The 56542-nt window shown below is 71.7% G+C and carries 53 protein-coding genes (1 of these 53 running past the window's edge); 26 read left to right on the top strand and 27 right to left on the bottom strand.

All coding sequences use genetic code 11. The annotated features are described in order from the left end of the window. Positions 1-39: 39 nt before the first annotated feature. Positions 40-1497: a peptidoglycan D,D-transpeptidase FtsI family protein gene (locus ACQY0Z_RS16060; RefSeq protein WP_347225542.1), complete on the top strand. Its 1458-nt coding sequence runs from the start codon at positions 40-42 to the stop codon at positions 1495-1497. Positions 1498-1574: 77 nt separating this feature from the next. Here ACQY0Z_RS16060 and ACQY0Z_RS16055 read toward each other — a convergent pair whose 3' ends face one another. The 14 genes from ACQY0Z_RS16055 to ACQY0Z_RS15990 all read right to left on the bottom strand — a co-directional run bounded on the left by ACQY0Z_RS16055 (position 1575) and on the right by ACQY0Z_RS15990 (position 18110). After that, on the bottom strand, positions 1575-3023 hold the full coding sequence (locus ACQY0Z_RS16055; protein ID WP_189899580.1) for an NCS2 family permease: 1449 nt from the start codon (positions 3021-3023) through the stop codon (positions 1575-1577). A gap of 144 nt (positions 3024-3167) precedes the next feature. After that, positions 3168-4238 carry a dienelactone hydrolase family protein gene (locus ACQY0Z_RS16050; RefSeq protein WP_381730463.1) on the bottom strand — a complete coding sequence of 357 codons (1071 nt, stop codon included), beginning with the start codon at positions 4236-4238 and terminating at the stop codon, positions 3168-3170. Beyond that, the gene (locus ACQY0Z_RS16045; protein ID WP_381730464.1) at positions 4235-5347 is read right to left on the bottom strand and encodes a pectinesterase family protein; all 1113 of its coding nucleotides are present in this window, start codon (positions 5345-5347) and stop codon (positions 4235-4237) included. Before ACQY0Z_RS16045 ends, ACQY0Z_RS16050 begins: the two co-directional genes overlap by 4 nt. An 88-nt stretch (positions 5348-5435) precedes the next feature. Further along, entirely contained in the window at positions 5436-6761 is a 1326-nt protein-coding gene (locus ACQY0Z_RS16040; RefSeq protein ID WP_439812444.1) for a pectate lyase family protein, read from the bottom strand. A gap of 33 nt (positions 6762-6794) precedes the next feature. Then, positions 6795-7583: a rhamnogalacturonan acetylesterase gene (locus ACQY0Z_RS16035; protein WP_439812443.1), complete on the bottom strand. Its 789-nt coding sequence runs from the start codon at positions 7581-7583 to the stop codon at positions 6795-6797. A gap of 123 nt (positions 7584-7706) precedes the next feature. Continuing rightward, positions 7707-9071, bottom strand: coding sequence for an ABC transporter substrate-binding protein (locus ACQY0Z_RS16030; RefSeq protein ID WP_439812442.1), 1365 nt, complete (start codon positions 9069-9071; stop codon positions 7707-7709). Next, positions 9068-10660, bottom strand: coding sequence for a family 43 glycosylhydrolase (locus ACQY0Z_RS16025; protein ID WP_439812441.1), 1593 nt, complete (start codon positions 10658-10660; stop codon positions 9068-9070). The genes ACQY0Z_RS16030 and ACQY0Z_RS16025 overlap by 4 nt, the downstream gene beginning before the upstream one ends. Then, positions 10657-11502, bottom strand: coding sequence for a PmoA family protein (locus ACQY0Z_RS16020; RefSeq protein WP_439812440.1), 846 nt, complete (start codon positions 11500-11502; stop codon positions 10657-10659). Before ACQY0Z_RS16020 ends, ACQY0Z_RS16025 begins: the two co-directional genes overlap by 4 nt. Further along, the gene (locus ACQY0Z_RS16015; protein WP_381726050.1) at positions 11499-12683 is read right to left on the bottom strand and encodes a Gfo/Idh/MocA family protein; all 1185 of its coding nucleotides are present in this window, start codon (positions 12681-12683) and stop codon (positions 11499-11501) included. The genes ACQY0Z_RS16020 and ACQY0Z_RS16015 overlap by 4 nt, the downstream gene beginning before the upstream one ends. Further along, on the bottom strand, positions 12680-13576 hold the full coding sequence (locus ACQY0Z_RS16010) for a carbohydrate ABC transporter permease (RefSeq protein ID WP_381730467.1): 897 nt from the start codon (positions 13574-13576) through the stop codon (positions 12680-12682). Before ACQY0Z_RS16010 ends, ACQY0Z_RS16015 begins: the two co-directional genes overlap by 4 nt. Further along, positions 13573-14505 carry a carbohydrate ABC transporter permease gene (locus ACQY0Z_RS16005; protein ID WP_189899560.1) on the bottom strand — a complete coding sequence of 311 codons (933 nt, stop codon included), beginning with the start codon at positions 14503-14505 and terminating at the stop codon, positions 13573-13575. The genes ACQY0Z_RS16010 and ACQY0Z_RS16005 overlap by 4 nt, the downstream gene beginning before the upstream one ends. Positions 14506-14749: 244 nt before the next feature. Beyond that, the gene (gene araD / locus ACQY0Z_RS16000; RefSeq protein WP_381726046.1) at positions 14750-16480 is read right to left on the bottom strand and encodes an L-arabinonate dehydratase; all 1731 of its coding nucleotides are present in this window, start codon (positions 16478-16480) and stop codon (positions 14750-14752) included. Beyond that, complete coding sequence (locus ACQY0Z_RS15995) at positions 16477-17424, bottom strand: dihydrodipicolinate synthase family protein (protein ID WP_439812439.1); 948 nt, start codon at positions 17422-17424, stop codon at positions 16477-16479. Before ACQY0Z_RS15995 ends, araD begins: the two co-directional genes overlap by 4 nt. Continuing rightward, positions 17421-18110, bottom strand: a complete 690-nt coding sequence (locus ACQY0Z_RS15990; protein ID WP_347225552.1) for a GntR family transcriptional regulator — start codon at positions 18108-18110, stop codon at positions 17421-17423. The genes ACQY0Z_RS15995 and ACQY0Z_RS15990 overlap by 4 nt, the downstream gene beginning before the upstream one ends. Before the next feature lie 114 nt (positions 18111-18224). Here ACQY0Z_RS15990 and ACQY0Z_RS15985 point away from each other — a divergent pair, with 114 nt between their 5' ends. Next, positions 18225-18581 (top strand): cupin domain-containing protein, encoded by a 357-nt coding sequence (locus tag ACQY0Z_RS15985; RefSeq protein WP_439812438.1) that lies wholly within the window; start codon positions 18225-18227, stop codon positions 18579-18581. Between the two features lie 112 nt (positions 18582-18693). Here ACQY0Z_RS15985 and ACQY0Z_RS15980 read toward each other — a convergent pair whose 3' ends face one another. Further along, positions 18694-19287, bottom strand: coding sequence for a TIGR03086 family metal-binding protein (locus ACQY0Z_RS15980; RefSeq protein WP_189899554.1), 594 nt, complete (start codon positions 19285-19287; stop codon positions 18694-18696). Between the two features lie 150 nt (positions 19288-19437). Between ACQY0Z_RS15980 and ACQY0Z_RS15975 the strand changes: the two genes are divergently transcribed. Continuing rightward, complete coding sequence (locus ACQY0Z_RS15975) at positions 19438-20673, top strand: MFS transporter (protein WP_439812437.1); 1236 nt, start codon at positions 19438-19440, stop codon at positions 20671-20673. On the opposite strand, the gene ACQY0Z_RS15970 is transcribed toward ACQY0Z_RS15975, so the two are convergent. Together ACQY0Z_RS15970 and ACQY0Z_RS15965 are read right to left on the bottom strand one after the other, a co-directional pair. Next, positions 20610-21779: a hypothetical protein gene (locus ACQY0Z_RS15970; RefSeq protein ID WP_439812436.1), complete on the bottom strand. Its 1170-nt coding sequence runs from the start codon at positions 21777-21779 to the stop codon at positions 20610-20612. The genes ACQY0Z_RS15975 and ACQY0Z_RS15970 overlap by 64 nt on opposite strands. Further along, entirely contained in the window at positions 21776-22717 is a 942-nt protein-coding gene (locus ACQY0Z_RS15965) for a 5-dehydro-4-deoxyglucarate dehydratase (RefSeq protein ID WP_189899548.1), read from the bottom strand. Before ACQY0Z_RS15965 ends, ACQY0Z_RS15970 begins: the two co-directional genes overlap by 4 nt. 249 nt (positions 22718-22966) lie before the next feature. Here ACQY0Z_RS15965 and ACQY0Z_RS15960 point away from each other — a divergent pair, with 249 nt between their 5' ends. The 8 genes from ACQY0Z_RS15960 to ACQY0Z_RS15925 all read left to right on the top strand — a co-directional run bounded on the left by ACQY0Z_RS15960 (position 22967) and on the right by ACQY0Z_RS15925 (position 31242). After that, positions 22967-23776, top strand: a complete 810-nt coding sequence (locus tag ACQY0Z_RS15960) for an NAD-dependent epimerase/dehydratase family protein (RefSeq protein ID WP_439812435.1) — start codon at positions 22967-22969, stop codon at positions 23774-23776. A 730-nt stretch (positions 23777-24506) separates the two neighbouring features. Then, the gene (locus ACQY0Z_RS15955) at positions 24507-25277 is read left to right on the top strand and encodes a DeoR/GlpR family DNA-binding transcription regulator (protein WP_189899545.1); all 771 of its coding nucleotides are present in this window, start codon (positions 24507-24509) and stop codon (positions 25275-25277) included. Between the two features lie 127 nt (positions 25278-25404). Then, complete coding sequence (locus ACQY0Z_RS15950) at positions 25405-26775, top strand: ABC transporter substrate-binding protein (protein WP_189899543.1); 1371 nt, start codon at positions 25405-25407, stop codon at positions 26773-26775. Next, entirely contained in the window at positions 26772-27713 is a 942-nt protein-coding gene (locus ACQY0Z_RS15945; RefSeq protein ID WP_189899541.1) for a carbohydrate ABC transporter permease, read from the top strand. Before ACQY0Z_RS15950 ends, ACQY0Z_RS15945 begins: the two co-directional genes overlap by 4 nt. Continuing rightward, on the top strand, positions 27710-28561 hold the full coding sequence (locus tag ACQY0Z_RS15940) for a carbohydrate ABC transporter permease (RefSeq protein WP_254585935.1): 852 nt from the start codon (positions 27710-27712) through the stop codon (positions 28559-28561). Before ACQY0Z_RS15945 ends, ACQY0Z_RS15940 begins: the two co-directional genes overlap by 4 nt. Next, entirely contained in the window at positions 28558-29547 is a 990-nt protein-coding gene (locus tag ACQY0Z_RS15935; RefSeq protein WP_189899537.1) for a zinc-dependent alcohol dehydrogenase family protein, read from the top strand. Before ACQY0Z_RS15940 ends, ACQY0Z_RS15935 begins: the two co-directional genes overlap by 4 nt. Positions 29548-29638: 91 nt before the next feature. Further along, the gene (locus ACQY0Z_RS15930; RefSeq protein WP_189899536.1) at positions 29639-29860 is read left to right on the top strand and encodes a hypothetical protein; all 222 of its coding nucleotides are present in this window, start codon (positions 29639-29641) and stop codon (positions 29858-29860) included. Positions 29861-30039: 179 nt separating this feature from the next. Continuing rightward, positions 30040-31242, top strand: coding sequence for a TerD family protein (locus ACQY0Z_RS15925; protein ID WP_189899725.1), 1203 nt, complete (start codon positions 30040-30042; stop codon positions 31240-31242). A 282-nt stretch (positions 31243-31524) separates the two neighbouring features. Here ACQY0Z_RS15925 and ACQY0Z_RS15920 read toward each other — a convergent pair whose 3' ends face one another. After that, entirely contained in the window at positions 31525-33309 is a 1785-nt protein-coding gene (locus ACQY0Z_RS15920) for a helix-turn-helix domain-containing protein (protein ID WP_254586229.1), read from the bottom strand. Positions 33310-33528: 219 nt separating this feature from the next. Between ACQY0Z_RS15920 and ACQY0Z_RS15915 the strand changes: the two genes are divergently transcribed. The 12 genes from ACQY0Z_RS15915 to ACQY0Z_RS15860 all read left to right on the top strand — a co-directional run bounded on the left by ACQY0Z_RS15915 (position 33529) and on the right by ACQY0Z_RS15860 (position 47112). Continuing rightward, on the top strand, positions 33529-34644 hold the full coding sequence (locus tag ACQY0Z_RS15915) for an FAD binding domain-containing protein (RefSeq protein ID WP_189899532.1): 1116 nt from the start codon (positions 33529-33531) through the stop codon (positions 34642-34644). A 69-nt stretch (positions 34645-34713) separates the two neighbouring features. Continuing rightward, the gene (locus ACQY0Z_RS15910) at positions 34714-35910 is read left to right on the top strand and encodes an FAD binding domain-containing protein (RefSeq protein WP_189899530.1); all 1197 of its coding nucleotides are present in this window, start codon (positions 34714-34716) and stop codon (positions 35908-35910) included. A gap of 53 nt (positions 35911-35963) precedes the next feature. Then, entirely contained in the window at positions 35964-36413 is a 450-nt protein-coding gene (locus tag ACQY0Z_RS15905; RefSeq protein ID WP_189899528.1) for a cupin domain-containing protein, read from the top strand. Positions 36414-36564: 151 nt separating this feature from the next. Beyond that, a complete protein-coding gene (locus ACQY0Z_RS15900) occupies positions 36565-37449 on the top strand; it encodes an FAD binding domain-containing protein (RefSeq protein ID WP_161108459.1) in 885 nt (294 codons plus the stop codon). Continuing rightward, positions 37446-38012, top strand: coding sequence for a (2Fe-2S)-binding protein (locus ACQY0Z_RS15895; protein ID WP_189899526.1), 567 nt, complete (start codon positions 37446-37448; stop codon positions 38010-38012). Before ACQY0Z_RS15900 ends, ACQY0Z_RS15895 begins: the two co-directional genes overlap by 4 nt. Further along, the gene (locus ACQY0Z_RS15890) at positions 38012-40450 is read left to right on the top strand and encodes a xanthine dehydrogenase family protein molybdopterin-binding subunit (protein WP_439812434.1); all 2439 of its coding nucleotides are present in this window, start codon (positions 38012-38014) and stop codon (positions 40448-40450) included. The genes ACQY0Z_RS15895 and ACQY0Z_RS15890 overlap by 1 nt, the downstream gene beginning before the upstream one ends. Then, positions 40450-41571, top strand: coding sequence for an XdhC family protein (locus tag ACQY0Z_RS15885; protein WP_189899523.1), 1122 nt, complete (start codon positions 40450-40452; stop codon positions 41569-41571). The genes ACQY0Z_RS15890 and ACQY0Z_RS15885 overlap by 1 nt, the downstream gene beginning before the upstream one ends. A 39-nt stretch (positions 41572-41610) precedes the next feature. Next, on the top strand, positions 41611-42288 hold the full coding sequence (locus tag ACQY0Z_RS15880) for an SRPBCC family protein (RefSeq protein ID WP_189899521.1): 678 nt from the start codon (positions 41611-41613) through the stop codon (positions 42286-42288). Continuing rightward, complete coding sequence (locus ACQY0Z_RS15875) at positions 42278-43174, top strand: AAA family ATPase (protein WP_189899519.1); 897 nt, start codon at positions 42278-42280, stop codon at positions 43172-43174. Before ACQY0Z_RS15880 ends, ACQY0Z_RS15875 begins: the two co-directional genes overlap by 11 nt. Continuing rightward, entirely contained in the window at positions 43171-44388 is a 1218-nt protein-coding gene (locus ACQY0Z_RS15870; RefSeq protein WP_439812433.1) for a vWA domain-containing protein, read from the top strand. Before ACQY0Z_RS15875 ends, ACQY0Z_RS15870 begins: the two co-directional genes overlap by 4 nt. A gap of 58 nt (positions 44389-44446) precedes the next feature. Continuing rightward, positions 44447-45433, top strand: a complete 987-nt coding sequence (gene moaA / locus ACQY0Z_RS15865) for a GTP 3',8-cyclase MoaA (protein ID WP_439813363.1) — start codon at positions 44447-44449, stop codon at positions 45431-45433. Next, a complete protein-coding gene (locus tag ACQY0Z_RS15860; protein ID WP_254586236.1) occupies positions 45337-47112 on the top strand; it encodes an MFS transporter in 1776 nt (591 codons plus the stop codon). The genes moaA and ACQY0Z_RS15860 overlap by 97 nt, the downstream gene beginning before the upstream one ends. Positions 47113-47184: 72 nt before the next feature. Here the strand turns inward: ACQY0Z_RS15860 and ACQY0Z_RS15855 are convergent, their stop codons facing one another. Then, complete coding sequence (locus ACQY0Z_RS15855) at positions 47185-48621, bottom strand: hypothetical protein (RefSeq protein ID WP_439812432.1); 1437 nt, start codon at positions 48619-48621, stop codon at positions 47185-47187. 209 nt (positions 48622-48830) lie between these two features. Between ACQY0Z_RS15855 and ACQY0Z_RS15850 the strand changes: the two genes are divergently transcribed. Next, the gene (locus ACQY0Z_RS15850) at positions 48831-50660 is read left to right on the top strand and encodes an endonuclease/exonuclease/phosphatase family protein (protein ID WP_439812431.1); all 1830 of its coding nucleotides are present in this window, start codon (positions 48831-48833) and stop codon (positions 50658-50660) included. A 70-nt stretch (positions 50661-50730) separates the two neighbouring features. On the opposite strand, the gene ACQY0Z_RS15845 is transcribed toward ACQY0Z_RS15850, so the two are convergent. Next, positions 50731-51090 (bottom strand): DUF3618 domain-containing protein, encoded by a 360-nt coding sequence (locus tag ACQY0Z_RS15845; protein ID WP_189899509.1) that lies wholly within the window; start codon positions 51088-51090, stop codon positions 50731-50733. Then, on the bottom strand, positions 51087-51503 hold the full coding sequence (locus ACQY0Z_RS15840) for a phage holin family protein (protein WP_189899508.1): 417 nt from the start codon (positions 51501-51503) through the stop codon (positions 51087-51089). The genes ACQY0Z_RS15845 and ACQY0Z_RS15840 overlap by 4 nt, the downstream gene beginning before the upstream one ends. 130 nt (positions 51504-51633) lie before the next feature. On the opposite strand from ACQY0Z_RS15840, the gene dapA reads away from it, so the two are divergent. Next, the gene (dapA, locus tag ACQY0Z_RS15835; protein WP_189899506.1) at positions 51634-52548 is read left to right on the top strand and encodes a 4-hydroxy-tetrahydrodipicolinate synthase; all 915 of its coding nucleotides are present in this window, start codon (positions 51634-51636) and stop codon (positions 52546-52548) included. Here dapA and ACQY0Z_RS15830 read toward each other — a convergent pair. The 4 genes from ACQY0Z_RS15830 to ACQY0Z_RS15815 all read right to left on the bottom strand — a co-directional run bounded on the left by ACQY0Z_RS15830 (position 52523) and on the right by ACQY0Z_RS15815 (position 54680). After that, positions 52523-52762, bottom strand: coding sequence for a hypothetical protein (locus tag ACQY0Z_RS15830; RefSeq protein ID WP_189899504.1), 240 nt, complete (start codon positions 52760-52762; stop codon positions 52523-52525). The two genes, dapA and ACQY0Z_RS15830, sit on opposite strands and share 26 nt — an antisense overlap. A gap of 133 nt (positions 52763-52895) precedes the next feature. Then, positions 52896-53285 carry an SMI1/KNR4 family protein gene (locus ACQY0Z_RS15825; protein WP_189899502.1) on the bottom strand — a complete coding sequence of 130 codons (390 nt, stop codon included), beginning with the start codon at positions 53283-53285 and terminating at the stop codon, positions 52896-52898. 6 nt (positions 53286-53291) lie between these two features. Then, a complete protein-coding gene (locus ACQY0Z_RS15820; protein WP_189899500.1) occupies positions 53292-53702 on the bottom strand; it encodes a VOC family protein in 411 nt (136 codons plus the stop codon). Between the two features lie 12 nt (positions 53703-53714). Further along, positions 53715-54680, bottom strand: coding sequence for an SMI1/KNR4 family protein (locus ACQY0Z_RS15815; RefSeq protein WP_254586241.1), 966 nt, complete (start codon positions 54678-54680; stop codon positions 53715-53717). An 88-nt stretch (positions 54681-54768) separates the two neighbouring features. Here ACQY0Z_RS15815 and ACQY0Z_RS15810 point away from each other — a divergent pair, with 88 nt between their 5' ends. Continuing rightward, the gene (locus ACQY0Z_RS15810) at positions 54769-54921 is read left to right on the top strand and encodes a hypothetical protein (protein WP_439812430.1); all 153 of its coding nucleotides are present in this window, start codon (positions 54769-54771) and stop codon (positions 54919-54921) included. 276 nt (positions 54922-55197) lie between these two features. Here ACQY0Z_RS15810 and dapD read toward each other — a convergent pair whose 3' ends face one another. After that, positions 55198-56187, bottom strand: a complete 990-nt coding sequence (dapD, locus tag ACQY0Z_RS15805) for a 2,3,4,5-tetrahydropyridine-2,6-dicarboxylate N-succinyltransferase (protein WP_189899497.1) — start codon at positions 56185-56187, stop codon at positions 55198-55200. A gap of 54 nt (positions 56188-56241) precedes the next feature. After that, on the bottom strand, positions 56242-56542 hold the end of the coding sequence (locus tag ACQY0Z_RS15800) for a TetR/AcrR family transcriptional regulator (protein WP_439812429.1). The gene runs 314 nt beyond the window's last position; only the last 301 of its 615 coding nucleotides appear in the window; its start codon lies off the right edge, out of view; the stop codon is at positions 56242-56244.

Raw genomic sequence — 56542 nt, 5'->3', positions numbered from 1 at the left:
GGAACGCCGCCCCCACTCCCACTCGTCTGTCCTGACGCGATGAACAGAACCATCAGGCGTGCCTCGGTCTTCACCCTGCTCCTGGTCTTCGCCCTCCTCGTGCGGGCGACCTGGGTGCAGTTCTACGAGGGCCGGGCACTGGCGGACGACAGCGACAACCGGCGCAACGCGATCGAGACGTACGCGGAGCCGCTGGGGAACATCGTCGTGGCCGGAGAGCACATCACCGGCTCGGCCCGGACGAAGGGAAGCGACCTCGCGTACAAGCGCACCTACACGGACGGTCCGCTGTACGCGGCGGTGACCGGCTACGCCTCGCAGGCCTATGCGCCGACCCAGCTCGAGGGCATCTACGCGGACGTCCTCAACGGCACGGACCCCCGTCTGAAGACGGTGACGGACATGGTCACCAACGGGCGGGCCGCCCCGGGGAACGTGGTGACGACCGTGGACCCGGCCGTGCAGAGGGCGGCGTACAAGGCGCTCGGCGACAAGAAGGGCGCCGCCGTCGCCATCGACCCGGAGACGGGCCGGATCCTCGCCGCCGTGTCGACCCCGTCGTACGACCCGGCGTCGCTGACCGACGCCAACACCGCCGGCGAGGCGTGGACGCGGCTGAACGACGACCCGGACAAGCCGCTGACCAACCGGGCGCTGCGCCAGCCGCTGCCGCCCGGCTCGACGTTCAAGCTGGTGGTGGCGGCCGCCGCGCTGGAGGACGGGCTGTACGACTCGGTGGACGAGCGGACCGACAGCCCCGACCCCTATCCGCTGCCGGGCACGACGAGGGACCTGGGCAACGAGAACCCGTCCGCGCCCTGCGAGAACGCCTCGATCCGGGTGGCGCTGCAGTACTCCTGCAACAACGTCTTCGGCAAGATGGCCGTCGACCTGGGGCAGGACAAGGTCCGGGAGACGGCGGAGAAGTTTGGCTTCAACGACGAGGAGCAGGACGTCCCGGTGCGCGCGTACCCCAGCGTGTACCCGTCGGACATGGACCGGGCGCAGACCGCGCTGAGCGGCATCGGCCAGTTCGACGTGACGGCGACCCCGCTGCAGATCGCGATGGTGTCGGCGGCGATCGCGAACGACGGCGAGCTGGTGTCGCCGCACATGGTGTCCCAGGTGACCGACAGCGGCGGCGACGTGCTGGAGGACCACGACGAGGACGCCTCGACACGACGGATCGTCAGCTCCTCGACCGCCGAGCAGCTGAGGTCGGCGATGCGGACGGTGGTGGACGAGGGCACGGGCACCAACGCTCAGCTGTCCGGCGCCACGGTGGGCGGCAAGACCGGTACCGCGCAGCACGGCGAGAACAACAGCAAGACGCCCTACGCCTGGTTCACCTCGTACGCCGAGTCCGACGCGAACGGCAAGAAGGTGGCCGTGGCGGTGCTGGTGGAGCAGTCCGACGCGGAGCGTTCGGAGGTCAGCGGCAACGGCCTGGCCGCCCCGATCGCCCGGGAGACCATGAGGGCCGCGCTCCAGGACTGACCTCGCGGGACACACGCGTGCGGGCCGCCCCCGGTGTTCAGAGGGGGCGGCCCGCACGTGCCGCGCGACGGCGGGGATCAGACGCCGAGCAGCTGCTCGATCGGGTCGATCGCGAAGTACACCAGGAACAGCGCGGAGGCGCCCCACAGCAGCCAGTGGACCTCCTTGGCGCGGCCCAGCACCGTCTTGATGAGGACGTAGGCGAGGAAGCCGGCGCCGATGCCGTTGGTGATGGAGTAGGTGAACGGCATCACGGCGATGGTGAGGAACGCCGGGATGGCGATCTCGTAGCGGTCCCACTCGATGTGCTTGACCTGGGTCATCATCAGGAAGCCGACGGCGACCAGGGCGGGGGCGGCGGCCTGGAGCGGGACGATGGTGAGCAGCGGGGTGAAGAACAGGGCGAGCGCGAACAGGCCGCCGGTGACCAGGTTGGCGAAGCCGGTGCGGGCGCCCTCGCCGACGCCGGCCGCCGACTCGATGTAGGAGGTCGCCGAGGAGGCGGAGGCGGCGCCGCCCGCGACGGCCGCGGCGCCGTCGATCAGCAGGACCTTGCCGAGCCCCGGCACCTTGCCGTCCTCGTCCAGCAGGCCGGCCTCGGCGCTGACGCCGACGACGGTGCCCATGGTGTCGAAGAAGTCGGACAGGATCAGGGTGAACACCAGCAGCACGACGGTGACCACGCCGACCTGGCCGAACGCGCCGAACAGGCTGAACTGGCCGAGGAGCCCGAAGTCGGGCGTGTCGACGATCTTGTCGGGCCACTCCGGGGTGGTGAGGCCCCACGTCTCGACGTCGGCGAGCGCGTTGATCACCAGCGCGACGACGGTCATGGTGACGATGCTGACGAGGATCGCGCCGCGCACCTTGCGGGCGAGCAGGCCGATGGTGAGGAGCACGCCGACGCAGAACACCAGCATCGGCCAGCCGGCGAGGGTGCCGGTGCTGCCGAGCTGGACCGGCACGGTGGTGTTCGCGGCGTCCGGGATGCGGGTGACGAACCCGGCGTCGACGAAGCCGATCAGGGCGATGAACAGGCCGATGCCGACGCTGATGGCCTGCTTGAGCTGCTGCGGGATGGCGTGCATGACGGCCTCGCGCAGCCCGGTCACCACCAGGACGCAGATGAGCAGGCCCTCCAGCACGATCAGGCCCATGGCGTCGTCCCAGCTCATCAGCGGGGCGAGCTGGAAGGCGACGACCGCGTTGAGGCCCAGTCCGGCGGCCAGGGCGAGGGGCAGGTTGCCGCCGACGCCCATGACGATCGTCATCACGGCGGCCACCAGGGCGGTGGCGGTGGTGAGCTGCACCGGGTCGAGCTGGTCGCCGAACTTGTCCTTCGCGCTGCCCAGGATGAGCGGGTTGAGCACGAGGATGTAGGCCATCGTGAAGAAGGTGGCGAAGCCGCCGCGTATCTCACGGGCGTACGTCGAGCCCCGTTCGGTGATCCGGAAGAACCGGTCCACGCCCGTCGCCGCGGGCGGCGCACCGTCCTGCCGTTCGGCCGTCTTCTGTGCCTCGGACATGCAACTGCTCCTCGATGAGCGGGAGATGATGATCTGCTGAACGCTGGCTGGATTGTGCCCGTGCCGTACGTCGTTCCGGTGTGCTTCGTGTGACGGATTGGCATACCGGCGGGCCGGACGCCGTCCGGTCCCTCGCACGGGGGGTCAGGCGTGGAGCACGGAGTCCAGCCAGGCGTACGTCTCGTCCTGCATCGGGGAGTCGAAGGTGTGCCCGCGCCCGGGCCGCACTGTCAGCCGCAGCCGGTCCTCGGCGTCCCAGGCCCGCCAGACGGCGCGCAGCCTGTCGTGGGCGACGCGTACGCCGTCGGCGGGGAAGTGGGGGTCGTGCTCGCCGTGGAGGAACAGCATCGGTTTGGGCGCGGCGATGCTCGCGACGTCGGGAAGGTCGAGGTGGCGGGCGAGTCCGGGGTGCAGCATGTGGAACGCGGACTGGCCGCGCAGGGTGTTGTTGCCGGGCACCAGGATCTGCTTCAGCCCGGTCATCCAGCACACGCTCGCGGCGGCGGTGACGTGGTCGCTCAGCGCGGCGGTCTGCCAGGCGCGGTGGCCGCCCATGGACCAGCCGGCGGCGGCGACCCTGCGCGCGTCGACCCGGTCGAGGCCGGCGAGGAAGGCCGCGGCGCGCTGGTCCTCGCGGGCGTGCAGTCCGGCGAGGGAGGAGCCCACCTGGTAGAGGGCGGCCGCGAGCGCCTGCTGCTCTTCGTATACGAGCGGGCCGCGTTCGCCCCAGCCGAGGGCGTCGAGGCACAGCACGACATGGCCGCGGCGGGCGAGTTCGTCGCCGGGGAAGCGTCCGTCGAAGTGGCGTCCGGCCCACTCCTCGGCGGAGGCGAGCCGGGTGTCGTCGTACCAGGGGCGGACGCACTTCTCCTTGCCGATGTCGAAGCGGGAGCCGTGGTCGTGCAGCAGCAGGACGGCGGGGAAGGGGCCGGCGCCGTGCGGGGTGAGCAGGACGCCGCGGGCCCGGGTGCGGCGGGTGAGCGTGACGGCCACCGACTCCCGCGAGTAGCCGTCCCCTTCGGGTCCGGGGGTGTGCTCGGGGTCGAAGGGCAGGCCGGGTTCGGCGGGGACGAGGAGCGCGTCCTCCACCGCGGCCCGGGCCGTCCGGCGCCAGCGCGCGGGGTCGCGGACGGGCGAGGTCCCCCAGGCGAGCGGGAACGTCAGGTCGTCCTTGAGCGCGTGGAGCAGGCCGGGCGGTCCGGGCAGGGAGGTCATGCCTGGGGCCGCCAGTCGCCGAGCCACGCCTGGCGGGTGTGCGTGGCGGCCTGGGCGGGGGTGAGCTGGGGCCGGTTGGCGGGGACGGTGATCACCGCGCCGGGGCCGGTGTTGCGGTACTCGGCGAACCGCTGGTCCTGCCAGGGGTATCCGCTGGACATGGTGGTGTAGGGCGCGACGGCGTCGATGCCGGCGCCGAGGCGGGTGTCGCGGACGGTGAGCATGGGCCGGGCGGTCGGGTCGGAGCTGGGCACCCAGGGGCGGGCCAGCTTGTAGTAGCCGTCGGGCGCCTCGCTGCTGACGCGGCTGCCGGTCACCAGGAAGCCGCGCGGGTTGGTGACGGCGGTGGAGGGCGCGAAGACGAAGCCGAACGGGGCGGACGTCAGGTCGGTGCGGACCAGGGTGCGGAAGTCGCAGTCCTCGAACACCGCGGTGGCCCGGCCGAAGACGAAGTCGACGTCGCCCTCGGCGTAGCAGCGCGTGAAGTACTGGCGGGCCACGGTGTCCAGGGACGCCGAGTCGGCGTAGAGGGTGTCCTGGTGGCCGAGGAACCGGCAGTCGTAGAAGGCGCTGCGGTCGCCCATGACCTTGACGGCGACGGCCTGGGTGCCGCTGACGCCGGGGTGGCCGGCGCGCAGCCAGTCGTTGGCGAAGGTGATCCGGCGGGCGGTGAAGCCGTCGGGGCGCAGGGTGGTGGTGGCCGACCCGGAGGTGCCGTAGGTGCCGGAGCCGTCGGGCTTGGGGGTGCCGGCCGCGTTGTCGTACACGACGACCACGTCACTCGGGTCGTCGGAGGCGCCGAGCCAGGTCATGCCGGTGCGGTCGGCGGGGACGGAGACGGTCTCGCGGTAGACGCCGGGGGCGACGACGAGGGTGCGTCCGGTGCCGGTGGCGGCGTCGACGGCGGCCTGCAGGCTCGTGAAGTCGCCGGCGCCGCGCGGGTGGACGTACAGGGTGGCGGAGGTGAGCCGCGCGGACGGGGAGCCGTAGCGGCCGAAGGGGCGTCGTGGACGCCGGTGCGCGTGGGCGGGTGCGGCGGCGAGGACGAGGGCGGAGCCGGCCGCGGCGCCGGCCAGCAGGACGTTCCTCCGGGACAGGTTCGAGGGCATGCGGGTGCTCCTTCGGGGGACTGGTGGGGGGAGCCGGTGCGGTCCGCTGTGGGGGCGGACCGCACCGGCGGCCTCGGACGGTTGCGGGTCAGCGGAGGCGGCCCGCGCCCGCGCCGAGACGGACAAGGGCGGGCACCGCCCACGCCGGGTGCACGGTCCTGCGCAGGGTGGGGGTCCAGCCGGCGCCGGAGCGCAGGGTCTCCTCGGGGATCTCCGCGTTGTGCACGGCGATCAGGTCGACCGGCCTGCCGTTGACCAGGTTGTGCCGGGCGGTGAGCGGCGAGTCGTTCCAGCGCTTGAGGACCTTCGCCGGGCTGATGCCCTCGGGCAGGGTGAACGCGTTGTGCTCGGCGACGAGCTGGGACTCCTTGCCGACGCCGAAGCTGTAGCCGTACCCGGAGCCGGCGACGAAGTGGTTGTTGTAGACGTCGACCTGGCCGAACCGGACGCGCGGGGTGCGCTCGGTGAGGTCCGTGAACAGGTTGTGGTGGAAGGTCGCCTTCAGCTTGCCGCGGTCGCCCACGGCGGTGGACTCGCTGTCGCTGTTGCCGATGAGGATCGTCTTGTCGTGCTCGGTGAAGACGTTCCAGGAGGCGGTGACGTAGTTGGCGCCCTTGACGATGTCCAGCTCGCCGTCGTGCTGCTGGTAGAGCATGCCGAAGTACGTGGGGGCCGCGCCGTCGGGGTGCGCGCCGTCGGTGAACGTGTTGTGGTCCAGCCACACATGGGTCGCGCCGTGCACGACGACGGTGTCGTACTCGCTGTTCCAGTTGCCGCGGTCGCCGTCGGTGGGGTCCCACTGCGGGAAGCAGTCGACGGGGCTCTCCAGGGTGAGGTTGCGGACCACGACGTTGTCCACCTCCTTGATCTGGAGGCTCGCGCCCTTGATGGCGGCGTCGCGTCCCACGCCGATGATCGTGGTGTTGGAGGGGACGTTCACCTTGATCACCGCGTCCTGGTGGGCGGCGGAGGCGCGGCGCAGACCCTCGGGGCTGTCGTCGGGCTCGTCGCTGAGGTCCCGCTCCAGGCCCCAGGTCCCGGGGGCGTACGTCTCCAGGTAGGCGTCCAGGTCGTAGCCGGGGACGGCGAGCGCGTCGCAGCCGTCGGCGACGGCGTCGATGGTGCCCTTCACCTTGATGATCTTCGGTGCGTCCCCGCCCTCCGCGAGGGCGGCGGTGAACTGGGCCCAGTCGGTCACGGTGCGGACGTGCGCGGCGTCGGCGGCCGCGCCTCCGGTGGTGCCCGTGCCGTAGGACGCCCAGCCGTCGCCGGCGGGCAGGGCTTGGCGGGCGGGGTCGCGGTGCGCGGGGCCGTGGGCCTGCGCGGCGGTGCCGGTCAGGGTCAGCACGAGGGCGGTGCAGCCGGCCAGCACACCGGCTCTCCTGGCATGCCCATGCCATACAGATGCGTTCATGGTGCGGCTCTCCTGTTCGTGGTCCGGGGGGTGTTACGCGGCGGCCTCCGGCCAGGTGATCCACGCCGTCGGGATCTCCTCGTCCAGCCGCCGCACGTCGTGCGGCGCGAGCACCCGGGTGCGCAGCAGCTCCCGGGCGACCAGCCGTGCCACGGCGATCGCGCCCGTCGGGGAGAAATGCCTGTTGTCCTGCTTGGTGTCGGTCCAGTTGAAGTACGCCTGCGTCGCCTCCGGCCCCAGCTCCTGCCAGAGCGCCAGGGACAACGCCTGCACGTCGAGCAGCGCGACCCGCTCCTCCCGGGCGAGCGCGCGCATCGCCTCCGGGTACTCCCCGTGGCTGGGCACGGCCCGCCCGTCCGCGTCGAACCGCCGCCGCTCCACCGGGGTGGCCAGCACCGGCCGCGCTCCCCGCGCCCGGGCGCCGTCCAGGTACAGGCGCAGATACCGCTGATAGGTGGTCCAGGGCTCGGTGTACCGGCTCGGGTCGTCCGCCTTCTCGTCGTTGTGCGCGAACTGCACGATCAGCAGGTCGCCCGGACGGACGCCGGCGAGCAAGGCGTCCAGCCGCCCCTCGTCGACGAAACTCTTGGAACTCCGGCCGTTCACCGCATGGTTGGCGACGGCGAGCCCACGCCCGAGCAGAAACGGCAGGGCCGTCCCCCACCCGGTCTCGGGGGCGGCGGGAGCGTACTTCTGGGCGGCGGTGGAATCACCGGCGACCCACACGGTCCGCGCCCGCCGCGTCCCGGCATGAGCCGTACCGCCCACACTCACAACAGCACCGACCCCACCGACGACAACGTGCCTACGCGAAAGAGACACAACCTGTGCCTTTCAGAGAAGGGGGAGATGAAGCGCGCCCCCAAGGTGCGCGGGGAACTGCGCGACCGGCCAGGGACGACCCGCAGCCGCACAGCCACAGGCCGCCCCCAGCCGAAAACCGCGTCACCCCATCTGCTCGTCCCACTCGGCCTGAGCCTCGTTCAACTGCTCGGCCAGCCCGTCCAGGAAGGCCTTCGCCGTCATGTCCCCCAACAGCACCTTCTGGAAGTTCGGCTCGTTGTCCGCCTTGGAAATCGTGTTCCAGTCGGGCAGGTAGTACGGCAACTGCACAATGGTCGTGGACCCGTCACTCAGCGCCTGCGCCGCCAGCTTCGTGGGCTCCGCCTTCGCGATCCACGCGTCCTTCGCGGCGTCCTGGTGCGCCGGCACCTGTCCCGCCGACTCGTTGAACTTCGAGTTCGACTGCGCCGACGTGGCGAACTCGATGAACTTCCAGGCGGCGTCCTTGTTCTTGGAGCTCTTGAACAGGCCGATGCCGTCGACCGGGTTGGAGACCTGCACCCGCTTGCCGTCGGGGCCGACCGGCTGCGGGATGCCCCGGAACTTCTCCACGCCCAGCGCCTTCACATGGTCCTGGAAGGAGCCCAGGTTGTGGTTCAGCATCCCGATCTCACCGGAGTCCCACTGCGCGACCATCTTGGTGAAGTCGTTGTTCAGGTCGGCGGCGGGGGTGACCTTCTTGAACAGGGCCGCGTACTTCTCCAGCGCCTTGACGTTCCTCGGGTCGTCGACCGTGGTCTTCTTGCCGGTGGAGTCCCAGAACGAGGTGATGCCGGACTGCCCGTACATCGCGTCGAGGGCCTGGGCGATGGAGCCTGCGCCGCCGCGGATGGTGTACCCGAAGCGGTTGCTGCCCTTGTCGGTGAGCTTCTCCGCGGCCTCGAAGAAGCGGTCCCAGGTGGTCGGCTCCTGAAGGCCCGCCTTCGCGAACATGTCGGTGCGGTAGTACAGGACGCCGTTGTTCGCGGAGGTCGGCACGGAGTACAGCTGGTCGTCCCCGCCGCCGGCCGCCCGCAGCGACTCGATCATGTCCTTGTTGAGCTTGCCGTTGAGCGACGAGCCCTCCAGCCGCTCGTCCAGCGGCTCCAGCGCGCCCTGGGCGGCGAAGCCCGCGAGCATCGAGGCGCTGATGCCGCCCACGTCCGGCAGGCCGCCGCCCTGGATGGCGGTGTCGACCTTGGACTGGTACTCGGTGGACGCGATGCCGACGTACTGGACGTCGATGTCCGGGTTGGCCTTCTCGAAGTCGGCGATGATCTCCTTCCAGATGTCGGTGCGGACACCGCCGTTGTTGTCCCAGAAGACGATCTTCCCCGTGCCGCTGCCCTCGGCGCCGTCGCCCGAGCCGCTGCCGTCGTCCCCGCAGGCGGTGGCGGTCAGCGCGAGGACCGCTCCCAGGGCGACGGCCGCCGACGTCCTGCCGCGGCGCCCTCTGCCCGTGTTTCTTCCAAGAATGCTGATCTTCATCGGTCGGCTCTCTTCTCCTGGATACGGATCCTGAACTGCGTGAACGTGGCGGTACCGGCGTGTCCCTGACCGGTGGGCGCCAGGGCGACCAGGCCGAGCAGAGCACCGACCCAGCGCCAGGGAGTCGCGGCGAAGACCTGACCGGAGGGACGGAACCCGCCCTCCCCGGCGCCGTCTCCGGCGTCTTCTGTGTCGTACGGGCCGTACGGGACTTGCGTGTCGTACGAGAAGCGGCAGCGCGCGCCCGCGCCGATGTCGACCCGCAGCCGGGCCCGGCCGCCGGGTGCGGGGCGCGGGGGCGCCGCGTCCCGTTCCCTCTCGGCGGCCGTCTCGGCGAACCGGTGCACCAGCCGCACCGTGCCGTCCGGACCGCGCTCGAGCCCGATCCAGCTGTAGGCGTCCCCGAGGACCGCGAGCCCGGCCCGCGCCCCGGGTTCGCCGTCGTCGAGCCGCAGGTCCACCTCGACGGTGCACGGGGGGCCGGGCAGCCGCTGGGTGAGGACGTTGGGCAGGGCGCGCAGGTCGTGCGCGTCGGGGGTGCGGACGCAGGTGAGGCGCAGCCCGTCGGCGGAGTGGTGGGTGGCCCAGCCGTCCCGGGGGTTGGCGGTCCACTGCCACTGGCGGCCGGGGCGTCCGCCGGGGAAGTCGTCGTCGGTGGCGGGCGCGGCGGGCTGCTGCGGCGGCAGGTTTGGGCGGCGGTGCTCGGCGACGGGGGCGCCGTCGTCCCCGATCACCGGCCAGCCTCCCCCGCCGCCCCACCGCATCGGCTGGAGGTGGACGACCCTGCCGTAGGCGCCGCGCTGCTGGAAGTGCAGGAACCAGTCCTCGCCGGACGGGGTGCGCACCCAGCCGCCCTGATGCGGGCCGTTGACGTCGGTGTCCTTCTGCTCCAGGACCACCTTCTCCTCGTAGGGGCCGAAGAAGGCGCGGGAGCGGAAGGCGCCCTGCCATCCCGTCTCCACTCCCCCGGCGGGGGCGAGGATCCAGAACCAGCCGTCGTGCTGGTAGAGCTTGGGCCCCTCGAGGGTGAACCAGCCGGGGATGCGGTCGCCGTCGACGATCACCTTGCCCTCGTCGAGGAGTTCGGTGCCGTGCGGGTGCATCCGGTGCCCGGTGAGACGGTTCTTGACGCCGGAGCGGGACTTGGCCCAGGCGTGCACGAGGTACGCCTCGCCGGTCTCGTCGTCCCACAGCGGGCAGGGGTCGATGAGTCCCTTGCCGGCCTTGACCAGGTGGGGGCGGGTCCAGGGGCCGCGGATCTCGGGGGCGTTGACCTGGAAGATGCCCTGGTCGGGGTCGCCCCAGAAGATCCAGAAGCGGCCGTCGTGATGGCGCAGGGACGGCGCCCACACCCCGCGGTCGTGCCGGGGCACCGCGAACTCGCTCTCGGGTTCCAGGCGTTGCAGGGCGTGGCCGACGAGGGTCCAGTTGACCAGGTCGCGGGAGTGCAGCAGGGGCAGCCCGGGGACGCGGCCGAAGCTGGACGCGGTGAGGTAGAAGTCGTCGCCGACGCGGATCACGTCGGGGTCGGACCAGTCGGCGTCGAGGACCGGGTTACGGTAGACAGGCTCGTCGGGGCGGACGCTCATGCGGTCACCGCCTTGGCCACCAGGGCGGCGGCCTCCTGGCGGTCCAGGCGGCCGTCGGCGACGACGGTGACGATCCGGCGCTCGACCGTCTCCCCGGGCGGGACGGGCAGCCGCGCGTCGTGCGCGAGGGAGGAGCCGACGCCCGGGTACTCCTCGGTGCGCACGAACCAGGGGTCGCGGCGGGTCGTGTCCGTGGCCGCGGCGAAGACGAGGGTCCAGGCGGAGCCGGCCAGGGCGACCCAGTCGGCGGTCCGCCCGTGCACCGCGTCCGTGCCGTCGGTCTCCGCGGTGAACACGTCGGGCGCCGCGTCCTCCTTGCGGGCCCGCCAGAAGAAGCCCCCGTAGGCGGCGCCCGGGCGGCCGTTGGTGGCGGGGCTGCCCACGGACAGCGGGCGTCCGGAGACGTTGGTGAGCGCGAAGGTGAGGTCCAGGGCCCACGCGCCGTCGGTGAGGGCGGTCGCGGTGACCGTGCGCTGTTCACGGAGGAGTTCGCCGGGGGCGGCCATCCAGCGGAGTTCCTCGGTGAAGCCGTCGGACTCGCGCCGGTGGTAGGCGGTGTGCCGCTGGGCGCCGTGGTTGTCCAGCTCGGTGGGGCCGCGGCCGCGGACGTAGGTGCGTCCGCCCCAGAAGTTGAACCCCTCGACGTCGGGAACGGCGACACCGACGCCGAGGTGGTGCGCGTGGTCGGCGGGGCTCAGTTCGGTGACCGCCGTGCCGGCCAGGGTGGTGACGGGGTGCAGACAGGGCCGTGGGGAGAGCCGGGCCGGCAGTTCCGGCCGGGTGAGGTACCGGCCGACGGGCCGTCCGGCGACGCGCAGCACCACGGAGTCGTTGCCGGTCATCGGGTGCTCACCTCTTTCGGCAGATGGTGGTGGGCGGGCCGGGCCCAGGGGGCGCCCAGCTCGGAGTAGAGGGACAGGCGGTCCGCGGCGGCCTCGACCAGCGCGTCGACGCCGGGCACCACCCGGCGGTCCTCGCCGGGGACGCGGCGCCAGGCGTCGTCGGGCAGCGGGGCCGGGTCGGGGGCGGTGCGGATGGCCTCGACGACCTGCATGAAGGCGCCGGTGTCGTCGGGCGTGACCAGCAGCGGGGCGCCGTCGCGGAGGTGGGCGACGAGGTTCTCCAGCAGGTCGGTGCGGCCGAAGCGCAGTTCCTCGGGGCCGTGGTCCGCGCGCTGGAGGAGGACGCGGTCCTGCTTGTACCAGAAGGTGATCCGGCCGCTGGTGCCGTGCACCACCACGTACGGCTCGTCGGCCCGCTCCGCGCACAGGGTGGCGGCGACGGTGACCGAGCCGCCCCGGACGGTGGTGACGCGGACGCAGGAGGTGTCGTCGGACTCGATGTCGTTGGCGCGCAGCAGTTCTGTCTCGATGCCGGCGACGTCCTCGGCGCGGGTGCTGCCGTCGAGCGCGAGGGCGGTGGCGACGGCGTGCGCGAGGGGGTTGGTGAGCGCGCCGTCGACCACGTCGACGCCGTCGAGGCGCCGGCGGCCCGCCCAGGGGGCGCGGCGGAAGTACGCCTCGGGCCGCACCCACGCGCCGGCCCCGCCGATGCCGGTCACCCGGCCGACGGCGCCCTCGGCGATCAGGTCGCGGATCGCGGGCACGGCGTGCGAGCCGAGCGACTGGAAGCCGATCTGGCAGGCCACCCCGGTCGCGGCGACCCCGTCGGCCATCCGGCGGAACTCCGCGTACGAGGGCGCCGGGGGCTTCTCCAGCAGCAGGTGCACGCCCCGCCCGGCGGCGGTGAGCGCGAGGTCGGTGTGGGTGGGGATGGGGGTGCAGATCACCGCGGCGCGGGCGCCGGTGGAGTCGAGGAGCGCCCCGAGGTCGGCGGACTGCTCGGGGAGTTCACCGCCGAACTCGTCCTCGGTGAGCGGGGTGAGCTCGCAGACGCCCACGAGCCGGACCAGGCCCTGCGCCTGGAGGCGGCGGATGTTCTCCACATGCCAGTGGCCGTGGCCGCGGGCGCCGGCCAGGACGACCGGGAGCGGGACGCCGGGGGCGGCGGGCGAGGTGGTCATCCCTTCACCGCCCCCGCGCTGAAGCCGGTGATCAGCCACTTCTGGATGAAGGCGAACACGATGACGACGGGGACGGCCGCGATGATGCCGCCCGCGGCGAGCGCGCCGAGGTCGACGCTGTCCGCGCTCATCAGGGTGTTGAGGCCGACCGGGACGGTCTGCTTCTCCTGGTTGTTGAGGAACATCAGGGCGAACAGGAAGTGGTTCCAGGAGTGCACGAAGGCGAAGGAGCCGACGGCGATCAGGCCGGGCCGCAGCAGCGGCAGGACGACCACCCGGAACGCCCGGAACCGGTCGCAGCCGTCGACCCAGGCGGCCTCCTCCAGCGAGTAGGGCACGTTCTTGATGAAGTTGCTCAGCAGGATCATCGACAACGGCAGCTGGAACACCGTCTCGGCGATGATGACGCTGCCCAGCGAGTTGATCATCCGCAGCTCGGCGAAGATCTCGAACAGCGGGACCAGCAGCAGCGCGCCGGGCACGAACTGCGAGCAGAGCAGCGCCAGCATGAACCCGCGCTTGATGCGGAAGTCGAACCGGGCGAGCGCGTAGCCGCCGGCCAGGGCGACCAGGGTGGTCATGAACAGGGTGGCGACGCCGACGAGGACGCTGTTCTGGAAGAAGGTGCCGAAGCCGCGGTCCGTCCACACCTTCTCGAAGTGGGCGGTGGTCATCGGCCAGGGCACGAGCGAGGTGGAGCCTGCGGGGCGGAGCGCGAACAGCAGGATCCAGTAGAAGGGGATGAGGGTGAAGACGAGGTAGATGCCGAGCGGCAGGTAGATCTGCCAGCGGGGCGCCTCGTCCCAGGCCCTGCGCCGCCTGGCGGGCAGGGGCGGCTCGGGGACGGCCGGCGCGGGGGCGGGGGCGGCCGTGGTGGCCTCCTTGGTGATCACTTCTCGCCTCCGAACTTGCTCAGCCGCAGGTAGACCATCGAGCAGAGGAGCAGGATCACGAACGCCACCGTGGTCAGGGCCGACGCGTAGCCGAAGTCATGGGCGTCGACGGAGGTGTTGGCGATGTACAGCGGCAGCGTGGTGGTCGTGCCGGCGGGTCCGCCGCCGGTCAGCGTGTAGAGCAGGTCGACGTTGTTGAACTCCCACACGGCGCGCAGCAGCGTGGAGAGGATGATGGCGTCCTTCAGGTGCGGCAGCGTGATGTGCCAGAACTGCTTGAAGCGGCTGGCGCCGTCCACCTCGGCGGCCTCGTACAGGTCCTTGGAGACGGACTGGAGGTCGGCGAGGATGAGGATCGCGAAGAAGGGCACCCCGCGCCACAGGTCGGCGACGATCGCGGCGGGGAACACCGTGGAGGTGTCCGACAGCCAGCTCACGCCGTACTCGCCGACGCCCATGTCCGCGAGGTAACGGGTGATGCCGGTCTGGGAGTTGTAGAGCAGCACCCAGATCGCGGAGGTGAGCACGCCGGAGACGGCCCACGGGGAGAAGACCAGCGCGCGGCCGAGCGCCCGGCCGACGAAGGTCTGGTTGACGATGAGGGCGAGGGCGAGCCCGAACATCAGCTGCAGGCCGACCTCGACGAAGACCCACTTGGCGCTGAAGACGAGGGTGTCCCAGAAGAGGGGGTCCTCGGTGAAGATGCGGGTGAAGTTGCCGAATCCCGCGAAGCCGTTCCGCCAGGGCTTGGTGGGGTTGTAGTCCCGCAGGCTGTAGTAGAAGACGCTGAGCACCGGGTAGGCGATGAAGCCCAGCATCAGCAGGGCGGCCGGCGCGATCAGCAGGTAGGGCAGTCGGCGGGGTGTGGCGGAGGCACGGCGCCGCCTCGGTGGCGCGGGCGGTTTCGCCACGGCTGCGGCTTGGGCCATGACTGTTCTCCGTTTCTCGGTACGTCGTGCTGTGCGGGGCGCCTGCGCGGGGGCCGGCGGTGCGGGGCGGTGCTCGGTCGGGGCGGCGCTGGGTCGGGGCGGTGCTGGTTCGGAGCGGTGCTCGGTCGGGGCGGTGCTCGGTCGGGGCGGTGCTGGGTCGGGGCGGTGATCGATCCTTGCGACGCTTGACAGGAAGCGCTTTCTGCACGGGTGTGCGGGGGCCGGTTCCGCCCGGGCGGGCGGGTCAGCCCGCGTACGGGTCCTGGACGGCGCCCGGCCGGGCGAGGAACTCGAAGTCGCAGCCGGTGTCGGCCTGGGTGATCTGGTCGTTGTAGAGCGCGCCGTAGCCGCGTTCGTAGCGCGCGGGCGGCGGCGTCCACTCCGCGCGGCGGCGGCTCAGCTCCTCGTCGTCCACGTCGAGGGTGAGGGTGCGGTTCTCGACGTCGAGGGTGATGAGGTCGCCGGTGCGCACCAGCGCGAGCGGCCCGCCGACGTACGACTCGGGGGCGATGTGCAGCACGCAGGCGCCGTAACTGGTGCCGCTCATGCGGGCGTCGGAGATCCGGACCATGTCCCGCACGCCCTGCTTGAGCAGGTGGTCGGGCAGCGGCAGCATGCCGTACTCGGGCATGCCCGGGCCGCCCTTGGGTCCGGCGTTGCGCAGCACCAGCACGCTGTCCGCGGTGATGTTCAGCGCCGGGTCGTTGACGGTCCGCTGCATCTCCTTGTAGTCGTCGAAGACGACGGCGGGACCGGTGTGCTTCAGCAGGTGCGGTTCGGCGGCGATGTGCTTGATGACGGCGCCGTCGGGACAGAGGTTGCCGCGCAGCACGGCCACCCCGCCCTCGGCCGCGACCGGGTTGTCGCGGGGCCGGATGACGTCGTCGTCGTGCACCTGCGCGCCGGCGAGCTGGTCACGCAGGGTGTCGTGGCAGACGGTGGGACGGTCCAGGTGCAGCAGGTCCGGGATCCGGGAGAGGAACCCGGGCAGCCCGCCCGCGAAGTGGAAGTCCTCCATCAGGTACTTCTGTCCGCCCGGCCGCACGTTGGCGAGCACGGGGACGGTGCGGGCGACGCGGTCGAAGTCGTCGAGGGTGAGCTTGACGCCCGCGCGCCCGGCCATGGCGATGAGGTGGATCACCGCGTTGGTGGAGCCGCCGAGCCCCAGGACGGTCGTCACCGCGTCCTCGAAGGCCTCCGCGGTGAGGATGTCACCGATCCCGCGGTCCTTGTGGATGAGGTCGACGATCGTCATGCCGGCCTTCGCCGCCATCCGGTCGTGCCCGGAGTCGACGGCCGGGATGCTGGACGCGCCCGGCACGGTCACGCCGAGCGCCTCGGCGGCGGCGGTCAGGGTCGACGCGGTGCCCATGGTCATGCAGTGGCCGGGCGAGCGGGCCAGGCCGCTCTCCAGTTCCTGCATCTCGCAGTCGCCGATGACGCCGGCCCGCTTGTCGTCCCAGTACTTCCACATGTCGGTGCCGGAGCCGAGGGTCTCGCCGCGCCAGTGCCCGGGCAGCATCGGACCGGCGGGCACGAACACGGCGGGCAGTCCGGCGCTGGCGGCGCCCATCAGCAGGGCGGGCGTGGACTTGTCGCAGCCGCCCATCAGCACGGCCCCGTCGACCGGGTAGGAGCGCAGCAGCTCCTCGGTCTCCAGGGCGAGGAGGTTGCGGTAGAGCATGGGGGTCGGCTTCTGGAAGGTCTCGCTGAGGGTGGAGACCGGGAACTCCAGCGGGAAGCCGCCCGCCTGCCACACGCCCCGCTTCACGGCCTGCGCGCGGTCGCGCAGATGGACGTGGCAGGGGTTGATGTCGGACCAGGTGTTGAGGATCGCCACGACCGGCTTGCCCAGGTGTTCCTCGGGCAGGTAGCCGAGCTGGCGGGTGCGGGCGCGGTGGCTGAAGGAGCGCAGTCCGTCCGTGCCGTACCACTGGTGGCTGCGGAGCTCTTCGGGTGACTTGCGGGGGCTCATATCGACCACCCCGCGGCGATCGCGGCGACCTCGGCGCGCTCGCTCTCGGGCAGCGGCCTGCTGGGCGGGCGGACCTCGCGGCGGCACAGACCGAGGGAGGCGAGGGCCTCCTTGACGACGGTGACGTTGTTGGCGGAGCCGTTGGCGGCGCGCAGTTCCTCGAAGCGGCGGATCTGCTCCCACACCTTCATGGCGGTCGGGTAGTCGCCGGAGCGCAGCGCCTCCAGCATCGTCAGCGACACGGAGGGGGCGACGTTGACCAGGCCCGAGGTGAAGCCGGTCGCCCCGGCCGAGAAGTAGGAGGGGGCGTACGGCTCGGCGAGGCCCGCCACCCACACGAAGCGTTCCAGTCCCGCGTCCCGTGCGAAGGCGGCGAACCGGGCGGCGTCCGGCACCGCGTACTTCACGCCGACCACGTTGGGGCAGGCGTCGGCGAGTTCGGCGAGCCGGGCGCCGGTGAGCTGCGCGTTGCGGATGTAGGGGACGACGCCCAGCTCGGGCACCGACTCGGCGATGGCCCGGTGGTAGTCGACCCAGCCGCTCTGCGAGACGTACGGGTGGACGGGCTGGTGCACCATCACCATCTGCGCGCCCAGGTCGCGGGCGTGCCGCGCGGAGGCGACGGCGGTGGGCACGTCGTGGCCGACGCCGACGAGGATCGCGGCGCGGTCGCCGGCCTCGTCGAGGGTCAGCTCGGTGACGAGGCGCCGTTCGGCGGGGGTGAGGGCGTAGAACTCGCCGGTGTTGCCGTTGGGGGTGAGCGTGGTGATGCCGCCGTCGAGGAGGCGGCGCAGCAGCGCCCGGTAGGTGTCCGGGGCGACGGAGCCGTCCTCGGCGAACGGGGTGACGGGGATCGCCACCACGCCGGCCAGGGCCGCCCGCTGCGCGTCGAACGATCCGGCGACGCGCGTGTCCCGCGTCCGGGTGGGAGACGTCGTCGTCATGCCTGGCCGTCCTTCCGGGTGTCCTCCGCCGCCGCGTACTCCGTCTCGAACTCCGCCTCGGGGAAGGCGCGTCGCACGAAGGACGCGATGTGCGCGTGCAGGGCGCGGGCGGCGCCGTCCGCGTCCCCGGCGAGGGCCAGGTCGAGGATCACGCGGTGCTCGTCGGCCTCACGCTCCCAGGAGGGGTCGGCGGCCCAGGCGACCGCGGAGACCAGTGCGGCCTGGTCGCGGACCTCGTCGAGCATCCGGCCGAGCAGCGGGTTGCCGCAGGGCAGGTAGAGGGCGCGGTGGAACTCCCGGTTGGCGAGGGAGCGTTCGGCGGTGTCGGTGGCGCCGTCGGCGCGGGTGAGCGCCTCGCGGGCGTCGTCGAGGGAGGCGCCGCGGCGCACGGCGCGCTTGAGCGCCTCCGGTTCGAGCAGCAGCCGCACGTCGTAGACCTCGCGCGCCATGTCCGCGTCGACCATGCGCACCGTGACGCCCTTGTACTGGCTCATCACCACCAGTCCGGTGCCGGCCAGGGTCTTGAGCGCCTCCCGCACCGGGGTCTTGGACACCCCGAACTGCGCGGCGAGGTCGGTCTCGACCAGGGCCTGGCCGGGCGTCAGCCGGCCGGTGAGGATGCGGCGTTTGATCTCCTCCAGCACGTACTGCGTGCGGGAGGGGATCGGCGTGGGCACAGAGGTCATGCGCGCCTCTCGGATCTCGCGTCGGATCGCGTATCGGATCTCGCGTATCGCGTCTCATATATGACGTACGAAGTACGACGCGGATGACCGTAGGAGCGGCCCGGTGTTTCGTCAATGCTTCTGACAAAGGAACGTGGGGTAGCTTCACGCGGCGCGGCCGGGGCGCAGGGGACGCAGCCGCCGGAAGCCGGGCGAAGGGGGCGGGGCGCCCACGACGACACCGACGAGTTCTTCCTGGTACTCGACGGCGAACCGCACATCTCTCTGCGCGAGCCCGACGGGGAGCGCACGGTCCTGCTCCCGCGGTGCACGGTCTTCACCGTCCCCCGAGGCACGGAGCACAAGCCGTACGCTCCGTCCGGCGCCGCCCTCCTCGTGTTCGAGCCCACCGGGACACCGTCCGTGGGCGATCGCCACGACGAGATCCCGGAGCACGTCGGCTCGACGGCCGGCCACGCACTCGGCGCCTGACCCGGCAGGCTTCGGACACGCCCCTGCCCTCGCGTCGCGTCCGCCGCCCGCTCCCGGAGCCGTTTGCACGGGCCCGGACCTGCTCATCCTCCGCGCGGTCCGGGCCCCTCGTTCACGCGGGCCGGGTCCAGCGCGGGTCGCGTCCGCTGAGGCCGAGCGTCCGGTCCAGCAGCGGGGCGTCGGCCGGGACGGGGACGACGGGTCCGAAGATGCCCTCGCCCCGGTCGCCCTCCTCGGCGGCGGCCAGGAGGAAGGCGTGGGCGCTCTCCAGCGCGGCGGGGTCGGGCGTGTACGGCTGTCCGGTCGCGCGGGCCAGGTCCCAGCCGTGGATGACCAGTTCGTCGAGGGCGACCGCGGCGCCGACCTCGCCCGGCATGTCGATGCCGCCGGCGCGTGTCATGCCGGTCCAGGCCGCCGGGTCCCGCCAGGCCTCGGCGAGTTCACCGAGCGCCTTGGGCAGTTCGGCGCGCCATGCGGGGCCGACGTCCGGCAGGGCGTCCCCCGGATCGCTGTCCGTGGTGACCCCCAGGTCCTTGCGGCCCGCGTCGCGGAAGGCGACGGCCAGTCCGAGGAGGTGGCCCAGGACGTGGCGCACCGCGTAAGCCGGGCACGGGGTGGCGTCCGCCAGCTGCGCGTCGGTCACCCCGTCGGCCAGGCTGGCGACGATCCGGGTCTGGGGTCCGAGGTCGATCGGCGTGTCGGTCATGGCTGCTCCCGGAGACGGTGGCGTACGAAGGGGTGACCGGACGCGGCTCCGGAACTCATCGGCGACCGTGTCCGGCATCCGTCCCCGTCCGCCTTACCAGGGCATTCGCCCGATGCCGTCACCGCTGCCTTAGGACCACGATGACCAGGTATGACGACGAGATGGACGGCGGTCCGCGTGCTGCGGGACCGTACGGCGGGACGGTGTCTGGCGGCGGTGGTGGTCTCCGGGTTCGGCACCTCCGCGCTGTGGCTGGCGTCAGGGGTGTGGGTCAAGGACCTCACCGGCTCGGACGGGCTGGCGGCCCTGTGTCTGCTCGCCATGTGGCTGCCGACCCTGGCGGGCCCGGTGCTGGGCACGCTCGCCGACCGCCACCGGCGCCGGCCGCTGCTGGTCGCGCTCAGCCTGTGCATGGCGGCCTTGCTGCTCACGCTGTGCGCGGTGGACGCGCCGGGAGAGCTGTGGCTGCTCTACGCGGTGCTGTTCGTGTACGGCGCGGCCGGCACGGTGCACGACGCGGCGGAGTCGGCGCTGGTCGCGGGCGCCGTGGACCGCTCCCTGCTGGGGGACTTCAACGGTCTGCGGATGACGGCCAACGAGGGCATGAAACTGCTCGCCCCGCTGGCGGGCGCGGGCCTCTACACGGCGTACGGCGGACCGGGTGTCGCCGTCCTGGACGCGGCGAGCTTCCTGGCGGCGGCCCTGGTGTACGTGTCACTGCGGGTACGGGAGGAACAGCCGGCGCCGGCGCGGGAGGGCGGCCGGAGCGCGATTGCCGAGGGCGTCCGGCACCTGTGGGCGGATTCGGTGCTGCGTCCGCTGGTCCTGGCGGGCGGGGTCACCATGCTGTGCGCGGGGGTGAGCGGGGCGTTGACGTACGCGGTGGTCGAGGACCTGGGCCACTCCCCCGTGTACGCCGGCGTGCTGTACGCCGTGCAGGGCGCGGGGTCGGTGACGGTGGGGCTGCTCTCGGGCCCGGTCCTGCGGCACCTGGGCGCACGGCGGTTCGCCGCGTACGGCATCGGCCTGCTGGCCGTCGCTGTGGCGCTGCGCGCGGTGCCGTACGACCCGGTGGCATGGGCGTCCGCCGCGGCGGTCGGCGTAGGGCTGCCCGCCGCGCTGATCGCCGTGCTCACGGAGGTGCAGCGGCGCACGCCCGGCCCGCTGCTGGGCCGGGTCACCGCCACTGCCGACACCCTGGTGTTCACCCCGAACGTGATCGGCCTCGCGGCCGGCGCGGGACTGGTCGGACTCCTCGACCATCGCGCGCAGTTGGCCGGCCTCGGGGTGGCGCTGGGGGTGACGGCGGCGGTGCTCCTCGGTCAGAGGCCGGCCAGTGCCGACCGTACGGAGGCGAGATCGGCGTCCGACGCCAGTCCCGCGTGATACAGCCGCAGTTCGGTCGCGCCCAGGCGACGCGCCTCCGCCGCGTCGGCCGCGAGGGTGCCGGGGCTGCCGCCCATGCCGGAGACGACGGTGAAGTTGGCGGCGAGCACGGCGCCCTCCCGGCCTCCGCGGGCGAAGGGGCTGATGCGACCCGGGCCTCCGGTGCAGGGGACGACCACGCCGTCGGCGACGGAGAGGATGTGCGCGGGGTCGACGCCGGCGTTGGCGCCGCAGTGGTAGGACACCGGGTCGGCGTGCAGCAGCACCTGGAAGCCCTCGGGGGCGGCCCGGCGCACGGCGGTCACGGCCTCCTCCTGGAGGGTGCGGGCCGTGCGGTCGCGCCACGCGCGCGTGGCGTTCGCCCGGGTGTCGCCGAGCAGCTTCTCGACGCCCGTCCAGCCGCCCCCGGACGGCGCCTCCCCCCGCCACACCGGGTCCAGCGCATCCCGTACGGCGGCGGCGAGCTCGTCCGCGTCCAGGCCCTCCGTCCCGTAGCCGTCCCGGCAGGCGGGGCAGAAGCACAGGGACATCAGGTACTGCCCGGCGTCCCCGAGCGCGACCCCGGCGGTCTTGTCGTGGGCGTGGAGATGGGCCAGCCCGTACCAGCCGAGCGACTCCAGTTCGGTGCCGCGCGCCCCCGGACGCACGGCCGCCTCGGCGGCGAGGTCCGTCAGGTAGGCGCGGGTGTCCGGCTGGGCGATGCACGGCGCCCACGGGTAGCGGTCGCCGTAGGCGTTGACCACGGAGGTGTCCGGATGCTCCGTGCCCAGGCGGGAGTTGTGGGCGAGCACCACCCACGTGTGCACCTCCAGGCCCGCGTCCGTGAGCGCGGCGGCGGCCTCGCCGAAGGCGTCCCCCGGCGCCCAGTCGCCCGCCGGGTGGGGACGCAGGGTGCGGCCGGACCAGCGGGACTCGTCGACCGGGTACAGCACGGCCGCGTACTCGGCGGTGACCACGCGGTGCCGGGTGTGGCGGGGGGTGAGCGCGCGGGTGGAGTGGTAGGCCGCGGCGAGGGTCACCTGCTCGGTGCCCAGCTCCGCGATGCGCGCGGGCGCCCCGGGGTCCCCGTTGACGTCCCAGGGGTAGACGAACGCCGATGCCTTCACATGTCCTCCTCGAGCAGCGCCTGTCCCCGCTCGATCAGCTGAGCGAGCTGCTTGAGATGATCCCCGGCCGGCTCGTGCAGCGGGGGACGGACCTCCCCCACGTCCAGCCCGCGCAGCCGCACCCCCGCCTTGACCAGCGACACGGCGTACCCCTGCCCCTTGTCGCGCAGTTCGACGAACGGCCGGTAGAAGCCGTCGACGAGACGCTGCACGGTGGCCTCGTCGCCCGTGCGCAGGGCGGTGTGGCAGGCGAGGGCGATCTCCGGCACGAAGCAGAACACCGCCGACGAGTACAGGGTGACGCCGAGGCCGCGGTAGGCGGGCTGGGTCAGCTCGGCGGTGGGCAGCCCGTTGAAGTACAGGAAGTCCTCGACGCCCGCCGCGCGCACGGCGCTGACCGTGCGCTGCATCAGGTCGAGGTCGCCGTAGCCGTCCTTGAGGCCCACGATCCCCTCGGTGCGGGCGAGTTCGACGACGGTCGCGGGGGTGAAGACGGCGTTGTCCCGCTGGTACACGATCACGGGCAGGGAGGTCGCGGCGGCCAGCTCGCGGTAGTGCCGCAGCAGCCCCTCCTGCCCGGCCTTCACCAGGTACGGCGGCATCGCGAGCAGCCCGTCGGCGCCGGCGTCCTCGGCGATGCGGGCGTAGCGGACGGCGAGGGCGGTGCCGTAACCGGCGCCCGCGACCACCGGGACGCGCCCCTCGGCCGCCTCCACCGCCGCGCGCACGCAGGTCCCGAACTCCTCGGGCGTCAGCGCGTGGAACTCGCCCGTGCCGCAGCAGGCGAAGACGGCGGCGGCCCCGGACTCGACGCCGCGCCGCACATGGAGCCGGTACGTGTCCGGGTCGACGGCGCCGTCGGGTCCGTAGGCGGTGACCGGGAAGAACAGCGGCCCGCTGGGGATACTGAGTCGCGCGGCGAGAGGGGCTGACGTCACAAGCTCTCCCTGGTCGAGGTGGTCCATATTCTTGATTGCCGTCCATATTTCTGAACAGGACCACGCTAAGGCGGGGCGGGGAGGCGGGTCAAGCGGATCGCTGCGCGTGGCTGACGCGGTTGGGCGGGTGCGGGGATACTTGACGCGTCACGTCCCGGCTCCTTAGCGTGTCCACGCACGTGAACGCCGTGCGTCCACCTGCACGTTCGCTCTGTTCCGTTCCGGCCGGCGCCGCAAGGAGAACCGCAGATGCCCGCTCCCCGCACCGTCCTGCTCACCGGCGCCGCCGGCGGCCTCGGCACGCTGATGCGGGAGCTGCTGCCGCAGTACGGGTACGAACTGCGGCTGTTCGACCTGCGGCCGGCGGAGGGCGCCCCCGACGCGATCGTCGGCGACCTGGGCGACCGGGACGCCGTGCGGGAAGCGGTGCGGGGGGTCGATGCCGTGGTGCACCTGGCGGGCATCTCGCTGGAGGCGTCCTTCGAGAAGATCCTCAAGGCGAACATCGAGGGGACGTACAACCTGTACGAGGCCGCCCGGGAGGAGGGCGTGCGGCGGATCGTGTTCGCGTCCTCCAACCACGCCGTCGGCTACACCCCGCGCCCGCAGGGGGACGCCCCCCTGATCCCCGTCGACACCCCGCGCCGGCCGGACACCTTCTACGGGCTGTCCAAGTGCTTCGGCGAGGATCTGGCGCAGCTGTACTGGGACAAGCACGGGGTGGAGACGGTCTCCGTGCGGATCGGGTCCTGCTTCCCGGAGCCGACGAGCGTGCGGATGCTGTCGCTGTGGATGAGCCCGGCGGACGGGGCGCGGCTGTTCCACGCGGCGCTGACGGCGGAGGGGGTGGGGCACACGGTGGTGTACGGCTCCTCCGCGAACACGCGGTTGTGGTGGGACCTGGGGTCGGCGCGGGCGCTGGGGTACGAGCCGCGGGACGACTCGGAGGTGTTCGCGGAGAAGCTGCTGGCGGAACAGGGCGAGCTGTCTCCGTCCGACCCGTCCCACGCGTACCTGGGAGGCCCCTTCGTGACGAACCCGCCGATCTGGCCGCACTGACGGCCCCCCGTCCGCCGGCACCTGCCGTCCGCCGGGTGCGGCCGGCCGCGGGCCGTTCGCGCGGTTCCCCGCGCCCCTGAGGGGGCGCTCAGCCATCCACACCGGCGAAGGCCATCCCACCGCCTGGGCAGCCACCCCCGCCGCCGGCCGGCCGCGAGCGGCTGCGAAGGGGGAGCCCCCCAGCCTGCGGGCAGTCGCGCCTCCCCCAGTGCCTCAAGGGCCTGGGAGGTGCCCCCAGGGCGATGGGGGCACCTCCCGCTCGAGCGAACCCGGGAGTGGGGGAGGGTGGGCGCGGCGGCACCTCTGCAGCGCGCCTCGCCCGCACCCACGCACGCGCACCTCCGCAGCGCACCTCGCTCGGGCCCGCGCCCTGCGTCTGACGGCGCCCCGTCCGCCGGGACCGGCCGTCCGCCGACTGCGGCCCGCCGGGCGCCGATGCCGCAGTTCCCCGCGCCCCTGAAGGCGCGAAACGCACCCCCGCCCGGGCGAGCGGGCGGCAAACGGGCACCCCCGGTGCCGGAATCGGGCGCGCGCCCTGCCCGCTCTCACCCCCCACCCAGGTCCGAGCCGGGCACCCGCCCGCCCACTCGGGCACAACCGGGCACCAACGAACCCGCAACAGACCTGGTCAGCACACCGCCCCCGCTGTACAAAGTCCTGCAGAGGCCCGAACGGGCAACCAAGCACGACCAAGCACCACAGCGGCAGCACAGAAAGCAGGGGTCCGGCCATGGCCAACAGAACGGCCGAGGAGCGCCAACGCGAGATCGTGCGGGTGGCCCGAGCCACCGGCTCGGTCGACGTGACCGCGCTCGCCGCCGAGCTGGGCGTGGCCAAGGAGACCGTCCGCCGTGACCTCCGCGCCCTGGAGGACCACGGCCTGGTCCGCCGTACCCACGGCGGCGCCTACCCCGTCGAGAGCGCCGGCTTCGAGACGACGCTCGCCTTCCGCGCCACCAGCCACGTCCCCGAGAAGCGCAGGGTCGCGGCCGCCGCGGCCGAACTGCTCGGGGACGCCGAGACGGTCTTCGTCGACGAGGGCTTCACCCCGCAGCTCATCGCCGAGGCCCTGCCCGCCGACCGGCCGCTCACCGTGGTCACCGCCTCCCTGCCGGTCGCGGGCGCGCTCGCACAGAACGGCAACGCGTCCGTCCTGCTGCTCGGCGGCCGCGTCCGCTCCGGGACGCTCGCCACCGTGGACCACTGGACGACGAAGATGCTCTCCGGCTTCGTCATCGACCTGGCGTTCATCGGCGCCAACGGGATTTCCCGCGAACACGGCCTGACCACGCCCGACCCGGCGGTCAGCGAGGTCAAGGCGCAGGCGGTGCGGGCCGCCCGCCGTGTGGTGTTCGCGGGTGTCCACACCAAGTTCGGAGCGGTCAGCTTCTGCCGGTTCGCCGAGGTCGGCGCGCTGGAGGCGATCGTGACGAGCACCCTCCTCCCGGCCTCGGAGGCCCACCGCTACACCCTCCTCGGGCCTCAGGTCGTCCGCGTCTGACCCGCGCGCACAGCACGCGGCGCCACGCGCACAGCACCGCACCAACCGCACACCGTTTCCACGTCCCCCCGGGGCCGAGCCATGCCAGGTGACGCCCGATGTCTCCCTATACGTCCAGGAGCGATCCATGCGAACCCAGAGCCGACGGAGGCCACGAGGCGTACTCGCCACGGCCGCCGCAGGGACGCTGATCGCCCCGCTGCTCTCCGGCTGCTGGGTCGGAGCGGGCGGGGCCGGGTCAGGCGGCGACGCCATCAACGTCCTGATGGTGAACAACTCGCAGATGGCCGAGTTGCAGAAGCTGACCGCCGCCCACTTCACCAAGGAGACCGGCATCAAGGTGAACTTCACCGTGCTGCCGGAGAACGACGTCCGCGACAAGATCAGCCAGGACTTCGCCAACCAGGCCGGCCAGTACGACGTGGCCACCCTGTCGAACTACGAGATACCCATCTACGCCAAGAACGGCTGGCTGAAGGAGATGGACCCGTACGTCGCGGAGGACAGGGCGTACGACCAGCAGGACATTCTCAAGCCGATGCGGCAGTCGCTCACCGGGGAGGACGGCAAGCTGTACGGCCAGCCGTTCTACGGTGAGTCGTCGTTCCTGATGTACCGGAAGGACATCTTCGCGGAGAAGGGCCTGACGATGCCCGCCCGGCCCACCTGGCAGCAGGTCGCCGACCTGGCCGCGAAGGCCGACGGGGCCCGCCCCGGCATGAAGGGCATCTGCCTGCGCGGACTGCCCGGCTGGGGCGAGGTCATGGCGCCGCTCACCACGGTGGTGAACACCTTCGGCGGCACCTGGTTCGACAAGGACTGGAAGGCCCGGCTCGACTCCCCCGAGTGGAAGCAGGCCGTCAACTTCTACGTGGACCTGGTGCGGGAGCACGGCGAGTCCGGAGCGCCCCAGGCCGGCTTCGCCGAGTGCCTGAACAACCTCACCCAGGGCAAGGTCGCCATGTGGTACGACGCCACGTCCGCGGCAGGATCCCTGGAGGCCGACGGCTCCCCCGTCGCCGGGAAGATCGGCTACGCGCCGGCGCCGGTGGAGAGGACGGAGTCGTCGGGCTGGCTCTACACCTGGGCGTGGGGCATCCAGAACGCCTCACGCAACCCGGACAACGCCTGGAAGTTCGTCTCCTGGGCGTCCAGCAAGGAGTACGAGCAGCTCGTCGGCGAGAAGGTCGGCTGGTCCAACATCCCCGCGGGCAAGCGCGCCTCCACCTACGCCGACCCCGCCTACCGGGCGGAGGCCGCCGCCTTCCAGGAGATGACCAAGCGGGCCATCGAGCAGGCCCGCCCCGACGACCCCGGCGTCCAGCCCCGTCCGGCACCCGGCATCCAGTTCGTCGGCATCCCGGAGTTCACGGATCTCGGCACCAAGGTCTCCCAGGAGATCAGCGCGGCCATCGCCGGGCGGCAGTCCGTCGACACGGCTCTGAGGAAGTCCCAGCAGCTCGCAGAAGAGATCGCCGAGGAGTACGAGGGACGATGACCGCCACGACCACGGCCCCCGCGGCCGCACCACAGACGTCCGCCGCACCCCGCCGGCCCTCCGCCCGGCTGCGCGCCTGGGCCACCCGCGCCCCGCTGCTGCCCGCCCTGATCTTCATGATCGTGGTCACCCAGCTGCCGTTCGTGGCGACCCTGGTGATCTCCTTCTTCGACTGGAACTCCCTCTACCCCGACGCCCGTCACTTCGCCGGATTCGCCAACTACCAAGAGGTGCTGACCGATCCGGCGCTGCGCAAGTCCGTCTGGACGACCGTCCTGCTCACCGTGGGCGTGGTCCTCGCCAGCCTGGTGATCGGCCTGCTGCTCGCGCTGCTGCTCGACCGGAAGTTCCGGGGGCGGGCCGTCGTGCGCACCCTGCTCATCGCGCCGTTCCTGGTGGTGCCCGTCGCCGCCGCCCTGCTGTGGAAGCACGTCCTGTACAACCCGGAGTACGGCCTGCTCAACGGCCTGCTGCATTACGTCGGCGGCCCCCAGCCCGACTGGATCTCCGGCACGCCGCTGCTCGCCGTTCAGGCGTCGCTGGTCTGGCAGTGGACGCCGTTCATGATGCTCATCCTGCTGGCCGGGCTGCAGAGCCGGGACGCGCAGCAACTGGAGGCGGCCCGCGTCGACGGCGCGAGCGACTGGCAGATCTTCGTGCACATCACGCTGCCGCACCTGCGCCGCTACCTCGAACTGGGCGCGCTGCTCGGCTCGATCTACATCGTGCAGAACTTCGACGCGGTGTTCACCCTCACGTCCGGCGGTCTCGGCACCGCCAACCTGCCCTACACCGTCTACCAGACCTTCTACCAGGCGCACGAGAACGGTCTCGCCTCGGCGGCCGGCGTCCTGGTCGTCATCGGCTCCATCGTCATCGCGACCTTCGCCCTGCGCGTGGTCTCGTCCCTGTTCCGCGAGGAGGTGTCCCGCGCATGAGCAGCATCGCCGTACGCACCCGCGGCCGGTTCCGCGGCGGAGCGGGTCTCGGCCTGGTCGCCTGGCTGGCCGGCATCGTGTTCTTCCTGCCCATCGCCTGGATGGCGCTGACGTCCTTCCACTCCGAGACGGACGCGGCCACCAACCCGCCCTCGTGGGGCGCCGCCCTCACCCTGGACGGCTACCGCGAGTTCTTCGGCGCGGGCGGCGGCGCCAGCCCCTGGCCCGCCCTGATCAACTCGACGGTCGCGTCCGTGACCTCGACGCTGCTGGTGCTCGTGCTGGCGCTGCCCGCGGCGTACGCCCTGTCCATCCGTCCGGTGAAGAAGTGGACGGACGTCCTGTTCTTCTTCCTCTCCACCAAGATGCTGCCCGTGGTGGCCGGCCTGCTGCCGATCTACCTGTTCGCGAAGAACGCCGGGATGCTCGACAACATCTGGCTGCTCGTCATCCTCTACACCTCGATGAATCTGCCGATCGCGGTGTGGATGATGCAGTCGTTCCTCTCCGAGATCCCGGTCGCGGTCGTCGAGGCCGCGCAGATCGACGGCGCCCGGCTGCCGACGGTGCTGACCCGGGTGGTCGCCCCGATCGCCCTCCCGGGCATCGCGGCGACGGCGCTGATCTGCTTCATCTTCAGCTGGAACGAGCTGCTGTTCGCCCGGGTCCTGACGGGCGTGGTCGCCGAGACCGCCCCCGTCTTCCTGACCGGCTTCATCACCAGCCAGGGCCTGTTCCTGGCGAAGGTGTGCGCCGCGTCGCTCGTCATCTCCCTGCCGGTGCTCGCCGCGGGGTTCGCCGCCCAGGACAAACTCGTCCAGGGCCTGTCGTTGGGAGCCGTGAAATGAAGGCCGCCGTCATCGAGTCCGTGGGCAGGGCCGTCGTCACCGAGGTCCCGGACCCGACGCCGGGCCCGAGGGACGTCGTCGTCGAGGTCGCCGCGTGCGGGCTGTGCGGGACCGATCTGCACATCCTCCAAGGGGAGTTCGCGCCCAAGCTGCCGATCGTGCCGGGACACGAGTTCGCCGGCGAGGTGGTCGGCGTGGGCTCCCAGGTCACCGAGGTGGCCCTCGGCGACCGGGTCGCCGTCGACCCCTCCCTGTACTGCTACGAGTGCCGCTACTGCCGTACCGGCCACAACAATCTGTGCGAGCGGTGGGCGGCGATCGGCGTCACCACGGCGGGCGGCGCCGCGCAGTACGCGGTCGCGCCGGTGGCGAACTGCGTGAAGCTCCCCGAGCACGTCCGCACCCAGGACGCGGCGCTCGTCGAGCCGCTGTCCTGCGCGGTCCGCGGCTACGACGTGCTGCAGTCGCGGCTCGGCGCGCACGTGCTGATCTACGGCTCCGGGACCATGGGCCTGATGATGCTGGAGCTGGCCAAGCGGACCGGCGCGGCGAGCGTCGACATGGTCGACCTCAACCCGGCGCGCCTGGAGACCGCCCGCAAGCTGGGGGTCTCCGCGTCCGCGGCCACCCCGGACGAGCTGGACCGGCCGCAGGGCTGGGACCTGGTCATCGACGCGACCGGCAACGCGGCGGCCATCCAGGACGGGCTCGGCCGGGTCGCCAAGGCGGGCACGTTCCTCCAGTTCGGCGTCGCCGACTACGCGACCCGTGTGGAGATCGACCCGTACCGGATCTACAACCAGGAGATCACCATCACCGGTTCGATGGCCGTGCTGCACAGCTACGAGCGCGCGGCGGAGCTGTTCGCGAACGGCGTCCTCGACCCGGACGTCTTCATCAGCGACCGCCTCCCGCTGGACCAGTACCCGCAGGCGCTGGACCAGTTCGCGAAGGGTGTGGGCCGCAAGATCGTGGTGGTGCCGTAGCCCTGACGGTCCGGTGTGAAGGGGGCGCGGGCGCCGGGGGGGGGGGGTAATTCCCTGGGAGCCCGCGCCCCCTCCCCGTACCATCGCCGGCATGGCCCGACCGACCGGCTTCGCGTACGAGGCGCACCCCGACGGCGCCGTCCACATCACCCACCACGGCCGCCGCGCCACCGTCCTGCGGGGCGACCGGGCCGCGCGTTTCCTCGACGAGGTCACCGCCGCCGACCCCCAGCTCGTCATGGCCCGCTGGACCGGCGACTACAAGCGCGGCAACGAACGCACGGCCCGCGCCCACCCCCGCAACCGGGGCTGACCGTCCCGGCCCGTCCGGCGTTCGAGGACGAGGCCCGTGCGGGGCCGAAGCGGGGGGGACGGGGCCGGCAGCCCCCGGGGTGGGACGGGTGAGGGCGGCGGGGGGCGAGAAGACGTACCGTTCGGCCCTGGGTAAGGGAACGGTAAAACACCCTCGCTCGTTCACCCGGCATGACAGCTATGACCCCCGGCTCGAACATCCCTCTTCCCACCGCCCGCGTGGCGGTGGACGTCGCCGCGCCCGTGCGGCTCGACGTATCGGGCCTGCTGCTCACCGCCGACGGCAAGGTGCGCTCCGACGACGACTTCATCTTCTACAACCAGCCCACGGGCCCGGGCGTGACCTACCGCTCCGGCGGCGGCACGGCCCCCGACGCGATCACCGTCGACACCGCGGCCGTACCGCCCGGCATCGAGAAGATCGTCGTGACCGCGAGCCCCGACGCGGCGGGCCAGACCTTCCAGGGCATCGAGCCCACCGCGACGGTCCGCGACGCGGACTCCGGCGCCGTCCTGGCGACCTTCACTCCCCCGCGGCTCGGCTCGGAGACGGCCCTGGTGGTCGTCGAGATCTACCTGCGCAACGGCGTCTGGAAGGTCCGCGCGGTCGGCCAGGGCTATGCGAACGGCCTGGCCGGCATCGCCACGGACTTCGGCGTCTCCGTCGAGGAGCCGGCCGCCCCGGCGCAGCCGGTGACCCCGCCGGCCCCGCAGGCCGCGCCGCCCGCTCCCCCGGCCGCCGCCCCGCAGGCGCCGCCCGCCCCGGCGGCTCCCCCGGCCCCGCCCGCCGCCACGCCCGGCGCCGGCAAGATCAACCTGGACAAGGGCCGCGTCAGCCTCCAGAAGAACCAGACGGTGTCCCTGATGAAGGGCGGCCGCCCGCTGCTGTCCCAGGTGAAGATGGGCCTCGGCTGGGAGCCCGCCTACCGCGGCAAGGATATCGACCTGGACGCGTCGGTCATCGCCTTCGGCCCGCAGCGCAACCACGTCGACAGCTGCTACTTCGGCAAGCTGCAGATCCTCGGCGGCGCGATCCAGCACTCCGGTGACAACCTCACGGGCGAGGGCGCGGGTGACGACGAGGTCATCACCGTCGACCTGGGCCGTCTCCCCATGGAGGTCTCGGGCCTGGTCTTCACGGTGAACTCGTTCTCCGGCCAGAAGTTCACGGAGGTCGCCAAGGCGTACTGCCGTCTCATGGACGGGGCCACCGGCGAGGAACTGGTCCGCTTCGACCTCACGAGCGCCGAGCCGCAGACGGGCGTGATGATGGCGAAGCTGATCCGGCAGTTCTCCGGCGAGTGGGAGATGACCGCGATGGGCCAGTTCGTGAAGGGCCGCACGGTCCGCGGCATGGTCAAGCCGGCGGGCCAGGCGCTCTGATCCCGAGCCCGTATCCCGGCAACGTCCCACATCCGGGGGCCCCGGCCGCGACTGGGGCCCCCGGTGTTCGGGCGTGTCCGATTCCGATGTGCCCTCGCGCGAACCTGGTAGGACCTCGGTTCGCGTCGCGGCAGTTGGTTGCGCACGACGAGCTGCCGCAGAGCCTCGCACCCCGGCCCGGGTCGGTGGCCCGGGCCGGTTGAGGTGCTCCGGCAGCTGGCAGGCGTCGGCGGCGGGGATCCAGGGTCCTGAGGCCGGGTGGGATCGCGCCGTGCGGCATCGTCACCCGAGCCGTTGGGCGTGCTCGGGCCAGGCGTGGCCGAGCACGTCCTCGGTCATCAACGCGGCCTGGACCTGCAGGAGTGTCTCCGGTTGTGAGAGCGGCGACCCGAGCAATTCCTCGATCCGCTTGAGCCGCAGGCCGACGGTGTTCGGGTGCACATACAGCGCGGCTGCCGTGCGGGCGGTGTTCAGGTCCTGCTCCAGGTAGGTCCGCAGCGTCTCGATCAGAGCGGCGTCCCGACGGGAGTCGTACGCGCGCAAGGGTGCCAGGACGCGATCGGCGTACCGGATGAGCTCGCGGGGATCGTCGAGCTGGAGCAGCAGGCCGTACACGCCCAGCTCGGACAGGGTGACCGTCCGGTCCCGCTCTCCGCGCAGCTGCGCGAGTTCCAGGGCGCCACGGGCCACCCGGAAAGCCGCGGCATAGTCGCTCAGTTCGGAGCAGATGGCCCCGACCGCGACGGATACGGTGGAGTCGTTCAGCGTCCGGCCGACCGCCCGGCGAATCATGTGGCCGGCAGTCACCGGGTCGGCCTGCTGGTTCTTCGATGTGTCGTCGGGCCACAACACCACCACGAACTCACCCCAATTGGTGACGAGCGGGCGGGGCCTGACACCGTCGGTCGCGCTGTGCACGATGCCGAGCAGCCGCCGCACGTCGGCCGGACGCGTACCAGTCGCGAGATCCGCCCCCGCCATGCCTGCCGTGGTGGTGTCCGCCTTAATCACCAGCACCGCGTGGGGCCGGGAGAGGTCGTGGCCCAGCGTCCGGGCGCGCGAACCGAGTGTCCCGGACGCTACGCCGGAGAGCAGATCACTCAGCAGGTCCCCCCTCAGCCTCCACTCCACCTCCAGCGCGGTCCGGCGGCGGAGTAGTTCGAGGGCGGCCACAGTGGCTCCGTGTTCCACCGCGCGGTGGCCGAGCGGCCCGAGGTCGACGAGCCGGCCCGGCAGCCAGATCCGTGCCACGAGCTCTCCGCCGAGCAGCACCGGCGCCACGATCCGTGGGCCGCCTTCCGGGTCGGGCAGCTCCGTGAGCCGTTCGGAGCCGGTCTCGTCTGTCTGCTCGCCGTGCGGGACCTCCAGCCGGGTCCCGTCCTTCTCAGCGCTCCCGAGCGGGTGCCCTGCCGGGTCGGTGATGAGCACGGGACGGGCGAGGAGTCCGGAAAGGGCGGCGGCGACGCCTTGCACACCGGCCGCGCGCAACGCAACGGACGTCAGATCCCGGTGGATCTGGTCGGCCTCCTGCAGCAGCCGGTGCTGTGCGGTCAGGGACTCGTTCAACTCCTCAAGATCGGCGATGGTGTCGCGTTCGCGGTCCCGGAGCCGGGCGGTCTCGATGGCTATCCCCGCCTGGTCGGCCAGCGTGATCAGAAGGTCCAGCTCGTCGGCGGCGAAGGTGTGGAGCTGGGTCCGATAGCAGTTCAACGCACCGGCCGGTGCCCCGGCGACCCTGAGCGGTACGGACACCATGGACCGGTAGCCCTGCTCGCGCGCCACCTCCCCCCAGGGCCGGAACATCGGTTCCACCGTGATGTCATCGATCGCCTGGGGCTCGCCGCTGTTGAACGCCCGGCTGGACGGCCCCTCTCCCAGCGGCCCGGGCCCGAGCCGGATCGGGTGGTCGGTGTTGACGCGAGCGACGTACTCGGGGGTGAGACCGTACGACCCCTCGATCACCAACGCGTCCCGGCTGTCGTTGGCCAGCAGCACGGCGCACAGCTCGTACCCCATGAGGGTGCAGGCCTTCTCGGCCACCAGATCCAGGAGGACCGGCAGTGGCACCGGCGCATTCACGGCGGTCGCGATCTCGGCGACGCCCGCAAGCCATCGCCGCACATCGCTCGTGCCGTCATCGGTAGGGTTACGTTTCGCCTCGCACACGGCCCTCACTGTGCAGACACACAGCGAATCCGGCAAGGGGGGTGCCGGCACACATTGAGACGTGGGAGGCGCCCCGGAACAGTGGAGACACAGACTGATACCGGATTGCCAAGGAGTGCCGTGCCTCCACGTGTCGTCGTGATCGGTGGCTCTCTCGGTGGGCTCAATGCAGCACTCCACCTGTACCGGACGGGTGCGGACGTCGAGGTGTTCGAGCGCAACGGACACGAACCGCGCGACGACGGCGCCGGTGTGCTGCTGCCCCCGTCGACCGAAAGGCTGCTCGCCGAGTGCGGTGCTTTCCCCGTCGGCGTGGCGCGGACGGTGCGCCATTTCGACGCCCAGGGAGGGCTCCTTCGTGAAGAGCCACGCGCCCACCGCTTCGCGTCCTGGGCCGCGCTGCACCGGGCGCTGCTGACGGCATTGGGCCGGGACAGGGTGCGGCGAAACCACGCGGTGGTCGGTCTCGAGCAGGACGGCCGATCCGCCGCGGCCCTTTTCCGCGGCGGGCGGATCGAGCGGGCCGACCTGGTGGTCTGCGCCGACGGCACCGGCTCGACGAGCCGGCGGCTGCTGCTTCCGCGATCCTTCCCGCGCTATGCCGGCTATGTGGCCTGGCGTGGCCGGGTCCACGAGAGCTCCTTGCCGCCGTCCGCGGCCCGGGCCCTCGCCGGGGCGGTGAGCTTTCTCCGGCTCCCGGACAGCCATGTGAGGGTGAGTCCCGCACCGGGGCACCTGCTCGACTTCGTCTGGTACCGCGATCTCCCGGACGGCCGTGCGCTCACCGCGACGCTCACCGACCGCACCGGTACCCAGCGCTCACTGACGGTGCCGGCGGACATGGTGCCCGACGCGTCCGTGCGACGGATGCGGGAAGCGGCGGCGGAGATGATGCCGCCGTTCTTCGCCGAGCTGGTGTCACGGGCACCGGAGCCGTACGTCGAGCAGGTCGTCGACGTCACAGTGCCCCGGATGGTCGTCGGGCGGATCTGCCTGATCGGCGACGCGGCCTTCACGTCCCGTCCTCCCGCGACGGCGGGCGCGGCGAAGGCGGTCGAGGACGGCTGGTCCCTCGCCGCGGCGGTCGGTCGTACGGGCACCGATGTGCCGGACGCTCTCGCGGAGTGGGAACCAGCCCGGCTGGAGCGGGGGCGTCGGCTGGTCGCCGGAGCATGCGCCCTCGGCCGCTCCGCAGGACTGTGGGAGTCCACAGCGAAATGGCCTTTCACCGTGTAGCCACACATGTTCCGCCCGAGCCTCGAAGGCCAGTCTGATCTAGGCCAGTACATGACCTGGAGGCAGATGATGAACGAATACGGTCGGCTGCGGGTGGCGGTGGTCGGCGGGTCCATGGGCGGCCTGACCGCCGCCCTGGTCCTGCGCGAGCTCGGTTGCCAGGTGGATGTGTACGAGCGGTCGCCCGAGCTGCTCGACGGGCGCGGGGCGGGCGTGGTCCTGCAGCCCGACACCGTGCGCTGGTTCGAGGAGCACGGTGGAATCGCCGCGGTGGAAAAGGTCAGCACCGGATCGTCGACGCTGCGTTACCTCGGACCGGGCAACGAGATCATTCATGACGAGCCCAGCGCATGGCGGTTCACCTCGTGGACGGCTACCTACCGGGCTCTCCTCGACGATTTCGGGACCGAGCGGTACCACCTGGGTGAGCATGTGGCAGGGCTCGACCAGGACGCCGACCAGGTAACGCTGAGATTCGTCAGCGGGCGGCGGGTCCACGCCGACCTGGTGGTGTTCGCGGACGGCATCTCCTCGACCGGTCGACGGCGGCTGCTGCCGGAGGTCCGGGCGCAGTACTCCGGCTATGTCGGATGGCGCGGCACCGTGCTGGAGAGCGCGGTCAGCGAGGAGACGTTCGAACTTCTGCACGACTCGCTCGCCTACTCGGTCGGACCGAGCACGCACATCTGCATGTACCCGATACCCGGCCCGGCCGGAGAGCTTGAGATCGGCAAGCGGCATCTGAACTACGTCTGGTACCGCAATGTCGCCGAGGGGCCCGAGCTGGACGAGCTGCTCACCGACAAGCGGGGCTTCCCCTGCGCGGTGTCGGTACACCCCGGGATGGTCCAGGACCGTTACGTCGAGGAACTGCGCGCCGCGGCACGAGAGCTGCTGGCGCCGGCCGCTGCCGAGATCGTGGAGCGCACCGAGGAGCCGTTCATCCAGCCCGTCCTCGACATCGAGGTGCCCAGGATGGCCTTCGGCCGGGTCGCTCTCACGGGTGACGCCGCCTTCGCCGCGCGGCCACACGCAGCCGCCGGTACCGCGAAGGCCGCCGCCGACGCCTGGGCTCTGGCCGCCGCGCTGCGCGAGACCGGCGGCGACGTGGTCTCCGCCCTGGCGAAGTGGGAGCCCGGCCGGCTGGAGCTCGGCCACAGCCTGCTGAGCCGGGTCCGTGCCATGGGCACCCGCTACCAGGTCGACGGCACCGCCGATCCTCGCGACCGTTCGCTGCGATTCGGGCTGTACGGCCCGGACCGGTGAAGCCGACGGCCGTCAGACAGCAGACATCCGTACGACAGGAAAGGATCCACGCCATGCCTGAGATTCCCGAGGTACAGGTGGTCCGGCACGAGGAGCTCGACGACGACACCCCGCAGACGCCCGGTCTGCAGCGCTTCGAGGCGGTGTCCGCGAAACGCCTCGGCTCCAGGGAGCTGTGGATGGGCCTGTCCGTGCTCCCGGCGGGCGCGAAGACGGGCGTCCACCATCACGGCGAGTCGGAGACGGCTCTGTACGTGCTCAGCGGCGTCGGCCGCTGGTGGGTGGGCGACCGGCTGGACCAGGCCCGCGAGGCGCATGCGGGGGACTTCGTGTTCATCCCGCCGGGCGCCGTGCACTGGGAGGAGAACGGCAGCGACACCGAGCCGGTACGGATGATTGTCGCGCGCAGTACGCAGGACGCCATCGTCGTCAATCTCGATCATCACCCGTACGCTCCCGCGCACCGCTCGGACCCCACCCAGGACCGGGCGTCCCATGGTTGAGGACACATGATCCGCCCCACACCCTGTGGGGCACCACAGTCACCTGCCGGATGGCCCGTCGTAATCTCGGGGTAACCGCACCCCCCGCCGACCTCGGCCCCGGGCCCCCGGTCACCCGCCCTTCCGCAGGAGCCGCACCGAAGGACAGGCAATGAAGCCGCCCGCATTCACGTACTGCGATCCCGATTCCGTCGACGAAGCCGTCGCGCTCAAGAACGAGTACGGCATCGACTCCCTCGTCCTCGCCGGAGGACAGAGTCTCCTCCCCATGTTGAACATCCGGCTTGCCAGGCCGGAGGCACTGATCGACATCAACAGAATCAGTGACCTGCAGAAGATCGAGCGCTGGTCCGACGTCCTGGAGATCGGCGCAGGGGTCCGGCAGTACCAGCTCGAGGACCACCCTCTCGTCCAGGAACTGGTGCCGCTGCTGCCCCAGGCCGTCAAATTCATCGGCCACATCGAGAACCGCCACCGCGGCACCGTCGGCGGGAGCATCGCGCACGCCGACTCCGCCGCCGAACTGCCGTGCACGGCGGTGGCCCTCGACGCGACGCTGGTCGTGCGTGGCCCGTCGGGCTCGCGCACCATCGCCGCCCGGGACTTCTTCCAGGGCTGGATGACCACCGCCCTGGAGCCCGAGGAGGTCCTCGTGGCGGTCCGCTACCCGGTCATGCCGTGGACCGCCGGCCACGGGTTCGTCGAGGTCGCCAGGCGGGAGGGCGACTTCGCGCTCGCCGGTGCCGCCGCGGTGGTGAACCTCGGCGAGGACGGCCGCATCGCCTCCCTCGCCGTCAGTGCCGCCAGCATCTCGGACACCCCCGTCCGCGCCACCGCGGTCGAGCAGGCGCTGGCCGGCGAGCTGCCGACCAAGGAGAACATCGCCAGGGCCGCCAAGGAGATCGTGCCCTCGGTGACCTCGGGAGACGACATGCACGCCACACGCGCGTACCGACAGCACCTGGCCACCGTGGTGGTGCAGCGAGCGATCACCGCGGCCGTGGCCCGCGCCCACGAGAGGAGCAACGCCCAGTGACGACCTCCACCGGCAGCAAGTACGGCACCGGCCAGCGGACCGTGACCGTGCGCGTCAACGGCCGGGATGTGACGCGCGAGGTGTCGACGCGCACCACACTCGCCGACTTCCTGCGCGACGATCTCGACCTTGTCAGCGTCCATCTCGGCTGCGAACACGGCGTGTGCGGATGTTGCACCATCCTCCTCGACGGCCACTCGGTGCGCTCCTGCCTGATGCTCGCCGTCCAGGCGGACGGACACGCGGTCGAGACCGTCGAGAGCCTTTCCGGCAACCCGGCGGAGCTGCACCCCATCCAGGAGTCCTTCGCCGAGGAACAGGGGCTGCAGTGCGGCTTCTGCACGCCCGCGATGGTGCTGCGCACGAAGGAGATCATCGAGACCGGTCGTGAGCTGACCGACGCCGAGGTGCGCCACGAGATCTCCGGAATCCTGTGCCGCTGCACCGGCTACCAGAACATCGTCAACGCGGTCCAGTCCGCCAGTGCCAAGCTCCGCTGCGGTGCGGCCGGGGCCGGCTGCGGCGCGGCGGCGACCGACGACAGCACGGGAGGTCGTCACTGATGGCCACGGAGCACGCGAACACCGAGGAGAAGTCCGGCTACAAGTACCTCGGTGCGGACCGCAAGAGGGTCGAGGACCCGCGGCTGCTGGTCGGCCGTGGCGGGTACATCGCCGACCTCAAACTGCCGGGGATGCTGCACGCCGCGATCCTGCGCAGCCCCGTGCCGCACGCGCGGATCCGGTCCGTCGACGCCACCGAGGCGCTGAAGCTGCCGGGAGTCGTCGCCGTGGTCACGGGCGAGGACTGCAAGGCGAAGATGAACCCCTGCATGAACTTCGGCCCGGCATCGATCGCCCAGTACCCGCTCGCGGTGGACAAGGTCCGCTACGTCGGCGAGGCCGTCGCAGCGGTCGTCGCGGAGAGCAGGTACATCGCCGAGGACGCCGTGGAACTGCTCGAGGTCGACTTCGAGGATCTCCCGCCGGTCACCGACCCGATGGCGGCGATGGAGCCCGGGTCCGCCCTGCTGCACGAGGAGCACGGCAGCAACATCGGCTACGAGCGGACCTTCGAGTTCGGCGATGTGAACGCCGCGTTCTCCCAGGCCGACTTCGTGGTGGAGGACACCCTCCACTGGGGCCGCTCGGCAGGCATGCCGATGGAGACCTCGGGCGCGGTGGCCCACCCGGGGCTCAACGGCGTGCTGGAGATCTACTGCAACTCGCTCAACTTCAGCTACTTCTCCTTCCTGATCGCCTCGGCGCTGAAGCTGCCGTCCAACAAGCTGACGATGAAGCCGGTTCCGGCCGGCGGCAGCTTCGGCAGCAAGTTCACCGCGCACAAGGTGCCCACCCTCACCGGCTTCCTGGCCCTGCAGGTGGGGCGCCCGGTCTCGTACATCGAGGACCGGATCGACCACCTGATGAACTCCGATCACCACGCCTCCGACCGCTACTACGACGCCCGCATGGGCTTCCGCGACGACGGCACGATCGTCGGACTCGACATCGACGTCGTCGACGACTACGGCGCCTACATGCAGTTCGGCGTCGGCACCCACGGCAACGCCTTCTCCCAGATCGTCGGCCCTTACCGGTTCCGGGACGTGAAGTACCACGTGCGTGCCGTGCTCACGAACAAGTGCCAGCAGGGCGCCTACCGCGGCTTCGGCTCCGAGGTGCACAACTGGGTGCTGGAACGGCTGGTCGACAAGGCGGCGCGCCGGCTCGGGCTCGCGCCGGAGGAGATCCGCCGCCGCAACTTCATCCAGCCCGACCAGTTCCCGTACAAGATCCCCGGCGGCAACGTCTACGACAGCGGCAACTATCCGGCGGTGCTGGACAAGGCACTGTCGATGATCGACCTGGACAAGTGGCGCGACGAGCAGAAGCGGCTGCGGGAGGAGGAGGGCCGCTACATCGGCATCGGCCTGGCCACCACCCAGGAGCGAAGCGTGTTCAGTGCCACCGAGTTCTGGGCGCTGATGGACAATCCGGCGTTCCCCCTCACCTCGAGCCCCGAGAGCGCGACGGTGACGATCGACCCCACCGGCGAGTTCCAGCTGCTGCTGCACTGCCAGTCGATGTGGGGCAACAGCCCTGAGACGGTGGGCGCCACCGTGCTGGCGGAGGAGTTCGGCATCGTGCCGGAGAGCGTCAACATCCGGTACGCCGACTCCGCTCACGCGCTGCCGGGCACCGGCCCGGGCGGCAGCCGCTACACCGTCATGCTGGCCGGTGCCGTACGAGGCGCGGCGCGCAAGCTGCAGAAGAAGCTCATCGACATCGCCGCGCACACCCTCGAAGTGGCCGCGGAGGACCTCGAGCTGGTCGACGCACGCGTCCAGGTCAAGGGCGCACCCGAGCGAAGTCTGACGCTGGCCGAACTGGCGGGGACCGCGTACTTCTTCGCGCTCAACCTGCCCGAGGGCATGACGAGCGGGCTGGAGGAGTCGTACACCTACGACCACCCGTACACGACGCTGCCGTCACCGGACCGCTCGGACCTGGGCGTCTTCTATCCGATCATGGGCCATGCCTGCCACATCGCGGTCCTGGAGGTCGACCCCGACACCGGGATCCTGTCCTTCCTCGACTACGTGGCGGTGCACGACGCCGGGACGATCGTGAACCCCAAGAGTCTGGGGGGCCACGTCACCGGCGGCGCCGCGCAGGGGCTCGGGTCCACGTTGTACGAGGAGCTGGCCTACGACGAGGACGGGCAGTTCAAGTCCTCGACGTTCATGGACTACCTGATTCCCACGGCCAACGAGGTTCCGGCGTTCCGCATGGCGCACGTCGAGACGCCCTCGCCCTTCACCGAATACGGCATCAAGGGCGGCGGCGAGGGCGGCCGCATGGTGACCCCGTCGGTCGTCTCCGCAGCCATTGACGACGCGCTTCGGGACTTCGGGATGCGGGTCCGGGAGCTTCCGGTCAAGCCCTCGGAGATCGTGGCGACGGTGCAGGCGGGGCGCGCTGCGGCAGGGTCCGCCTGATGTCCGCCACCGCCGCGGAGCTCCTCGCGGTCCTCGGTGAGCTTCGGCCCGAGGACCGTGAGGGTCGGCCTCGCCCGCTCGCCCTTGCCACGCTTGTCGCCGTGCGCGGCTCGTCCTACCGCCGGCCCGGAGCCCGGCTGCTGGTACGCGAGGACTGCAGCACGGCCGGCAACCTCACCGGCGGCTGCCTCGACGCCGAGATCGTCGAGGCAGCCCGTGACGTCGAAGGGACCGGGGCCGCCCGAATCGTGACGTTCGACCTCACGGCCGAGGAGGAAGCCGTCCTCGGCTGGGGCATGGGATGCAACGGCGTGCTCGACATCCTCGTCGAACCGGCCGAGTCCGCGCGGGCCGCGGGACACGTGCTCGCCGAAGCGGTGTCGGCCCGCCGCAGGGCCACGCTGCTGACGCTGGTCTCGGGCACGGCCGTCGGCCGGCGCTGGTGGCAGGTGGACTCCGAGGAGCCGACCGGCGGGGCCGACGCCGGGCCCCCGCCGAGCGCGGTCCGGTCCGCGCTCGCCGCAGGCAGAAGCGGCCTGGTGACGCTGCCCTCCGCAGCGGGTGAGGTGCGGGCGTTCGTCGAGGTCCTGCAGCCGCCGCCGCGGCTCGTGGTGTGCGGTGCGGGCGTCGACGCGGTGCCGGTGACCCGCCGCGCCGCGGAGCTCGGCTGGGATGTGGTCGTGGTCGACGACCGGCGGCTCGTGCTGGACCCCGACCGCTTCCCGCCCGGGACCACCCTGATCGTCAGCGCTGCGGGCACGGCCCGTGAGCTGCCGGTGGACGACAACACCTATGTCGTCGTGATGAGCCACAACTTCCTGCGGGACCGCGACTACCTGGGCGCGGCGCTCCGCACGAACGCCCGGTACATCGGGGTCCTCGGCCCCCGGCTGCGGCTCCAGCGGCTGCTCGACGACCTCGCCCGCGACGGAGTGCTGCCGACCGAACGTGACGGGCTGCGTCTCCATGGCCCGGCCGGGCTGGACCTCGGCGCGCAGGGGCCGGACGAGATCGCCCTCTCGATCGTCGCCGAAGTCCTGGCCGCCAGTCGCGGACGCTCCGGCCAGGAGCCCGTCAGCCGCCCGTACGCGCTGGATCTCGCAGCAGAGCCCGCTGCCTGAGAGAGACCGTTACCCCAACGCAATCGATAGGAACACGCCGTGCAACTCCAGAACTCATTCCTGGTGTCCTCCCCGGTCGACAAGGCCTGGGACTTCTTCCTCGACGTCGAGAACATCGTTCCGTGCATGCCGGGGGCGGAGCTCGTCGAGACCGTCGACGACAAGAACTGGCGCGGTCGGCTGAAGATCAAGTTCGGTCCGGTGGCGATGGCTTTCGAGGGCACCGTCGAGATGGTCGAGCGCGACGACGCCGAGCGGCGGATGATGTTGCGCGGCGCGGGCAAGGACCAGCGCGGCCGCGGCAACGCGTCGGCCGACATCCACGTGGTGGTCGAGCCCGGCCCGCAGCCGGACACCACGTCGGTGTCGGTGTTCACGGACCTCAAGGTGAGCGGTCAGATAGCCCAGTTCGGACGCGGCATGATGCAGGACGTCTCCGAGCAGATGACGAAGAAGTTCGCCCACTCGCTGCAGGCCCGCCTGCAGCAGTCGGAGCCGGTCCTGGTCGCGGAACCGGGGCAGGAGCCGAGCGGGGAGTGGGGCGCGTCGGCCCCCGTGGAGGGAGCTCCCGCCCCGGCGCAGGCGCCGGCCCGGCCCGCCCCCCGGGAAGCCGAGGCGGTCGCCGGGTTCCGGCTGCTGATGGGCCTCCTCGTACGCGCCCTTCTGCGGCAGTTCGGAAAGCTGCGCGGATCCGAAGGAGCACGGCGTGGCAACTGATGTCCAGCCGGCGACGTCCGGGGGCCGCAACAGCATCTCCTCGGTCACCGAGGTCAAGGAGCGGCTCGGGCAGTTCCGTTACCTCGCCGACGAGGGACTCGCCACGGCCGCGTACCTGGCCCTCGGCCTGGAGCGCCCGCTCCTGCTCGAGGGCGAGAACGGCGTCGGCAAGACCGAGATCGCCAAGGCACTGTCCGGGCTGCTGGGCCGCGAGCTGATCCGCCTGCAGTGCTACGAGGGCATCGACACCAGCCAGGCCCTCTACGACTGGCACTACGGACGTCAGCTGCTCGCCGTGCGGGGCGCCGGGGACGGCGGGGCGGAAAACGTCTTCACCCGGGACTATCTGCTCACGCGCCCGCTCCTGGACGCCTTGGAGAAGGGCGACCGCGCCGTGCTGCTGATCGATGAAATCGACCGTGCGGACGATGAGTTCGAAGCATTTCTCCTGGAGCTGCTGTCGGACTTCGCGGTCACGATCCCCGAGGTGGGCCGGATCGAGGCGTCCTCGCGCCCGTTGGTCGTCCTCACCTCCAACCGCACCAGGGATCTGCACAACGCTCTGCGTCGGCGCTGCCTCTACTACTGGGTGGAGCATCCGGACACCGAACGCGAATTCCAGATCCTCAGGCTGCGCGCACCGGAGGTCCCGGAGCCGCTCGCCAGGGAGGTCGCCGCTGCCGTACGGCGGGTCCGCGGGCTCGGCCTCGGCAATCCGCCAGGGGTGGGAGAGAGCATCGACTGGGCCAACGCCCTGCACATGCTGGGTGTTTCCACGCTCTCGCCGGAGACGGCCGCGGCCACCCTGAGCGCCCTGGTCAAGGACGTGGACGACCAGCGGGTGGTGCGGGACCGGATCGCCGACGTCCTGCCGACGGCGCCATGATCGCGCCCTCGGCGTCCCCGGCCGACGTGACCGGCCGCGCATGCGTGGAATTCGTCGCACTGCTCAGGGACCGGGGCCTGCAGTCCGGACCCGAGCAGACCGTGGCGTTCTACTCGGCGCTGCACCTGATGGGCGCGGACTCCGCAGGCCCACCCGGCATACGGCAGATGTACTGGGCCGGTCGCGCGGTGCTGGTCAGCCACCGGCACCACTACCCGGTGTACGACCGCGCGTTCGCCGACTTCTTCGGGGGCTCGCCCACCGATGCGCAGGAGGGGCCGCCCACGCCCAAAGCTGTGCCGACGAGCATCCACGAGCGGGAGGACGCCGCGCCCGGCACGCCGACCCCCCGGGCCGCCGACGCCGACGACGAGCAGGCCGACAATGCCCGGCTGGTCCCCAGCGAGGTGCAGCTGCTGAAGGAGAAGTCCTTCGGCGCGATGACTCCGGAGGAACGGCGCCGGGTCGCCGCGCTGATCCGCCGGCTGCGCCCGGACCTCCCCCGGCGACGCAGCAGGCGGCAGCAGCCGGCGACTGTGGGCCGGTATCTCCACGTCCGGGGTCTGCTGCGCGGATCGCTGCGGACGGATGGCGAGCCGATGCGGCTGCCCCGCCGCCGGCAGCGCTTCCGGGAGCGTCCGCTGACCCTGGTGGTCGACGTGTCCGGGTCCATGGCGCCGTACGCCAAAGCGCTGCTGCGCTTCGGCCATGCGCTGATGCACGCGGGACATCGGGTGGAGGTGTTCACCTGCGGGGTGCATCTGACCCGTGTCACCGACGCTCTGCGCAAGGTGTCGGTGGACGCCGCTTTGCGTCACATCGGCGGTGTCGTCGACGACTGGGACGGCGGCACCCTGCTCGGCACCTCGATGCGTGAGCTCGTCGAACGCTACGGCGGGCACTCCTCGGTGCGTGGCGCGCTGATCGTGGTGTGTTCCGACGGCCTGGACCGGGACGACCCGGCGACGCTGGGCGAGGCGATGCGCAACCTGTCGCGCCGGGCTCACCGCGTCGTGTGGCTCAACCCCCTGAAGGGCGATCCGCGGTACCGGCCGCTCGCCCGGGGTATGGCCGCCGCGCTGCCCCATATCGACATCTTCCTGCCCGGTCACAACCTTGCAAGCCTCGAGAACATGTGCCGGGCGATCACCACGCGGCACATGCCACGACGGAAAGCCGTGTCCCATGCCCCAGCCCACGCCACAACCGATTGACCTCGGCCTGCCCCGTACCAGGCGAGCCCCCGACCTCGCGGGCCGCCCGGACACCCCGCTGCTGGTCGACCGCTTCGGCCGCTCGGCCACGGACCTGCGGGTCTCGCTCACCGACCGCTGCAACCTGCGCTGCACCTACTGCATGCCGGAGGAAGGCCTGGACTGGATGCCCGGGCCCGGCCTGCTGGACGACGACGAGGTCATCGCCCTCATCACGGTCGCGGTGCACCGGCTCGGCGTCACCGAGGTCCGGTTCACCGGTGGCGAGCCGCTGCTGCGACGGGGGCTGGAGAAGATCGTCGCGGCCACCGCCGCCTTGTCGCCGCGGCCCCGGATCTCGCTCACCTCCAACGGCGTCGGGCTGGCCCGGCGTATCGACGCGCTGGCAACCGCCGGTCTGGACCGGGTCAACATCTCGCTCGACACCGTGCGCGCCGACCGGTACCGCATGATCACCCGGCGGGACCGGTTCGACGACGTCCTGGCCGGACTGGCCGCCGCCAAGGCCCACGGCCTGGGGCCGGTGAAGATCAACGCGGTGCTGCTGCGGGGCGTGAACGACGACGAGGCGGTGCCTCTGCTGCGCTTCTGCCTCGAACACGGTTACCAGCTGCGCTTCATCGAGCAGATGCCGCTCGACGCCCAACACAGTTGGGACAGAGCACAGATGGTCACCGCTGCGGAAGTTCTGGATTCACTGGGTGCCGCCTTCACCCTGGCCCCCATTGCCGACCCACGGGGGTCGGCGCCCGCCGAGCGCTGGCTGGTGAACGGCGGCCCGGCGACGGTGGGTGTGATCGCGTCGACGACCAGGCCGTTCTGCGACGCGTGCGACCGTACCCGGCTGACCGCCGACGGCCAGGTGCGCAACTGTCTGTTCAGCCGGACCGAGACCGATCTCCGCGGCCCGCTTCGAGCCGGAGCGGACGAGGAGACCCTGGCCGGCCTGTGGCGGGGCTCGGCGTGGGCCAAGGCGGCCGGCCATGGGATCAACGATGCGGGGTTCACACAGCCGGGGCGCTCGATGAGCGCCATCGGTGGATGAGGGGGACACGGGTGCACTCCATCGCCGAACGCGCCGGGCGGCGCGCGTACAGCGCCGGCTTCTGGTTCGTGGCATGTGGCTTCGCGACCGTGATGTCGTTCGGCACGGTGCCCACGCCGCTGTACGTGCTCTACCAGGCCCGTGACCACCTCTCGGCGACGACGGTGACCGTGGTGTTCGCCGCGTACGCGGTGGGCGTACTGCTCAGCCTGTTTCTGCTGGGCCACTTCTCCGACGTGCTCGGCCGGCGGCGGGTGCTGCTGCCCGCGGTGTACGTCGCCGTCGTCGCCGACTTGTGCTTCCTCTTCTGGTCGTCACTGCCCGGACTGATCGTCGCGCGGGTGCTCACGGGCGTCTCGGTCGGACTGATCGCCACGACGGCCACGGCTTACCTGGCTGAGCTTCACCGGGCTGCCCGTCCCGGGGGAAGCATGCGGCGGGCGGAGGTGGTCGCGACCGCGGCGAATCTGGGCGGTCTCGGCCTGGGCCCGGTCGTCGCCGGTGCGCTCGCGGATCTCGCGCCCCGTCCGCTGCAACTGCCTTACTGGATCTATCTGGTCCTGCTGCTGGTGATGGCCGGGCTGATGAGCCTGGCTCCTGAGACCATCGACGTTTCCGAGCCTCGCCCGCCGTACCGCGTGCGGCGCATCGACGTGCCCGCCGCACAGCGCCGCCGGTTCCTCGCCGAAGCCGCCTCGGCGTTCGTCAGCTTCGCCCTGTTCGGACTGTTCGCCGCGCTGGGGCCGTCGTTCGTCCTCGACACCCTGCACGAGCCGTCGCACACCGTCGGCGGGCTCGCCGCCACGACCGCGCTGGGATCTGCCGCTGTCGCGCAGGCCCTGGTACGTGAGCGGGAGACGACCGCCCGCCGCACGGTCGGGCCGGCCTTCGCCGCCCTGCTGGTCGGGCTGGGCATCGTGGTCGTCGCGGTATGGTTCGGCGCCCTGACCATGTTCCTGGCCGGCGCGGTCGTCGGTGGTGCCGGCGCGGGACTCGCCTTCGCCGCTGCGGTCAAGGCCGTGGCGGACAGCGCCTCCTCGCAGAACCGGGCAGACGCGTTGTCCGGACTGTTCCTGGCCGCTTACCTCGGAATCACTCTGCCCGTCGTCGGCCTCGGTGCAGCGACCCAGCTCGTCTCCCAGCCGCTCGCTCTCACCGCCTTCGCCGTGGTGATGGCGGCGGCGACGGTGGCTGCCGGGCTCGTTGCACTCAGCGCACGGGTTGTGTCCGACGCGCATTCAGGTGACGTGACGTCAGGCACGGATCGTTACTGCCGGCTGACCGACCGCCCCCTGAGCGTGGACGAGGTGCTGAACGCGGTCACGGGGCCGGGCCAAGGCGGCACCGTGGTCTTCATCGGCACCGTGCGGGACCACAACAACGGCAAGTCGGTGACGCGTCTGGAGTACGAGGCGTATCCGAGTCTGGCGATGAAGGTGCTGACCGACATCATCCGCCGCTGCGAGGCCACCGCACCCGGGGTCCGCGTCGCCGTCGCGCACCGAACCGGCCGGCTCGAGATCGGGGAACCCGCCGTCGTCCTCGCCGCGGCGGCCCCCCACCGAGCCGAAGCGTTCGAGGCCGCCCGCGCGTGTATCGAGCTGCTCAAGGAAGAAGTCCCGATCTGGAAGAAGGAGTTCTCCCCCGATGGCGCCGAGTGGATCGGGACCGGACCGTGAAGCCTGATCGTCGTACGGCACCGTAGGAGGGCGGCCCTCGCCCGGGCGGTTGATCGGATCACCGGCGCTTCGTCAGTTCCCTTGCTGCGACCGCGCCTTGAACGCAGCCTTCCGCGCTTCCTTCGCGACCTTCTTGTCCGAGTGGAGGCGTCCCATCGCCTCCAGGACGTCCGCCGTCGCAGGGTGCTCCACCCGCCACGCCGTGTCGAAGAAGCCGCTGTGCTGCCGGGCCAGGCCCTCGACGAGGGCGTGCAGTTCCTCCGACTCGCCCTCGGCGGCGAGCTGCGCGGCCACCGTGTCGATGGTGAGCCAGAAGATCATCGCCTCGGACGGCGGCGGCACGTCGGAGGCCCCGTTCTCGGCGAGCCACACCCGCGCCAGACCGCCGAGTTCGGCGTCGTCCAGCACCTCCCGCAGCGCGGGCTCCGCGGCACCGCCCACGAGGGACAGCGCCTGCTGGCAGCGCAGCCGCCGCAGCGGCGCGCCCTCGTCGGAGCCGCGCGCGGCGGCCAGCAGCTCCCGCGCGGCCTCCAGCGGCCGGCGCCGCTCCAGCCAGTACTCGGTCTCGGCGTGGGCGGCGGCCGGCGGGTAGGCGGCGGTGCCGTCGAGCAGCGCGTCGGCGCCCTTGTCCGCGAGGTCGCCGACCGCGGGCGCCTCGAAGCCCGCCTCCAGGAGCCGGGCGCGCAGCCCGTACAGCCCGAGGGGGGTGAGCCGTACCAGCCCGTAGCGGGCGATGTCCGTGTCGTCGACCGGCGCGGCGGGCTCCTCGTCGGCGTCGGCCATCAGCGCCTCGTCGACGGGCTGGTACTCCACCAGCCCGACCGGCTCCAGCATCCGGAACTGGTCGTCAAGACGCATCATCGCGTCGGACACCTGCTCCAGGACGTCGTTGCTGGGCTCCGCCATGCCGTCGGGCACGATGACGGAGGCGGCCAGCGCGGGCAGCGGCACCGGCGCGTCGCCGGCCTTGTCCTCGCCGACGGTCAGCAGGTACAGGTTGCCGAGGACCCCGTCGAGGAACTCCGCCTCGGCCTCCGGGTTCCAGTCGAGCGCGTCGAGGTCCAGTTCGCCGGACCCCTCGCCCCCGGCGATGGCGTCGACGAGGCCGCCCAGGTCGGGCACGCTCGCGTCGCCCAGCACGGTCTCCAGGGCGCCCAGCCACACGCTCAGCACGTCCTGCGGGGAGCCTCCGGTGAGCAGCGACAGCTCGTCGCCCGCGCGGACGGTGCCCTCCTCCTCGTCGACCACCTCGACGAGCCCGGTGTCCACGGCGACCCGCCACGCCTCGCTGGCGTCGGCCGCGGCGTCCTCCCCGCTCAGGCCCAACTCCGCGGCGGCGTCCGGGAGCTGTTCGTCGACCAGTCCGCCGCCGGCGTCCACGCGGGTTCCGGGGCCGGCCCAGCGGGCGAGCCGGGCGGCCCGGGACAGCACCGGAGTGGACAGGGCGTCGCGCGCCAGCTCCGCTTCGGGGCGCAACCGCGCCGGCGGCAGGGTGGAGCTGTCTGACATCGGCTGTTTCTCCTAGGGCGCCTGTACGTCTCGCCCGCTCAGCCTAGACGGATTTCCACCCATGCCGCCCACTTCCTCTCCGCGTCGTGCGGCGTACATGGCCGAAACCTTGACAAGTGGCTTGGGCAGGCTGGACATTGACGCGCGTAGACGGGGTGTGTCCCGCACCGCACCCGCCCACCCTCGTTCCGGTCCCCGGAGGGAATCCGTTGCCGAGCAGACCGACCGCGCGCCTCGCCGCGCTCACCGTCGCCGCCGTGTGTTCCGCGGCGTCCACCGTCGTCCTCACGACACCCGCGCACGCCGCGTCCGTGCGCATCCACGACATCCAGGGCGACACACGCCTGTCGCCGTTCGCCGGGAAGCAGGTCACCGACGTGACCGGCATCGTCACCGGCATCCGTACCTACGGCTCGTCCCGCGGCTTCTGGATCCAGGACCCCGCCCCCGACGCCGACCCGGCCACCAGTGAGGGCGTGTTCGTCTTCACCAGCTCCACCCCGCAGGGTGTCGCGGTGGGCGACGAGGTCTCCGTGTCCGGCACGGTCTCGGAGTACGTGCCCGGCGGGACCTCCTCCGGCAACCAGTCGGTCACCGAGATCACCCGGCCCACCGTCACGGTCGTCTCGCGCGGCAACCCGGTCCCGGCCCCGGCGGTCCTCGACGCGCGCACGGTCCCGGCCGCCTACGCGCCGCAGGGCGACCAGGCCGCCGGCGGCTCGGTCAACGCCCTCACGCTGCGGCCCAGCACGTACGCCCTCGACCTGTACGAGTCGCTGGAGGGCATGAACGTCCGGGTGGCCGACGCCCGTGTGGTCGGCGCGACCGACCCGTACACGGAGCTGTGGGTCACCGTGAAGCCGCACGAGAACCGGAACAGGCGCGGCGGCACGGTGTACGGCTCGTACGACTCCCAGAACACCGGCCGGATCCAGATCCAGTCGCTGGGCAAGGCGGCCGACTTCCCCGACGCGAACGTCGGCGACGTCCTCGCGGGCGCCACCACGGGCCCGCTGGACTACAACCAGTACGGCGGCTACACCCTGGTCGCGAGCGAGCTCGGCACGCTGGAGGCGGGCGGCACGAAGCGCGAGACGACCCGCGCGCAGCACCGCTCCGAGCTGGCGATAGCCACGTACAACGTGGAGAACCTCGACCCGTCGGACGACACGTTCGCCGCGCACGCCGAGGCGATCGTGCACAGCCTGTCCTCGCCCGACATCGTGTCGCTGGAGGAGATCCAGGACAACAACGGCGCCACGGACGACGGCACGGTCGCCGCCGACGTCACACTCGCGAAGCTGATCGACGCCATCGAGGCGGCCGGCGGCCCGCGCTACGACTGGCGCGCGGTCGACCCGGCCGACAAGAAGGACGGCGGCGAGCCGGGCGGCAACATCCGCCAGGCGTTCCTGTTCAACCCGGAGCGGGTGTCCTTCACCGACCGGCCCGGCGGCGACGCCACCACGGCGACCGACGTGGTCAAGGTGCGCGGCAAGGCCGCCCTGACCCTGTCGCCCGGCCGGATCGCCCCGGACTCGGCGGCGTTCGAGAACAGCCGCAAGCCGCTGGCCGGCGAGTTCGTCTTCCGCGGCCGCACGGTCATCGTGATCGCCAACCACTTCTCGTCCAAGGGCGGCGACCAGGGCCTGACCTCGCAGTACCAGCCGCCGGTGCGCAGCTCGGAGACGCAGCGCCACCTCCAGGCGCAGGAGGTCCACGACTTCACGGCGAAGATCCTCAAGGCGCAGAAGAACGCGGCGGTGGTGGCGCTCGGCGACATCAACGACTTCGAGTTCTCCCGCACCACCCGGATCATGGAGGGCGACGGCGTGCTCTGGTCGGCGGTCAAGTCGCTGCCCGAGTCGGAGCGTTACTCGTACGTGTACCAGGGCAACAGCCAGGCGCTGGACCAGATCCTGATCAGCCCGTCGATCCGCCGCCAGTGCTCGTTCAGCTACGACAGCGTGCACGTCAACGCGGAGTTCCACGACCAGATCAGCGACCACGACCCGCAGGTGCTGCGTTTCAAGCCATGACGGCCGTGTAGGAGATGGGGACGGGAGCGGATGTCCGCTCCCGTCCTCAGCCGTTTCGTGGTGCGCCCGCTCAGTGGTGGCGGCGCTGCACCATCACCACCGCGCCCACGGCCAGCATCACCAGCGCGCCCGCAGCGGCCATCAGCTGCGTGCGGTGCTGCTTGCCGACCTCACCTGCGTGCGCGGCGCTGCTGCGCATCTGCACGCTCATCGCGCCGGCCCGGTCCTTCAGCTCGTCGGCGCGCGCCCTGGCGCGTGCCTTGACGTCCATCTTCCCGGCCAGTTCCTCGACGGTGTCGCCGAGTTCGTGCCGGGTGCGCTCGATCTCCCGGCGCAGCTCGTCCGGGCCCTTGGCCCCGCGCGCCTTCTCGCTGCCGGCGTCCACGTGGGCTCCCGACGAGGACGCCGAGCCCCTCACGTCGTGCGTCATCGGTGTGCCCTTCCCTTGATCTCCTCGACGTCGGCCTTCACGCTGCCCAGCGTCCGCTCCGGCTTGGGCGGCGTGGCCCGGCGCAGCTGTCCGCGTCCGGCGAGCGCGAGCACGCCGGCGATCAGGAACAGCACGCCCGTGATGACGAGTGCCGCCGCCCACAGCGGCAGCACCAGGTCGAGTGCGGCGATTCCCGTGGCGGCCAGCGCGAGCAGCCCCGCGTAACCGAACGCTCCCGCCGCTCCCAGCATCCCTCCGCCGACTCCGGCCCGGCGCCCCTTCTCCGCCAGTTCCTCCTTGGCGAGCGCCACTTCCTGCCGTGCGAGTCGCGAGATCTGTTCGGTGGCCTGGCCGACGAGCTCGCCGACGCTGTGCTCGTCGCGGACGGGCCGTTGTTGGATGGTTCCGGCCACGGTGCGCCTCCTCTCGGTGGGGTCACCCGAGTACCCCCGCGCGCTCCGCACTATCCATAAAGCAATGCTTACGCATATCAATGAAGAAATGTAAGTGGACCTTCATGGTCGTCGGACCGACACTACTCCCATGACGAGCACCCCTCCCTCCCTCGGCCGCACGCTGTGCGCGATGATCACCCCCTTCACCGCCTCGGGCGCGCTGGACCTGGACGGCGCTCAGCGCCTCGCCGACCATCTGGTCGGCCAGGGCTGCGACGGCCTGGTGCTGTCCGGCACGACCGGGGAGTCCCCGACGACGACGGACGCGGAGAAGCGGTCACTGGTCACGGCCGTACGGGAGGCCGTGGGCACCCGGGCCACGCTGGTCGCCGGCGTCGGCACCCCCGACACCGCCCACACCGCCGCCCTGGCACGCGAGGCCGAGGAGGCGGGCGCCGACGCCCTGCTGCTGGTCGCCCCGTACTACAGCCGCCCGCCGCAGGACGCGGTCGAGGCGTACTTCCGTGAGACCGCCGACGCGACGGGCCTCCCCGTGGTCCTCTACGACATCCCGGCCCGCACCGGGGTCCGCGTCGAGCCGGACACGCTGCTCCGCCTGGCCGAGCATCCGCGCATCGTGGCGGTGAAGGACTGCGGCAACGACTTCTTGGCGGCGCAGAAGGTGATGGCCCGCACGGACCTGGCGTACTACGCGGGCTGCGACGAGCACAATCTGGCGCTGTACGCGGTGGGCGGCGCGGGGTGTGTCAGCACGGTGGCCAACGTGGCCCCGTCCGCGGTGCGTTCGGTCCTCGACGCCTTCGACACGGGCGACACGGCGGAGGCTGTGCGCCTCCAGCACCGGCTGACGCCGCTGATCGAGGCGATGATGGCGGGCGGCCTGCCCGGCACGGTCACGGCCAAGGCTCTGCTCCCCGCCCTTGGCCTCCCCTCGGGCCCGGTCCGCCCGCCCCTACGCCCGGCGGACCCGCGCACGACGGCCGCCCTGCGGGAGACCTACGAGGTGCTGACGGACGTCAGTTCCACAACTGCCCGTCGCTGAACAGCAGAACGTGCTCCAGCACGTCCTCGGCCGGGTCGTCGACCTGCCCGAGGTCGGCGTTCACCAGCCCCACCCGGGGCCCGTTCTTCGACCCGCTGGTCGTCTCGTCGGCGTACGCGGTACCCGCCAGGCTGCCGCAGAGCATCAGCATGGCGGCCACCCCCATCATGCCGATCACGCAGCGCAGCACGCTCCGCACCCACTTGTCGGTCATCGCCCGTCCCCATCTTCGTGCACAGTCAGTCGCCTTGACGTCTGATCGGACCCTGTGTCCACCCGTTCATCTGCCAAAACGACCCCAAGGTCACGGAAAGCAACCCGTACGAGGAGCGACTACCGCGCGCCGCCTACCGCCACCAGTCCCCGCCGGCGTCCCCGTCCTCGGCGAGGGCGCGCCGAAGGTACTCGTCGATCGTCCCGGCGACCCACACCCGGCTGTCCGTCTCGTGCTCCCACACGAAGACGTCGTTCCGTTCGGGCCGTACGACGAGGGCGAACTGGTCGCCCCCGCCGTTGTCCCCGAAGAACAGCAGCGGGTCGAAGGGCATGCGGAGCCCGGCGAACGCCTCCCCGGACCAGAACAACAGGTTCTCCTCGACGATGCGCTCGAGCGGCCACACGACGTCGGTCCCGTACGCGTCGACGACGCCGCCGTTCTCCCGCAGCACGTCGGCCAAAGACCCCGGCAGCCGCCGCCCGAGCCGCCGCTCCGCGTCCCTCAGCGCGGCCTCGTCCACGCCCGCTCAGTCCCGCCCGGGCCAGACCGGCCCCTCGTCGGTCCAGACGACGCCCTTGTTGCGGCACAGGCAGAAGGGGTGCCCGACGGGGTCGGTGAAGATCCGCCACCCGTACCCTTCGGGCCCGACGAAGTCCTTGCGCAGCGTGGCCCCGAGCCCGGTCACCCGAGCCTGCTCGGCGTCGATGTCGTCGACTTCGAAGTCGAGGTGGAACTGCTTGGGATGCTCGGTGTCGGGCCACTGAGGAGCCCGGTGGTCGTCGACGCGGAAGAAGGCCAACTCGATCTCCCCGAAACGGATCCCGGCCCAGTCCGCGGTACTGCCCTTCTTCACGGGCCGCCCCGTCACTGCGGAGTAGAACCCCGCGAGCTCCATGGTGTCGGGACAGTCGATGATGAAGTCGGTGAGTCGCAGCATGCGGCGATGGTGTCACAGGGCCTCTGCGCCGTCGCCGTGGGAGCCGGGCACGAAGGTCGCGCCGAGTTCGTACCGGGCAATGCCGAAGGGCTGGAAATCCGCGTCGGCGAGGATGCGGTAGAGGAACTCGGACGTGGACATGTCGTCGTACCGGTACCAGGGTCCGGGGTCGTGGGACCGGGCGAGGACGGGACAGTCGCCCGGCCGCTCGGCGTCAAGCAACCAGCAGTACTGATCGCCCCACTCGGTGGAGCCCCACGTGACGACCCCCTTGCCGCCCGGCGCGTATTCCTCGTACGGCCCGACCGTGGTACCCCGGTCGACCGACAGACCGGCCCGCCACGGCGTGAGCAGGTCGAACGAGACGCTGGGGCCGCACCCCAGGAAGGAGACGGTGTCATCACTGAAGACGCCACCGCCGAACGCCGAGGCGAGCTCCTTGTAGTCCGCCGGCAGCGAAACCCCCAACTCTCCCTCCACCGCCGCCCAGTCGACGGAGAGCCCGAGCGGTTCCCACCTGGTCAGATCGATCAGACGCCGCACCCAGGTACGACGGCCGTCCGGGCGCGTGCGAGGCGAGGCGACCCGAACGACTTCCTCCGCCGGTTCATCCGCGGGCGGAGCATCCCGCTCCGCCACGACCACGACCAACGACTCGCCCCGTACCGACCCGCACCCGATCCACCGATGCCCGAACGCCCACGCACGCATCTCGACCAGATCCCCGTCGTCGAAGGGAGCGAGAAGCGGCAGCCCGGTCTTCTCACTCACCTTCGGATCGGCGTACCCACCCATGACGAGATTCCGCGACTGCCCGTACCGCCGGCTGAACCGCTCGACGAGAGCGCTCAGCTCAACCCCGCCGGAAACCGCCAGACACACATGCCCCACCCCGTGCCCGCCCCACCCACAGACCAACTCCGGCCCATCGGACCGAACCAAGGAGGCGACGTCGTCGAGCAGTTCCCGTTCGTCCATGACCGGAGAGTGAAACACACGCCACGGACAACGACCGGGCCGAGATCAGCCCGCCGGCCGAAGCCGCTACACCCTCCAGCCGGGCACGGTGTCGCTGCCCAAGACGGCGAACCCCGACCACATCCGGTCCAACGCCGAGGTCGGCTTCGAGATTTCGGACGCGGACATGGAGGCTCTGCGGGATCTGCGCGACGTGGACCACGGCGACCACAGCGCCTTCCCCGTCTACAGCGGGAAGTGACGCCGGGCGAACGCCACCTCGCGCCGGCACAGGTCGGCCACGACGCACCGAGCCGGACGTATGCACGACGGTGTCGGCGGTGCCGAATCCGGCGGTCGACCTGTGCCAGGTCTTGCAGCAGGGGGTGATCAGTCTGGTCGACAGAAGCGCCCTCCCGGGCCGTCCTCGGGCCGTGGAAGGGCGCTCAACGATGACCGGCGCCGACAACTGCCGACAGCTCAGCAGCAGGTCAGGACGTTGATCGACAAGGCGACCGCAGGTCACGGCCGCCGGTGATCAGTTGTGGCTGTGCAGCACCTCGTTCAACCCGCCCCACACCGCGTTGTTCGGGCGGGCCTCCACGCGGCCCGTTTCCGAGTTGCGGCGGAAGAGGATGTTGGAGGCGCCGGAGAGTTCGCGGGCCTTGACGACCTGGCCGTCCGGAAGAGTGACCCGGGTGCCGGCGGTGACGTAGAGGCCGGCCTCGACCACGCACTCGTCGCCGAGGGCGATGCCCACGCCCGCCTCCGCGCCGACCAGGCACCGCTCGCCGATGGAGATGCGGACGTTGCCGCCGCCCGACAGGGTGCCCATCGTGGACGCGCCGCCGCCGATGTCGGAGCCGTCGCCGACGACGACGCCCGCCGAGATGCGGCCCTCGACCATCGACGTGCCGAGCGTGCCGGCGTTGAAGTTGACGAAACCCTCGTGCATCACGGTGGTGCCCTCGGCGAGGTGCGCGCCGAGGCGGACGCGGTCGGCGTCGGCGATGCGCACGCCCTTGGGGGCCACGTAGTCCGTCATGCGGGGGAACTTGTCCACGGAGGTCACCTGGAGGTGCAGGCCCTCGGCACGCGCGTTGAGCCGCACCTTCTCCAGCTCGTCCACGGCGACCGGGCCGAGCGAGGTCCAGGCGACGTTGGCGAGGTGGGCGAAGATGCCGTCCAGGTTCTGGCCGTGCGGCTTCACCAGGCGGTGGGAGAGCAGGTGGAGGCGCAGGTAGACGTCGTGCGCGTCGACCGGCTTGGCGTCCAGGGAGGAGATGACCGTGCGGACCGCGACGACCTCGACGCCCCGGCGCGGGTCCGGCCCGACCGCGGCGGTGGCGCCGCCGCCGAGCAGCTTCGCCGCCTGCTCGGCGGAGAGCCGCTCCGTGCCGGACGGGCCCGGCTCGGCGGCGAGCTCGGGGGCCGGGAACCAGGTGTCGAGGACGGTGCCGTCGGCGGCGATGGTGGCGAGGCCGGCGGCCACTGCGCCGGTGGTGCTCTGAGCAGTCGTGTCGGTCATGAGGGCAACCTAACCGGCAGGTGGCGCCGGACGCGAACCGGTGCCGCCCGCATCTCAGGTACCGGTCCGCAAGCGGCCTCGGTGTGCCGTCCGGTACCCGCCTCGGGTGTCCGTCCCGGGAGCGCCGTCCCCCGGCAGCAGCCGCCCCAGCACCTCCCGCGCGTACGCCTCGTCGTACGGCGTGCCCGTCAGCAGCACCTGGAGGCAGATGCCGTCCATCAGGGCGACCAGGGCCCGCGCCGTCACCGGGTCCGTACGACGGGACAGTGGCGCGGCGACCTCCTCGCACCACTCGGCGGCGACCGGGCGCAGGGCCGGGCGCCGCAACGCGGCCAGGTACAGCTCGTACTCCAGC

This window comes from Streptomyces sp. P9-2 (genome assembly GCF_051903975.1).
GTDB classification, from domain to species: domain Bacteria; phylum Actinomycetota; class Actinomycetes; order Streptomycetales; family Streptomycetaceae; genus Streptomyces; species Streptomyces cellulosae.
Note: the sequence above shows the minus strand (reverse complement) of the source record. Positions and strands in the feature narration are given on the sequence as shown.

Bases quoted from the DNA above. Each gene is read 5' to 3' on its own strand.
- ACQY0Z_RS15990 (WP_347225552.1), bottom strand. From the start codon at position 18,110: ATGACCTCTGTGCCCACGCCGATCCCCTCCCGCACGCAGTACGTGCTG.
- ACQY0Z_RS16040 (WP_439812444.1), bottom strand. From the start codon at position 6,761: ATGAACGCATCTGTATGGCATGGGCATGCCAGGAGAGCCGGTGTGCTG.
- ACQY0Z_RS15935 (WP_189899537.1), top strand. From the start codon at position 28,558: ATGAAGGCCGCCGTCATCGAGTCCGTGGGCAGGGCCGTCGTCACCGAG.
- ACQY0Z_RS15985 (WP_439812438.1), top strand. From the start codon at position 18,225: ATGCTTCTGACAAAGGAACGTGGGGTAGCTTCACGCGGCGCGGCCGGG.
- araD (WP_381726046.1), bottom strand. From the start codon at position 16,480: ATGAGCCCCCGCAAGTCACCCGAAGAGCTCCGCAGCCACCAGTGGTAC.
- ACQY0Z_RS15955 (WP_189899545.1), top strand. From the start codon at position 24,507: ATGGCCAACAGAACGGCCGAGGAGCGCCAACGCGAGATCGTGCGGGTG.
- ACQY0Z_RS15900 (WP_161108459.1), top strand. From the start codon at position 36,565: ATGAAGCCGCCCGCATTCACGTACTGCGATCCCGATTCCGTCGACGAA.
- ACQY0Z_RS15930 (WP_189899536.1), top strand. From the start codon at position 29,639: ATGGCCCGACCGACCGGCTTCGCGTACGAGGCGCACCCCGACGGCGCC.
- ACQY0Z_RS16030 (WP_439812442.1), bottom strand. From the start codon at position 9,071: ATGAAGATCAGCATTCTTGGAAGAAACACGGGCAGAGGGCGCCGCGGC.
- ACQY0Z_RS15820 (WP_189899500.1), bottom strand. From the start codon at position 53,702: ATGCTGCGACTCACCGACTTCATCATCGACTGTCCCGACACCATGGAG.
- ACQY0Z_RS15945 (WP_189899541.1), top strand. From the start codon at position 26,772: ATGACCGCCACGACCACGGCCCCCGCGGCCGCACCACAGACGTCCGCC.
- ACQY0Z_RS15855 (WP_439812432.1), bottom strand. From the start codon at position 48,621: ATGTCAGACAGCTCCACCCTGCCGCCGGCGCGGTTGCGCCCCGAAGCG.
- ACQY0Z_RS15845 (WP_189899509.1), bottom strand. From the start codon at position 51,090: ATGACGCACGACGTGAGGGGCTCGGCGTCCTCGTCGGGAGCCCACGTG.
- ACQY0Z_RS16015 (WP_381726050.1), bottom strand. From the start codon at position 12,683: ATGACCACCTCGCCCGCCGCCCCCGGCGTCCCGCTCCCGGTCGTCCTG.
- ACQY0Z_RS16050 (WP_381730463.1), bottom strand. From the start codon at position 4,238: ATGACCTCCCTGCCCGGACCGCCCGGCCTGCTCCACGCGCTCAAGGAC.
- ACQY0Z_RS15905 (WP_189899528.1), top strand. From the start codon at position 35,964: ATGCCTGAGATTCCCGAGGTACAGGTGGTCCGGCACGAGGAGCTCGAC.
- ACQY0Z_RS16005 (WP_189899560.1), bottom strand. From the start codon at position 14,505: ATGGCCCAAGCCGCAGCCGTGGCGAAACCGCCCGCGCCACCGAGGCGG.
- ACQY0Z_RS15960 (WP_439812435.1), top strand. From the start codon at position 22,967: ATGCCCGCTCCCCGCACCGTCCTGCTCACCGGCGCCGCCGGCGGCCTC.
- ACQY0Z_RS15910 (WP_189899530.1), top strand. From the start codon at position 34,714: ATGAACGAATACGGTCGGCTGCGGGTGGCGGTGGTCGGCGGGTCCATG.
- ACQY0Z_RS15940 (WP_254585935.1), top strand. From the start codon at position 27,710: ATGAGCAGCATCGCCGTACGCACCCGCGGCCGGTTCCGCGGCGGAGCG.
- ACQY0Z_RS16025 (WP_439812441.1), bottom strand. From the start codon at position 10,660: ATGAGCGTCCGCCCCGACGAGCCTGTCTACCGTAACCCGGTCCTCGAC.
- ACQY0Z_RS15995 (WP_439812439.1), bottom strand. From the start codon at position 17,424: ATGACGACGACGTCTCCCACCCGGACGCGGGACACGCGCGTCGCCGGA.
- ACQY0Z_RS15975 (WP_439812437.1), top strand. From the start codon at position 19,438: ATGACGACGAGATGGACGGCGGTCCGCGTGCTGCGGGACCGTACGGCG.
- ACQY0Z_RS15815 (WP_254586241.1), bottom strand. From the start codon at position 54,680: ATGGACGAACGGGAACTGCTCGACGACGTCGCCTCCTTGGTTCGGTCC.
- ACQY0Z_RS15870 (WP_439812433.1), top strand. From the start codon at position 43,171: ATGATCGCGCCCTCGGCGTCCCCGGCCGACGTGACCGGCCGCGCATGC.
- ACQY0Z_RS15950 (WP_189899543.1), top strand. From the start codon at position 25,405: ATGCGAACCCAGAGCCGACGGAGGCCACGAGGCGTACTCGCCACGGCC.
- ACQY0Z_RS16020 (WP_439812440.1), bottom strand. From the start codon at position 11,502: ATGACCGGCAACGACTCCGTGGTGCTGCGCGTCGCCGGACGGCCCGTC.
- ACQY0Z_RS15890 (WP_439812434.1), top strand. From the start codon at position 38,012: ATGGCCACGGAGCACGCGAACACCGAGGAGAAGTCCGGCTACAAGTAC.
- ACQY0Z_RS15885 (WP_189899523.1), top strand. From the start codon at position 40,450: ATGTCCGCCACCGCCGCGGAGCTCCTCGCGGTCCTCGGTGAGCTTCGG.
- ACQY0Z_RS15830 (WP_189899504.1), bottom strand. From the start codon at position 52,762: ATGACCGACAAGTGGGTGCGGAGCGTGCTGCGCTGCGTGATCGGCATG.
- ACQY0Z_RS16060 (WP_347225542.1), top strand. From the start codon at position 40: ATGAACAGAACCATCAGGCGTGCCTCGGTCTTCACCCTGCTCCTGGTC.
- dapD (WP_189899497.1), bottom strand. From the start codon at position 56,187: ATGACCGACACGACTGCTCAGAGCACCACCGGCGCAGTGGCCGCCGGC.
- ACQY0Z_RS16045 (WP_381730464.1), bottom strand. From the start codon at position 5,347: ATGCCCTCGAACCTGTCCCGGAGGAACGTCCTGCTGGCCGGCGCCGCG.
- ACQY0Z_RS16055 (WP_189899580.1), bottom strand. From the start codon at position 3,023: ATGTCCGAGGCACAGAAGACGGCCGAACGGCAGGACGGTGCGCCGCCC.
- ACQY0Z_RS15925 (WP_189899725.1), top strand. From the start codon at position 30,040: ATGACCCCCGGCTCGAACATCCCTCTTCCCACCGCCCGCGTGGCGGTG.
- ACQY0Z_RS15980 (WP_189899554.1), bottom strand. From the start codon at position 19,287: ATGACCGACACGCCGATCGACCTCGGACCCCAGACCCGGATCGTCGCC.
- dapA (WP_189899506.1), top strand. From the start codon at position 51,634: ATGACGAGCACCCCTCCCTCCCTCGGCCGCACGCTGTGCGCGATGATC.